Raw genomic sequence first — 55,346 nt, 5'->3', positions numbered from 1 at the left:
CCGACTCCGCCAGCTCGATGCCGAAGGGCGTGGCATGAGCCTGCCCCTCCGCGTCCCGCTCCAGCAGCACGCGATCCCCCGGCACCAGCACGCCTTGGCCGATCAGTCCGGCGGCCTGCATGGTCTGGCCGGCGCCGATCTGGCTGGTGATGCCGTCAAGGGTCTTGTTGAGCTGCTCGATGCCGCTGACGGTGTTGATCTGGGCCAGCTGGGAGGTCAGCTCGTTGTTCTCCAGCGGGTTGAGCGGGTCCTGGTTCTGCAGCTGGGTTATCAGCAGCGTCATGAAGTTGTCGCGCAGCTCGTCGGACTGACGGCTGGCCATGCCCGCTGGGGCCCCAGCATTGACGGTGTTGAGGACGTTGCTGCCGATGGGAGAGGTCATGGGATCAGCCCTCGCCCAGTGTCAGGGTCTTCATCATCATCTGCTTGGTGGTGTTCATGACCTCGACGTTGGCCTGGTAGGAGCGCGACGCGGAGATCATGTTGACCATCTCGTGCACCGGCTCGACGTTGGGCATGGTCACGTAGCCCTCGTCATTGGCCAGCGGGTGCTCGGGCCGGTACTCGAGGCGCATCGGGGTCGGGTCCTCGACCACCTCGCGCACCCCCACGCCGCCGATGCCGTGGGCGGCGGCGGCCCGGCTCTCGAACATGACCTGCTTGGCGCGGTAGGCCTCGCCGCCGGGGCCGGCCACGCTGTCGGCGTTGGCCAGGTTGCTGGCGGTGACGTTCATGCGCTGGGACTGGGCGCTCATGGCCGACCCGGCGATATCAAAGGCGGAAAACATCGACATGGAGGTAGCTCCTTACTCGGGCTGCATGGCGTTCTTGAGGCCCTGAATGCGACTGTTGAGGATGGTGAGGGCGGCCTGGTAGCGCACCGAGTTGTCGGCGAAGGCGGTGCGCTCGCGATCCATGTCCACGGTATTGCCGTCCAGGCTGGGCTGGTCGGGCACGCGGTAGAGCAGCCCGGCGTCGCCGTGAGGCAGACCCTGGCCGACGATATGCCGCTCCGAGGTGCGGGCCAGTGACAGGCCCTTACCGCTTCCATTGCCGTTCGCCACGGCCTGCTTCAGCTCGGCGGCGAAGTCCATGTCCCGCGCCTTGTAGCCTGGCGTGTCGGCATTGGCGATATTGCTGGCCAGCACCTTGTGGCGCTGCTGACGAAGCCCCAGCGCCTGCTGGTGGTAGTTGAACGCGGCCTCGAGCTGGTCGATCATCCCGGCGCTTCCTGTGCAAACGGCATTTGTTGACGATGCAGAATAGCCAGGCCGTCGTCAGCCCAAAGGGTCGAACAGCCCCGTGTTCCCCCTCCATTTCGGTTCTTTCTCGCGGGGCAGGCGTTCTAGAATGCCCTTGGCCCCTTGTCACCCGAGCCCGCCATGCCCCAAGCCTGCCGCCAGACCCGCACCCCCAACCGCCTGCCCCGCCTCCTGATGGCGGCGGCCCTGCTGCTGGCCAGCATGGCCTCGTCCGCGGACGAGGCCATGCTGGCCGAGGTACATGCCTTCCTCTATGACGAGGCGAACCGCCTGGGTGACGAAGTGGTGATCGAGGTGCGCCCCCCCTCGGCGCACCTGCCGGCCTGCAACTCCCCCCAGCCCTTCCTGCCCCATGCCGGCCAGCCGGTGATGGGGCGCGTCTCGGTGGGGGTGCGCTGCGGCGAGCAGGGCCGACAGGTGCGCTATCTGCAGGCCGAGGTGGGAGTCATCGGCGACTATCCGGTCGCCGCCCGGGACATGGCCGCGGGCACCCTCGTTACGGCTGACCTGCTGGAGACTCGTCGCGGCAACCTCAGCCGGCTGCCCCGGCATGCGATCCTCGACGCGGATGAGCTGCTGGGCCAGCAGGCCAGCCGCCCGATCCGCGCCGGCGAAACGCTGCAGGCGCATCAGTTCCAGGCCCCCACCCTGGTCGAACGCGGCCAGGCCGTGGTGGTCGAAGCTCAGGGGCCCAGCTTTCGAGTGACGCGCGAGGGAGAGGCACTGGAGCCGGGGGGCCATGGCGAGCGGGTGAGGGTTCGCTTCGGCAGCCGAGAGTTGGTGACGGCTAGGGTGGTTGGAAACGGCCGGCTGGTCGTGGACTTCTGACGGGCCCTTGGCTAGGCTGCCCCCTTCACCACATGGGCTAAAGTTCCCCGTCGACCGGCCGATATCAGAGGCAAGACCCCTGAACAGTGCACCGGTCAAGAGGCAATCATCTTGAAGATCGACAACCACAACCCGCTGATCCGCCCCGGTCAGGCCCAGCAGCGCGACGAGACCCAGAAGGTCAAGGGCGCTGATCAGCCGGGCTCCAAGGACGCCGGCCCCGCGGCCATGACCCACCTGAGTCAGCGCGCGGCCGATACCCGACAGGATATCGATACCGCCCGGGTGGAGGAGATTCGCGAGGCCATTCGCGAGGGCCGCCTGGAGATTCGAGCCGACCGCATCGCCGACGGGCTGATCGCCAGCGTGCGTGACCTGCTGGGGAACGACAAGGCATGAGTCTGGCCAGACTGCTGAGCGACCAGCAGGCACGCCTTAGCGAGCTGGTCCGGCTGCTCGAGCAGGAGCTGGAGGCGCTGACGGTCGGCCAGGTCGACGGCGAGCTGCTCAAGGGCATCGCCCGCCGGAAACGAGAGCTGCTGGCCGAACTGGAGCGGACGGAAACCCTGCGCCGCCAGGTACAGCAGCGGCTCGGCTATCCGATGGACCCGGCCGGCTCGCTGGCCGCGGCGAAGGATGCAAACTGCCTGGGCGCCTGGGAGGCCTGCTTGGCCGCCACCGAGCGGACTGCCCGCCTCAACGACCTGGCCGGCCAGCTGCTCGGCATGCGGCTGAAGCACAACCAGCAGATGCTCGACTTCATCCACGAGGTGTCGGAGAAGACCCTCTATGATCCCAGCGGGCGCTCCGGACGCCAGTCGGGCCGCCTCAGCACATCGGCCTGAGCATCGCCCTCACCGCCGCTTCGCCCCCCTCCCGCTATTTCCCACGCGCCTCCAGCCACGCCGCCAGCTCGCCCGTCGCCAGCGGGGGCGAGATGACATTCCCCTGCACCAGGGCGATGCCCAAGGCATCGACCGAGGTGCACTGGGCCTCGGTCTCCACGCCGACCGCCACCGTCTCCAGGCCCAGCGCCTTCAGCCCGGCCGTCATGGCGGCCAGCACCCTTTTCGACAGGGCCCGCCGGCCGAGCGCACTGACCAGCTCGCGGTTGAGCTTTGCCCGCGACAGGGGCAGTGATGCCAGGCGGGGCAGGGAAACGGGGGCCGTGCCGATATCGTCCACCACCAGGGAGACCCCCAGCTGGCGAAGCCGCTTGAGCAGGTGGACGTGGGCCTCGCCCATGAGCTCCAGTCCGCTCGCCTTGATCTCCAGGCTGAGCCAGTCCAGCGCCGTGGCCTGCTGGCGCAGGTAGTGGTCCAGCGGCCGTCCGTCGAAGACCGTCTGCTCGAGCATGGAGGGGTCGAGGTTGACCGACAGGCCGAGTCCGGCCAGTGGCGACCCCGCCTCATGCCACTGTCGGCGCTGTAGGATCACCCGCTCCACCACCCAGCGGTCCAGGCGAATCACCTGGTCCAGCTCCGAGGCCATGGGCAGGATATCGCGGGGGTAGAGCAGCCCCAGGCGAGGGTGCTGCCAGCGCACCAGCGCTTCCAGACCGAGGCACCGGCCACTGGCCAGATCGACCTGGGGCTGGTAGACGAGGTGGAAGTGCTGGCCCGGCGACAGCAGGGCCTCCTGAAGCTGACTCAGGAAGACCGCCCGCTCTTCCAGGCGACGCCGCAGGCGCGGTTCGAAGAACTCATGGTGGCCCGGGCCGGAGCGGACGGCGCGCCGCAGGGCCACCTCCGACTGCTCCATCAGGGCGACGTCATCCTCGGCATCATCGGGGTAGCGGGCGATACCGATCGAGGTAGTGAGCAGCTGCATCCTGCCGGCCAGGTGAAAGGGGGCATCCATGGCCTCCTGGAAACGTAGCGCCGCGGTCTGCAGGCTCTCGGGCGTCACCGGATGCTCGATCAGCCCCCCCCAGCGGGCCTTGCCGAACCAGGCCACGGTATCTTCCTGGCGGAAGGTCTGCCGGATTCGCCGGGCCACCTGACGGACCAGCTCCGCCTCCACTACCCCCTTGGCCGGCGACTGGAACGGATCGAGCTGGACAAGCAGCAGGGCGAGGCCCTGGTCGAGCCGATCCGCGCGCTCCATGGCATGGCGGAGGCGATCTTGGAAGAGCCCCTGGCTGGTCGAGCCGGTCAGCGCATCCTGCTCCGGGATCCCCGGCAGCTCGTCGCGTCGCACCAGGGTCAGCAGCCGCATCGTCGCATCATCGCTGCGGCCCACGGCCAGCAGCAGGTCGCCGGGCGGCGCATGGTCGGCGTCTGGCGATAGCTGATACCAGCTCACCGGCGCCCCCTCCTCGGCTGACGAGACAAGGGCCTCCCCCACCGGCAGCAGCTCGCTGGCCAACCGGCCACGCAGGGCGACCTCCGTCGATCCCACCAGCTCACAGAAGCGTGGATTGACCGCCTGGAGACGACCATCGCCATCCACCGTGGCCAGGCCAACCGGAGCACGCTCGAAGGCCAGCATCGCCTGGCGGGCCGGGTGGGCGGAAACGGCGCGGCGCCCCTTCCCGAAGGAGGGCGGCAAGGGCGGGCCAGAGGCATCGGAGGCCATGGCGTCTCCTGGGTAGGGGGGCTATATCCTGACTCTATCTAGTTTCGGCCCGGGGCGCTGAAACTTGATGAAGAAATCTTTCTTTTACTGAGTTGGATCATTCCCGAAAAACACGACGCCCCCGCAGGCCAGGCCTGCGGGGGCGTCGTTGCGATGGCCGGGGCCCTGGACGCTGAGCCCGGGCCCCGCCGATCAACTGCGGATCAGGTGGTCGAAGGCGCCGAGTGCCGCCTTGGATCCCTCGCCCATGGCGATGATGATCTGCTTGTAGGGCACGGTGGTCACGTCGCCGGCGGCGAAGATGCCGGGCACGCTGGTGGTGCCGTGGGCGTCGGTGATGATCTCGCCGCGCTCGGACATCTCCACCGGGGAGCCCTTGAGCCACTCGGTGTTGGGCACGAGGCCGATCTGCACGAAGATGCCTTCCAGGTCGAGCTTCCTGATCTCGCCGCTGGCACGTTCCTCATAGGTGAGGCCGTTGACGCGGGTGCCGTCGCCGTTCACCTCGGTGGTGCGGGCGCCGAGGATGATGTCGACGTTGGGCAGGCTCTTCAGCTTCTTCTGCAGCACGGCATCGGCGCGCATCTCGTCCATGAACTCGATCAGGGTCACGTGGCCGACGATGCCGGCCAGGTCGATGGCCGCCTCGACGCCGGAGTTGCCGCCGCCGATCACCGCCACGCGCTTGCCCTTGAAGAGCGGGCCGTCGCAGTGGGGGCAGTAGGCCACGCCCTTGTTGCGGTACTCGGCCTCGCCCGGCACGTTCATCTCGCGCCAGCGGGCGCCGGTGGCCAGCACCAGCGTCCTGCTCTTCAGGCTCGCCCCGGACTCGAACTGCACCTCGTGCTCGCCGCCCGGCTGGGCCGCCGGCACCAGCTTGACCGCACGCTGCAGGTTCATGATGTCGACCTCATACTCCTTGACGTGCTCCTCCAGCGCCGCGGCCAGCTTGGGGCCCTCGGTGTGGGAGACGGAGATGAAGTTCTCGATGGCCATGGTGTCGAGCACCTGGCCACCGAAGCGCTCGGCGGCAACGCCGGTGCGGATGCCCTTGCGGGCGGCGTAGACCGCCGCCGCGGCGCCGGCCGGGCCACCGCCCACCACCAGCACGTCGAAGGGGTCCTTCTCGTTGAGCTTGGAGGCCTCGCGCCTGGCGGCGCCGGTATCCACCTTGGCGAGGATCTGCTCCAGGCTCATGCGGCCCTGGTCGAAGGGCTCGCCGTTGAGGTAGATGCTGGGCACCGACATCACCTGGCGCTCCTCGACCTCGTCCTGGAACAGGGCGCCGTCGATGGCCACGTGGCGCACATTCGGGTTGAGCAGCGCCATCAGGTTCAGTGCCTGGACCACGTCGGGGCAGTTCTGGCAGGAGAGCGAGTAGTAGGTCTCGAAGCGCAGCTCGCCCTCGAGGCCCCGGATCTGCTCGATCACCTCGTCGGAGGCCTTGGGCGGGTGGCCGCCCACCTGCAGCAGCGCCAGCACCAGGGAGGTGAACTCGTGGCCCATGGGGATGCCGGCGAAGACGATGCCGGTCTCCTGGCCGGGGCGGTTCAGCGCAAACGACGGCCGGCGCGCGTCCTGGCCGTCGGTGCGCAGGGAAATCTTGTCGCACAGGGCGGCGATCTCGGTCAGCAGACCGTGCAGCTCCTGCGACTTGGCGCCGTCATCGAGGGACGCGACGATCTCGAACGGCTGGGTCACCTTCTGCAGATAGGCCTTGAGCTGGCTTTTCAGAGTGTCGTCCAACATGACAGCGGGTTCCTTCATGTGCGCGTAACGGGGTCACAAGGGGGCCGTGCGAACGCCGGAGGCGCCGCTCGAGGCGTGCTTGTGACGGTTCGAAGACACCCGGGCGGGGACGCCCGGGTGAGGCGGCGAGGCCCCGGGAGGGGCCTCGCGGCGGGAGCGAGTCGCTTAGATCTTGCCGACCAGGTCCAGGGACGGGGCGAGGGTCTCTTCGCCTTCCTTCCACTTGGCAGGGCACACTTCGTTCGGGTTGGCGCGAACGTACTGAGCGGCCTTGACCTTGCGCAGCAGCTCCTCGGCGTTACGGCCGATGTTGCCGGCGTTCAGCTCGATGATCTGGATCTTGCCATCCGGGTCGACGACGAAGGTGCCACGGTCGGCCAGCCCGGCTTCCTCGATCAGCACCTCGAAGTTGCGGGAGATCTGCAGGGTCGGGTCGGCGATCATCGGGTACTGCAGCTTGCCAATGGTCTCGGAGCTGTCGTGCCACGCCTTGTGGGTGAAGTGGGTGTCGGTGGAGACGCTGTAGATCTCGACGCCCATCTTCTTGAACTCTTCGTACTTGTCCTGCAGGTCGCCCAGCTCGGTGGGGCAGACGAAGGTGAAGTCGGCCGGGTAGAAGAAGAAGATGCTCCACTGGCCCTTGAGGCTCTCTTCAGTGACGTCAACGAACTCACCGTTGTGGTAGGCGGTGGCCTTGAACGGCTTGACTTCGGTGTTCAGCAGGGACATTCGACAATGCTCCTTTCGACTTTGGTATGAGGGGTGACCGAGATACGGAGCGCATGGTAGCCCGCATCTCCCGATAGCGTAAATTGAATGGTGCCATCGAACTGATAATTCAACCCTATGGAGATGACGAGCGGAGGTCAGCCGATGCGTACCGCCTCACCCTGGCGGTCCAGCGCCAGGAACTGATCGACGTTGCCCATCTTGAGCGACTCCACCATGCGCTCGAGCTGGGCCTCGGCCTGCTCCGCGCTCGGCGCCTCGCCGCCGCGGCCGGAGAGGGCGCCGACGAAGACGATGTCCCACTCGATGCCCGTCTCCCTCGACTCCGCCACCAGGGCGGCCATGTCGCTGAGCTCCTCCGGGGCCTTGTCGACGCAGAGTGCCGGGGTCAGCACGCCGCCGACGCCCTGCTCGAAGTGCCGGCGCTGCTCGGCGGTGGGGTTGTCCGGCAGCTCGGCGCGGGTGAAGACGAAGAGCAGGCGCTGGGCGTCGGGCTGCAGGCGAGCCTCGCTGACCAGGTCGGCAAAGTTGGTGATGGACACGAAGGCCTCCAGGGCAAGGGTGGGGAATGAGCGCCAGCCTGACCCCTTTCGCCCGAGGGCTCAAGGGGCAGGCTGGCGGATCGGCCGAGTCAAGATGGCGGGGGCAAGACTCAGCCGTGGCGGGCGCTGAGGATATGGTGCAGGCCGGAGCACTCCACCAGGGGGTCGTCGCAGTTGACGACGATGTCCGAGTGGGCCAGCACGAAGGCCTTGCCGGTGATGGTGTTCTCCACCACGGTGTGCGGCCCTTCCCGATGGGTGCCGGTAAAGGTGCCGATGAAGCCGGTCTCGCGCAGGGAGACGGTCTCCAGCCGATCCCCGGGGCGGATGCGCCCTTCGTGGTTCATCAGCGCCAGGCGCGCCGAGGTGCCGGTGCCGGTGGTGCTGCGGCAGATCACCCCCGGGTGCACGTAGGTGGTGGAGCGGGAGCGGTAGAAGTCATCGGCCACCTGCTCCACCGGCCCCATGAAGTGCAGGAAGGGCAGCGGCCCCACGTCGCCCAGGGTGTAGTGGGAGAAGCCGCGCTCCGCCTGGATCGCCTCGACGATGCGGTGGGCGCAGTCGGCCAGCGCCCGCTCCTCCTCGCGTACCAGCGAGAAGCCCAGCTCGGTGGCGTCCACCAGGGCGTAGAAGCCGCCGCTGTAGGCCACCGAGTAGGTGACCTCGCCGAGGGTGGGCACATGGATCGTCGCCCGGTAGGTGTCGATGTAGCTGGGCAGCCCCTCGCAGGTGATCGCCTCCACCACCCCGTTCTCCACCCGGGCCTCGATCTTCACCCGCCCCGCCGGGGCCTCCAGGGTGAAGTGCTGCACCCCTTCCCGCTTGGGCACGATGCCGGCCTCGAGCACCGCGGTGGCGGTGCAGATGGTGTTGGAGCCGGAGTAGATGGGGTAGCCCATCACCTCCATGATGATGTAGCCCGCGGCGGCTTCCGGGTCGGTGGCCGGCACGATCAGATCCACCGACATCTCGGGAACGCCGTGGGGCTCGAAGAGCAGCAGCTTGCGCAGGCCGTCGGCGTCGTCACGCAGGTAGTGCATCTGCTCGCGCACGGTGTCACCGGGCAGCGGGTCGATGCCGCCGAGCACGATGCGGCTGACGTCGCCGCCGGCGTGGGTGTCCATCAGGCGCAGGGTGAGGGCCCCGGGGGCCGGTGACGGGTTCATGACGGGCGCTCCGCTTGGGGAGTGGCAAGGGCGAACGGGGCACCGTGCTCGTCCCACTGGGCATCGGGGACGATGACGATCTTGCCCAGGAAATTGCTGCCGCGGCTGACGAAGTAGCGCTCGGCGGCGTGCAGCTCGGAGAGCCTGAAGGCGGCATGGAGCACCGGCTTGAGTTCGCCGGAGCGAATCCATTCGACCAGCTGCTCGGCCTCCTCGCGGGTGCCGTGGGAGACGCCGAAGATCTGCACCTGATAGAGGTAGATGCGCGTCCAGAGGATCTCCGAGATGTTGCCGCCGCTGGCGCCGGCAATGGAGAGCCGCGGATAGGTGGTCCGCGCCTTCATGTCGTGGATCATGGTGTCGATGAACAGGTCTGTCATCTCGCCGCCGACCAGGTCCATCACCGCGTCGATGGGCGCGCCGCCGGTGGCCTCCAGCACCCGCGCAACGAAGCTCCCGAGGTCACCGCGGTCGATCACCGCCTCGGCGCCCAGCGCCTTCAGCGCATCGGCCTTCTCCGGCTGGCTCACCGCATAGGGAATCGCCCCGACGATGCGACAGAGCTGGATCAGCGCGGTGCCCACCCCGCCGCTGGCCCCGCTGACGAGAATTCGTTCACCCGCGCTAACTCGGGCGGACGTCATCATATGGTAGGCGGTCTGGTAGGAGCACATGCCCAGGGCGGCCAGCTCGGCATCGGCAAGCGCCGGGTTGGGCACGTGGTGGAACTGGTCCGCGGGCACGGCGACGTACTCGGCGAAGCCACCGTCGGCGCCGTGGCCGTAGTAGTCCGGGGTCAGGTTGATGTCGCGGCGGGCATCGGCATAGAGGTTGAAGTCGAGCAGGCCGCGCTCGCCGATCCGCGCCGGATCGACGCCCTCGCCCACCGCCGCCACCCGCCCGGCGATATCGGCGCCCTGGATGCGCGGGAAGGTCAGGGTCGGCTCGCCGCCCATGGCAAAGGAGGTCACCTGGCCCTTCTTCACCGGGTAGAGCCCCTCGCGGGCCTTGCGGTCGGTGTTGTTCTTGGCGGTGGCGGTGACCCGCACCAGCACCTCGCCCGGCCCGGGGCGGGGAACGGGCACATAGTCACGGTAGACCAGCTGGTCGATGTCGCCATGGCCGGTCAGCAGCATGGCCGACATGGTGGCGGGTAGGGTCGCATCGCGGGGTTCGCTTGCCATCTGCTGCCTCCTCTGTGGGGGCCCCGGGACAGGGACACGGGGCGTGGATCCAGTGCGAGACGATAGCAGACCTTGGGGGCGCGACCCGAGAGCCCCCGGGGCCGATCGGGGCGATTTTATTTTCCGTTTTCGGGCCCTGGAGTTGGGGTTTTTGCTGCCCGGTGACGCGGCGTCATCCAGGGCCGTTGAGACGCCGGACGCATCGCGGCTTGGCATCCCTGCCGGTATCGACGAAGCTGCACCAGATCCCCACCCGACAGGAAGCGTGCTCGATGCCAGGCCGCCCCGCCCGTTCCGCCACGACAACCACCCCGGCCCCGATCGATCCCGCGGACTGCCTGGCGGCACTGAGCCGTGGCGGCAGCGCCCTGCTGGGGGCCGAGCACTGGGCCGACGGGGTCGACCGGCTGCTGGCGGAGATCGGCCACGCCACCGGGGCGAGCCGCGTCTGGATCTTCCAGCTCCTGGAGGTACAGGCCGACGCGGTGGTCCAGGACTATGTCTTCGAGTGGGCCGCGTCGGCGCGCTATCGGCAGCTGGACCAGCGCCGCTTCCGCTTCTTCTCCTCGTCCCTCGAGGATCCGCTCTATCGCCGGCTGGTCGAGGAGCGACAGGCGGGGAAACGTCACGACCTTTGCGTTCCCGCCATGCCGTCGGGGCCGCTACGCACCAACCTCGAGAGCCAGGCGATCCGGTCCATGGCCACGGTGCCCATCTTCGTCAACGGCCAGTGGTGGGGCACCCTGGGCATCGACGACTGCGAGCGCGCCGTCGGCTGGCAGGGGCCCCGGGCTCGACCTGCTCGAGGCCGCCGGCCAGCTGATCGCGGCCGCCCTCTACCGCTACCAGCTGAACCACCGTTCCCGCCAGATCGAGCTGTTCCACAAGGTGGCCGACTGCGGGGTCTGGGAGGTCAGCCTGCGCAATGGCCGGGTATGGTGCTCCCAGGCGCTCAAGGCGACGCTGGGCTACCCGGAGACCTACCCGCGCGTTCCCCTGCGTCGCCTGCTCGCCCGGCTCCATCCGGTGGATCGCGCCGGGCTTTGGACGGCGCTGAGGCGCGTGCGGGGCGGCGACGGAAGCGCCCAGTTCCGCCTGGATGCCCGGCTGCGGCTCGCCGGCCACGCCTGGGTCTGGCACGAGATCATCGCCGAGTTCCAGCATGACGAGCAGGGACGGCCGGTCGCCATCGCCGGCCTGCTGCTCGATATCAGCCGGCGCAAGCAGCACGAGGAGCAGGCGCTGGCCGCCTCCCAGCTCGACGCCCTGACCGGCGCCCTCAACCGCCGCGGCCTGGCGCGACACCTCGAGGGGGCGGAGCAGGACGCGATGGACCGCCACCTCATCCTGCTGGATATCGACCACTTCAAGCAGATCAACGATACCCACGGCCACCCGGTCGGCGACGCCCTGCTGCGCCTGATGGTGAAGCGGCTTCGCCACGAGCTTCGCCCGGATGACTGCCTGGTGCGCCTGGGCGGCGAGGAGTTCGCGGTGCTGATCAGCGGCATGCAGGACGACCAGGCCCTGGCGCTGGCCGAACGGCTGCGGCGGCGCGTCGCCGAGGCGCCCTTCCACGTGGACGTGCCAGGGGGCGGCCAGGCTCGCGTCGCGATGTCGATCAGCCTGGGGATCGCCCGCCAGTCCGGCGATGCCCCCGACCCGCTGGGGCAGATGATGGCGCAAGCCGACCGGGCGCTGTACGCCGCCAAGCATGCCGGTCGCAACCGGGTCCTCACGCATGCCGCCGAGCCATTCCCTCAGGAGCAGCAGCGGGCGTGCTGACGCATCGGGGCAGATGCCAACTCATGGGCCCTTCAAGGGGAGCGACAACGGTTTATTCACGCGTTACTGATGAACCTGGCAGTTGTAAACACTGGACTGATTTTCCCGATCACGAACATGCGGTGGGCTGTCAGTCGACGTAGGTCAGGTTGGTCTCCCAGCTCTCGCTGCTGATCTCGATGGCCGCCTTTACCGCCGCCTCGTCGCCCGCCTGGAAGGCGGCATAGATCGCCCGGTGGTCCTTCAGGGCGACCTCCGGAAGCGTCTGCATGGAGGTTTCCAGGGCCGCCTCGATCAGCTGGATCAGGGTCTCGCCCACCCGGATGGTCATCGGGTTGTGGGTCGCCTGAAGGATCGCCCGGTGGAAGGCGACATCGTGACGCGCCGTCTGCTCCCCGTTGGCGATCGCCGTGGCCATGGCCTCGATGCTCCGCCCGATGCGCACGTGGTCCTCCGGCCGGGCATTGTGCATGGCCTGCAGGGTATAGGCCGGCTCGAACATCCTGCGGAACTCGAGCACGTCTCGCGTCATGCCCCGGGCCAGGATCATGCCGAAGGCCATCGGGTCCACCAGGGGGGCGCCCGGTTCGCGGCAGATCATGGTGCCCTGCCCCCGCTTGACCTCCACGATGCCGATCGCCTGGAGCATCTTGATGGCCTCGCGAACGCTCGACTTGCCGATCCCCAGGCTCTGGGTCAGTTCGGTCTCCGACGGCAGGTAATCGCCCGGCTGGAGTTCACCGCGAATCAGCGCCGCCTTGATGCGTTCCAGCAGCTGCAGGGCGACGGAGCTGCGGTCGATGGAGCTGCCGAAACTCTCCATGGAAGTGAGCGGCAGGGTGGGCTGGCGTTTCAGGCTCATGCTGGCGTCTCGTGTTGGCGTGGCGTGCCGCATCGAAGCGAATTTTGATTTGTCGATGCCGAAATGGTTGGACGTTCTGTCATTTCCCGCTTGCAGACGACTCGAGATCGAGTCTAGCATGGGTTCAGACAACAGACATCTGATGTCTGAACACTGAAGCGGCATCGCGGGCCCAGTCCCCCATGCCCGATACGGTGACAACAATGACAAGAGCCAGGACAAGCGCCCGAGTGGTGGTCCTCACCACCGGCGGCACCATCGCCAGTAGCCCGGATGATTCCGGCCGCAATCGGTCAGGGGCGCTGCAGGGTGACGTGCTGATGAGCCGGGTTTCGCTGCCGGAAGGTGCGGCCATCGACGTCGAGGTCCGCTCCCTGCTGCAGAAGCCCAGCAATGCCATCACCCGCGATGACCTGATGCGCCTGCGCCAGGAGTGCCAGGCCCTGGCCGAGTCCTCCGAGGTGGCGGGCATCGTCATCACCCATGGCACCGACACCCTCGAGGAGACCGCCTACTTCCTCGATATCACCCTGCCGGCCTCCCCCACCATCGTGCTGACCGGCTCGCAGCGTGCCCCCCACGAGCCCGGCACGGATGCCTTTCGCAACATCGCCGACGCCGTGATGGTCGCCGCCAGTGAAGAGGCCCGTGGCCTCGGCACCCTGGTGGTGTTCAACCAGTCGATCTTCTCTGCCCGGCAGGTGCGCAAGGTCAGCAGCTTTCAGGTGAACGGCTTCGCCGCGCCGGAGGCCGGCCCGCTCGGCTATGTCGACGGGGCAAGAGTGAGCGTCGCGATGCGTCCCGCTCGCGTCGAGAGGCTGGGGCTCCCCGCCGACGCCGCGCTGCCGAGGGTCGACATCCTGCCCGCCTATCTGGACGCCTCGCCCGCCCTGCTGGAGGCCGCCGTGGCGGGGGGGGCCGCCGGGCTGGTGATCGACGGCCTGGGGCGCGGCCATGTCCCCCCGGACTGGCTGGATGTCATCCCGCGCATTACCGCGCAAGGCATCCCGGTGGCGATCGTCAGCAGCTGCCCCAGCGGGCCGGTCCACGCCAGTTACGAATTCATGGGCAGCCTCGCGAGCCTGGAGGCGGCCGGCGTCATCGCCGTCCCCGACCTGAGCGCCCGCAAGGCCCGCCTTGCCCTGTCGGCCCTCCTCGCCTCCACGAAGGGCGAGGTCGCCGCACCACTGCGAACCCTGACGGCCTGAGCATGGCCGGCAACATGCTCCGCCTGGCCGCGTCAGGCTGAAAGGGCCCGTACCGAGTGCGGGTGACGCCGGGTGACGCCGGTGTCGAACGTCACGCGAAGATGCACACCAACAACCCAACAAGGTGCTGACAATGAAGAGCAAACTGACCAAGGTGTCACTGGTGGCGGCGATTGCCGCCGCGTCCTTCGGCATGAGCCAGGCACAGGCCGCCGAGTACACCTTCAGCTTCGCCCACGTCCTGATCGAGGATACGCCCAACGGGCAGGCAGCACTTCGCTTCAAGGAGGAAGTCGAGGAGAAATCCGAGGGACGCATCGAGATCAACGTGCTGCCCGCGGCCCAGGTCGGCGGCGACGTGGAGATCATCGAGCAGATCCAGATGGGCCTGGTCGATATCGGCATCCCGCCCACCGCCACGCTCGGCAACTTCGAGCCGCGCATGCAGATCCTCGACCTGCCGTTCCTGATCGCCGACTACGACACCATGGTGTCGACCCTGGATGGCGACGTGGGACGCGAGATCCTGGACACCCTGAGCGGCCACAACATGTATGGCGTGAACTTCTGGGGCGCCGGCTTCCGCCACATGACCAACAACGTGCGGCCCATCCATGGGCCCGAGGACCTCGGCGCCATCCGCATGCGCACCATGCAGGCGCCGATCATCATCTCCACCTACGAGAACTACGGCGCCAACGCCACCGCCATGGCCTTCACCGAGGTCTACAACGGCCTGCAGCAGGGGGTCGTCGCCGGCCAGGAGAACCCGCTGGCCAACATCTACACCATGCGCTTCCACGAGGTACAGGACTACCTGTCGCTGACCAACCACGCCTATCACGCCTACGCGGCGGTGATCAACCAGGACTCCTGGGACTCGCTGCCCGAGGATCTGCAGGCCGTGATGCTCGAGGCCTTCGACAACGGACGTACCGCCTCACGCGAGCTGACCCTGCAGGACGAGCAGACCATCCTCGAGGCCATCCGGGACGAGATCGCGATCAACGAGATCACCCCCGAGGCGCGCGAGGCTTTCATCGAGGCCAGCATGCCGGTGCACCAGGAGTACGAGAGCGTGGTCACCACCGAACTCCTGCACAAGGTCTATGACGCGGTGGGTATCGAGTACTGATCCCGCCTTCCCCTTCGATGTCACTCTAATCCGGTGCACTCACCATGTTTGAAGCACTCAACAAGGTGATTGATTTCCTGGAGAGTGTGGCGATGGTCGCGTTCATGTCGATCGCGACCATCATTACCACCATTCAGGTCGTCTATCGCTACGGCTTCAATGGCTCGCTGTTCTGGGCCGAGGAAGTCGTCATCTACTCCATCATCTGCATGAGCTTCGTGGGGGCCAGCATGGGGGTCAGGCACGGCGTGCATATCTCCGTCGACGTGCTCAACGCCTTCGTGTCGCCGGCCATCAACCGCTGGTTGCATATCATCGCCGCCGTGCTGGGCATCGCCTTCGCCGGCTTCCTGGTCTATTACGGCTTCCACCTCTACTTCAACACGCTGGGACGCGGACAGCTGACGGCCGCCCTGCGCCTGCCCATGGCCTGGTTCTACCTGCCCATCGGCATCTCCGGCATCCTGCTGATCCTGCGCTACCTGTGGGTCATCCATGAGGCCTGGACCAAGCCGCCGGTCACTCTTGCCGAAGAGCTTGCCGCCGAGAAAGACAAGCTCGTCTAACGACTGGAGACCCACATGATCACGGCACTTCTTCCCCTGTTCTTCGCGGTGCTGCTGCTGGGGCTGCCGATCTTCGCGGCGCTGGCGTTCTCCGTCTTCCTGGCCATCGAGTTCTTCGGCAACACCAACCCGGTCATCGTGCCGATGCGCATGTTCACCGGGATGAACAACTTCTCGCTGATGGCCATCCCGTTCTTCATCCTGGCCGCCGAACTGATGCGCATCGGCGGCCTCTCGGACCGGCTCATCAACCTGGCCAAGGCGCTGGTCGGCTGGGTACCGGGGGGCCTGGCGGCGGCCACCGTGCTCTCCTGCCTGTTCTTCGGGGCGATCTCGGGCTCCAGCCCCGCCACGGTGGTGGCCATCGGCTCGATCATGTTCCCGGCCCTGGTGGCCGCGGGCTACGACAAGCGCTTCGCCATCGGCCTGATCGCCACCGCGGGCACCCTGGGGCCCATCGTGCCGCCGAGCATCGCGCTGATCATCTATGGCTCGGTGACCGGCACATCGGTCGGCCGGCTGTTCGCGGCGGGCCTGCTACCGGCCATCCTGATCGGCTCGCTGCTGATCGCCTACTGCATCGTCTACTCGTCGTTCAAGGGCTACGAGCGCTCGCCGTTTCCGACCCTGCGCCAGGTCGGGTCCGCGTTCAAGTCGGCCGCCTGGGGCCTGGGCCTGCCGTTCATCCTGCTCGGCGGCATCTACAGCGGCGTCTTCACCCCCACCGAGTCCGCCGCGGTGGCCTGCATGTACGGGCTGTTCGTGGGCATGGTGGTCTACCGCACCATCGATTTCCGGGACCTGATCGGCACCCTGCGCAGCTCCGGCCTGATCTCGGCCACCCTGCTGCTGATCACCGCCGGCGCCTCGGCCTTCTCGTGGCTGCTGGCGATCACCGGCACCCCGACCCAGCTGGCGAGCCAGGTGCTTTCCCTCACCGATGATCCCTTCCAGGTGATGGCGCTGTTCAACGTGGTGATGATCATTGCCGGCTTCTTCCTCGACAGTGCCTCGGCGATCATCGTGCTCTCGCCGCTGCTGCAGCCGATCGCCGCCCAGGTCGGCGTGGATCCGGTCCACTTCGGTGTCATCACCCTGGTCAACTTCTCCGTCGGCATGATCACCCCGCCGGTCGGGCTGAACCTGTTCGTGGCCATGGCGATCTCGAAGATGTCGCTGCAGGAGGTCTTCAAGGCCTGCCTGCCGCTGATCCTGATCATGCTGATCGCCCTGATGGTCATCACCTACGTGCCCTGGATCAGCACCTGGCTGCCATCGCTGCTCTACTGAGGAGGCCGACCATGCACACGACGAGTTCATCCCTGGCCGGCGCGGTCGACGGCGCGCGCTTCTGGGCCGATCTCGAGGCCCAGGCCCGGATCGGCGCCCTCTCCCCTCGCGGCATCCGCCGCCTGGCCCTGGACGACCAGGACAATCGCGCCCGGCTGTGGCTGATGGCGCAGGGCGAGGCGCTCGGCTGCAGCGCCCACTACGATGCCCTGGGCAACGTCTTCCTGCGCCGGGAGGGGCAGGAGCCGACGCTGGCCCCGCTGCTGATCGGCAGCCACCTCGACAGCCAGCCCAGCGCCGGCGCCTACGACGGCACCCTGGGCGTGGTGGCCGGCCTGGCGGTCCTGCGCACCCTGTCGGAGCAGGGCATTGCCCACCGGCAGCCGGTGGAGGTGGTCTCCTGGACCAACGAGGAGGGGGCGCGCTTCGCCCCCGGGGCCTCCGGCTCCTCCTGGTTTGCCGGCGGACGCGACGCCAAGACGATCCTCGCCGCGCGGGACGACGCGGGGATCACCTTCCAGGCGGCGCTGGCCGACTGCCTGGCGCTGCTGGAGGCCCACGGCGCCCGCTTCCGCTCCGCGCCGGTGGTGCCCCACGCCTTCCTGGAGCTGCATATCGAGCAGGGCCCGGTGCTGGAGGAAAAGGGCGCGCCGGTGTGTGTCGTCACCGGCATCCAGGGCGTCCACTGGTACGAGGTCGAGGTCGACGGCCAGGCCAACCATGCGGGCACCACGCCGGAGGCGTCGCGTCGCGATGCCTTCATGGGCGCCCACGCCCTGGTCGGCGCCCTGAAGGCGGCCGTGGCGGCCCACGACGACCAGGTGCGCTTCACCATCGGCAAGTTCGCGCTGTCGCCCAACTCGGTGAACACCATCCCCCAGCAGACCCGTTTTACCATCGACCTTCGCCACCCCGACCCGACGGTGCTGGAGGCGCTGGATGCGGCCTTCCGGCAGCTGGCACAGCGGGAGTGGTCCGGCTGCACGGCCCGCCTGGAAGCAACCTCACGGGTGGCCCCGGTGGCCTTCGATGACGCCCTGGTCGCCGTGCTCGACGAGGCCGTCAAGGCGCACTGGCCGCAGGCTCCGCGGCTGGTGTCCGGGGCCTTTCACGACGCCATCCACCTCGCCCACCTCTGCCCCACGGCGATGCTCTTCACCCCCTGCCGCGCGGGCATCAGCCACCACCCCGATGAACACATCGAGCGCGCCGACGCCGAGGTTGCCGTCCGCACCCTGATGCACGCCGTCGAGACGCTGCTCATGACAAGGAATGACTGAAATGACCCAGACCATTGACGCGGCCGTGGCCGCCCAGGGCCTCACCCTGCCCGCGATCCCGCGCCCCCGCGGCGCCTTCCTGCCCTGGTCGCGGCTGGGCAACCAGCTGTTCCTGGCCGGCCAGATCTGCGAGCGGGGCGGCGAGGTCCTCTACCCCGGCAAGGTGGGTGCCGAGTTCGACCTCGAGACCGGCAAGCTGGCCGCCCAGGCCTGTGCCCTCAACCTGCTGGCCTCGCTCAGCGATGCGGTGGGCGGCGACATGAGCCGGGTCGTGCGCTGCGTGCGCATGAACGGATTCGTCAACGTGGCGCCCGGGTTCCACGACGTGCCGCTGGTGATCAACGGCGCCTCGGAGCTGTTCATCGCGCTGTTCGGCGAGCATGGACGCCATGCCCGCACCGCCATCGGAGTCGCCACCCTGCCCGGCAACGCCGCCGTCGAAGTCGAATCGATCTTCGAGATTCGCGACTGATCCCAAGGAAGCCCGCCATGACCGATTCTCCCCTGAAGCGCCCGCTCCGCGAGCAGTACGCCGGGCTGCGCAGCGGCACGCTCACCGCCACCCATCTGGCCGAGGCCTCCCTGGCGGCCCATCAGGCCCGAGGCGAACATGACCATGCCTACCTGACCTGGAACGGCGAGGCCGCGCTGGCCTTCGCCCAGGCCACCGATGCGGTGATCCGCCAGGGCGGGGATGCCGGGGCCCTGATGGGCATCCCCGTCTCCATCAAGGACATCTATGCGGTACCGGGCCTGCCGACCTACGCCGGCTCCTCGCAGCGGCTGCCCCAGACGTGGGAACAGCCCGGCCCCATGGTCTCCGCCCTGCTCGCCCAGCTACCCAGCGTCATGGGCAAGACCCACACGGTGGAGTTTGCCTTCGGCGGCCTCGGGACCAACGCCCACTGGGGCGCGCCACGCAATCCCTGGGATCTCAAGGATCACCGCACGCCCGGCGGTTCCAGCGCCGGTGCCGGCGTATCACTGGTGGGCGGGACCGCGAGCCTGGCCCTGGGCACCGATACCGCCGGCTCGGTGCGCATCCCCGCCGCCATGACCGGGGTGGCAGGGCTCAAGACCACCGCCGGCCGCTGGCCGACGAACCAGATCGTGCCGCTCTCCAGCACCCTGGATACCCCGGGCCTGCTGGCCCACCGCGTGGACGATCTGGCCTTTGCCTTCGATGCCCTCGATGGCGCGCTGACCCGTCGCGCCGCCCGCGTCCCAGCGCCGCCGGTGCTGGCCGATCTCACCTTCGGCGTGCCCAGCGCCTTCTTCTGGGACGACTGCAGCCCCGGGGTTGCCGAGGCCGTCGAGGCGGCCATCCGTCGGCTCGAGGCCGCCGGGGCCCGCGTGGTCACCCTGGACCTGCCCCATACCGATGAGGCCTACACGCTGTTCCAGCAGGGGGGGCTCGCCGCAGCCGAACTGGCGGCCCTCCTCAAGACCGAGCTGCCCGAGATGATCGAGGCCCTGGACCCCAATGTCGCCGCCCGGGTCAAGGCCGCGGACGACATGCCGGCCTGGGAGTACGTCCGCCGCCGCGCCGTCATCGACAAGCTGACTGCCGCGGCCGCGACGCGCCTGGCCGACGTGGACGCCATGCTCACCCCCACCGTGGCGATCACGCCCCCCACCCTGGAGAGCCTGCTCCCCGAAGGCGCCTACGCCCGGGCCAACATGCAGGCGCTGCGCAACACGGTGATCGCCAACTTCATGGGGCTCTGCGGATTGACCCTGCCGGCCGGCAAGGACGGTGCCGGCATGCCGGTCGGGCTGCAGGTGCTGGCAGGCCCCTGGCAGGACGCCCGGCTGCTGGCCATCGGCCAGGCCATCGAGGAGCAGTTGGGCACCGGCCCCGACCTGCTCGGGGAGCCGCCGGCCCCCTGATCCTCCGTTTTGCCGGAGCGCTCACGCCACCCTTCACGCAGCAGGTCAGTCAGGAGTGGAAGACAGATGACCGATTGGACCCGGATGACCCTGGCAGGCTTTCAGCGCGGACTCGCCCGCGGCGAGTTCTCGCCTCTCGACTGGTGGCGGGCTTGCCGGGAGCGCATCGATGCCCGGGACCCCACCGTCCAGGCCTGGGAGTGCCTGGCCCCCGAGCCCGCCATCGCCGCGCAGGATGGCGGGCCCCCTCACGCGCCCCTTGGCGGCGTCCCGGTGGGCATCAAGGACATCATCGACACGACCCGACTGCCTACCACCTGGGGTACCCGGGGCTATCACCGGGTCGACCGCGCCGACATGGACGCGGCCATCGTCACCCAGCTGACGCGCCTCGGCGCCCTGCCCATGGGCAAGACGGTGTCGACCGAGTATGCCTACTTCCAGCCCAGCAAGACCCGCAACCCCCACGACCCGACACGCACCCCGGGCGGCTCCTCGAGCGGCTCGGCGGCCGCCGTCGCCGCCGGCATGGTGCCCGTGGCGCTGGGCACCCAGACCGTGGGCAGCATCATCCGCCCCGCCAGCTACTGTGGCGTCGTGGGGTTCAAGCCCACCCACGGCACGCTGAGCGTCGCCGGCCTGAAGGCACTCGCCCCGTCACTGGACACCCTGGGCTGGTTCACTCGGCACCTGGAGGACACCCGCACGCTGTTCACCGCCCTCACCGGCAGTCCCCCGATCCGCGCCCTGACGCGGCTCGACGGCCTGCGCGTCGGCCTCTGCCGGGTGCCCGGCACGCATTCGCCGTCGCCGGAGACCGCCGCCGCCCTGGAAGGCGCCCGCGAGAAGATGGCCACCCTTGGCGCCGAGATCGGCACCGCCGGGCTGGGCGCGTCATTCGATGAGCTCGTGACGCATCAGCAGGTCATCCTGGCCTACGAGGCCACCCGTGCCCTGGCCAGCGAGCGTGAGCGCTTCGAGGCATCGATGAGCCCGGCCTTGGTCGCGCTGCTGGACGAGGGACAGCGCCTCTCCCTGGCGGATTACTGGGCGTCTCGGCAGGCCGCCGACCGGGCCAGGTTCACGCTCTCGCAACAGCTTGCCGCGCGCTTCGACGTGCTGCTTGCCCCCAGCGCCCCGGGCGTGGCCCCGGAAGGCCTCGCCAGCACCGGCGACCCGATCTACTCGCGAGTCTGGACCCTGCTGGGGGTGCCCTGCGTGAACCTGCCACTGCACTGGACGCCCCAGGGGCTGCCCGTCGGCGTGCAGCTGATCGCCGACCGCTACCAGGATCAGCGGCTGCTGAGTATCGCCAGCGCCCTGATGCCCTGAGTCGTTCCCACAGCAAGGAGATGCCGCCATGGCCCATCCGACGCCCATCAAGACGATCCACGGCCAGCACTGCCATCACGGCTGGAACCGCACCAACGCCCCCGTCGCGACGGTGGCCCCCGGGACCACGCTCTCCTTCGAGTGCCAGGACGCCGCCGGCGGCTACTTCACCCGCGACTCGATGGCCGCCGATGTCACGAGCATGCCCTTCGAGCGGCTCAATCCCGTCACCTGGACGGCGCCGGCTATGGGGTGTTCACGGGCATCGGGCCCGACCTGATGACCGGGGCTCGCCAGGCGGTGGCAGGCGCCATCGACTGGCTGGGCAAGACGCGCAACCTGCCGGCCGAGCAGGCCTACATGCTCTGCTCGGTGTGCGGCGACCTGCGCATCAGCGAGATCGTCGATGCACCCAACTGGGTGGTGGCCTTCTACCTGCCGAGGATCGTCTTCGAGTAGAAAAGGAAGTCTCGTGACTCCCGCTGGCTCCAACCGATCAAGGGCTGGAGGTTGGGGGAAATCTCGGGGGGGTCCTGGGAACGATATGCAAGAAAAAAGAAAAAAAGGCCCACGATATCGTCGTAGGCCCTTGAATTCGTGGCGCGCCCGGCAGGACTTGAACCTGCGACCCTCGGCTTCGGAGGCCGATACTCTATCCAGCTGAGCTACGGGCGCACATGGCCCGGCGCAGGCGCCAGGCGGACGACATCCTAACCGCCAGGCGGGCGCCTGTCCAGCGCCCGTCTGCCTGCCCGGGGGGGTCCTCTCATGCCAATGGCGGGGGGCACGGCATTTTCCAGCCGTACGGGATGCCGGTATACTGTCCGGCACTGTGCGCGTCATGGCGTCTCGGCCGTGGTGATGGCCCGCTCGCGACGTCGCCACACGCCGTTTTCATTACAGGACCGTCAAGAGGTGGTGAGAGTGAAATCCAGCAAGCTGATCATGGGGTGCCTGGCCACCCTGGGCATGACCGCCGGCATGGCCTCCGCCCAGGCCGAGGTCGACCGTGACGCCATCGCCGAGCGTCTCAAGCCGGTGGGCCAGGTATGCCTGCAGGGCGAGGACTGCGGCACCGCTTCCGCGGCAGCGGCGGCTCCCGCCGACGCCAGCACCGGCGGCATCGACGGTGGCGATATCTACAACCGCGTCTGCATGGCCTGCCACGAGACCGGTGCCGCCGGTGCTCCGGTGCGCAGCGATGCCGACGCCTGGGCGGCCCGCGTCGATCAGGGCTGGGATACGCTGCTCGACCACTCCATCAACGGCTTCAACGCCATGCCCGCCCGTGGCGGCAACCCCAATCTCTCGGATGACGAAGTCGCCGCGGCTACCGCCTACCTGGTGGAGCCGGTGATGGACGTGCCGGAACTCGGTGGCGGTGCCGATGAGGCCCCGGCCGAGGAAGCTGCTGCCGATGAGGCCGCTTCCGACGAGGAGCAGGTCGCCGAGGCAGCAGATGATGCCGCGGCCGCCGACGAGCCTGCCCATGCCGGCATCGATGGCGAGGCGATCTACAACCAGGCCTGCATGGCCTGCCACATGACCGGTGCCGCCGGCGCCCCGATCAAGGGCGACGCCGATGCCTGGGGCCCGCGCCTGGAGCAGGGCATGGAGACCCTGTACGATCACTCCATCAACGGCTTCAATGCCATGCCGGCCAAGGGCGGCAACATGAGCCTCTCCGATGACGAGGTGAAGGCCGCGGTGGACTTCATGGTCGAGGCGGTGCAGTAGGCAAGGCTGTTACCGGCCAGCGGAACCGTCAGCGGGGCGCCTCAGGGCGCCCCGCTTGCGTAGGCGTGCAGGGCGACTGATATCAGGCAGGGGCTCCCCCCTCGCGCAGCAGGCAGTGCTCCCGCGGAATCCAATCCTCAGCCCAAGAGAGAGCGCAGCCCGGCGATGGCGTCCTGCCCCCTCGCCTGCTTCTTCTCCGGGTCCTCCTTGTCCGCGCGCCCCTCCCACTCCAGGCTCTCCGCCGGCAGCTCGTCCAGGAAGCGGCTCGGCGCGCAGTCCATCAGTTCGCCATAGGCCTTGCGCTGGCGGGCCAGGGTCAGGGTCAGGGTGCGCCGGGCCCGGGTGATGCCCACGTAGGCCAGGCGGCGCTCCTCCTCCACGGTGCCGGCCTCGATGGCGTTGCGGTGGGGCAGCAGCTCCTCCTCCAGCCCCAGCAGGTAGACATGGGGAAACTCCAGCCCCTTGGAGGCGTGCATGGTGAGCAGCTGGACCCGGTCGGAGTCGTCCTCCTCGGCCTGCTGCTCGAGGATGTCGCGCAGCACCAGCCGGGAGATGGCGGCCTCCACGTCGTCGGTCTCGGTCTCCTCGGAGGCCGCGCTCTCCTCGGGGCTCCTGTCTTCCGGGGCAACCTGCATCGACTTCTCGAGCTGGTCGATCAGGATCCAGACGTTGGCCATGCGCCGCTCGGCGATGGTCGGGGCACTGGCGTTCTGGTAGAGCCACGCCTCGTAGTCCATCTCCCGCAGCATGTCGCGGATCGCCGCGACGGCATCGCCGTGGTCCATGCGCCGGCGCACCCCGTCGATGAAGTGGGTGAAGCGACCCAGGCGCTCCACCGCCCGCTCGGGCAGCTGCTCGGCCAGGCCCAGCTCGTGGCAGGCGGCGAACAGCGAGACCCCGCGGTCGGTGGCGTAGTTGGCCAGCTTCTCCAGGGTGCTGGGGCCGATCTCGCGACGCGGCACGTTGACGATGCGCAGGAAGGCGTTGTCGTCGGCCGGGTTGATCAGCAGCCGCAGGTAGGCCATGGCATCCTTGATCTCGTTGCGCGAGAAGAAGGAGGTGCCGCCGGAAAGCTTGTAGGGGATCTGGTAGTGCTGCAGCTTGAGCTCGAGCAGCCGGGCCTGGAAGTTGCCCCGGTAGAGCACCGCGAAGTCGCGCCACTCGGCGCGCTCCTTGATACGCCGCGTCAGGATCTCGCCGGCCACCCGCTCCGCCTCGGCCTCCTCGTGGCGGCTGACCACCACGCGGATCGGCGCCCCCTCGCCCATCTCCGACCAGAGGGTCTTCTCGTAGACGTGGGGGTTGTTACTGATCAGGGTGTTGGCGGCGCGCAGGATGGTGCCGGTGGAGCGGTAGTTCTGCTCCAGCTTGACCACCTGCAGGCGCGGGAAGTCCTCGCCCAGGGTCACCAGGTTCTCGGGCCGCGCGCCGCGCCAGGCGTAGATCGACTGGTCGTCGTCGCCGACCACGGTGAAGGTCTGGCGCTCGCCCATCAGCAGCTTCACCAGCTGGTACTGGCTGACGTTGGTGTCCTGGTACTCGTCCACCAGCATGTAGTGGATGCGCTTGCGCCAGCGGGCGAGGGCCTCCGGGTCGTCGCGCAGCAGCACCACCGGCAGCAGGATCAGGTCGTCGAAGTCCACCGCGTTGTAGGCCTTGAGGTGGCGGCCGTAGGCTTCAAAGACCCGGGCGGCGAACAGCTCGTCCTCGTCGGCGGCGTGGGAGAGCGCCTGCCCGGGCAGCACCAGGTCGTTCTTCCAGGCCGAGATCCGCTGCTGCACCGCGTTGATCTGGTCGGCGTCGACCTGGGCATCCTTGTGCATCAGGTCGCGCAGCAGCGCCTTGGCGTCCTCCGGGTCGAACAGCGAGAAGCCGGGCTTGTAGCCCAGCGCCTTGAGTTCGCGGCGGATGATGTTGAGCCCCAGGGTATGGAAGGTGGAGACGGTCAGCCCGTGCCCCTCCTTGCCCTTGAGCATGCTGCCCACCCGCTCCTTCATCTCCCGGGCGGCCTTGTTGGTGAAGGTCACCGCGGCGATGCGACGGGCGCTCATGCCGCAGGCCTGCACCAGGTAGGCGATCTTGGTGGTGATCACGCTGGTCTTGCCGGAGCCGGCCCCGGCCAGCACCAGGCAGGGACCGTCGATGTAGCGCACCGCCTCCTGCTGGCGGGGGTTGAGGCCGGCGAGGCGCTGCTGGATGGTGACGGGGAGGTTCATGGGGCGGGCCTCGCGACATCCACCCCGGCGGCGCCGACGAAGCCCAGCTGGCGCCAGGCTTCATAGACCAGCACCGCACAGGCGTTGGAGAGATTCAGGCTGCGGCTGTCCTCGCGCATGGGAATGCGCAGGCGCTGTGCCTCGGGCAGGGCATCGAGCAGCGCCTGGGGCAGGCCGCGGGTCTCGGGGCCGAACACCAGGGCATCGCCCTCGCGGTAGGCGGGCTCATGGTAGCCGGTCCGCCCCCGGGTCGAGACCGCGAACACCCGGGCCGGCGCCACCTCGGCCAGGAAGCACGCCCAGTCGCGGTGCACCCGCACCGCCGCCCACTCGTGGTAGTCGAGCCCGGCCCGGCGCAGGCGCCTGTCGTCCAGGGCAAAGCCCAGCGGCTCGATCAGGTGGAGCCGGAAGCCGGTATTGGCGCACAGCCGGATCAGGTTGCCGGTATTGGGCGGGATCTCGGGCTGGTAGAGAACGACATCGAGCATGGCAGCTCCGCTGAAGGGCCCGGTGGAACGCAGGCGGGCCCCGTCCGGGGCCCGCCTCAGGGTGCGATGGCGAGGGGCGTCAGAAGCGCAGGCGCACGCCGACCTGGGCGCCGCGGTCCAGGGTACGGGTGCCGCTGCCGTCGCTGTCGAAGTCGGCGCCCAGCTGGCGCAGGCCGACGTAGCCGTCCACGTTGGGGGCGAAGGCGTAGCGGGCGCGCACGCCGATCTCATAGCCGTCATCCAGGTCGCGGCTGGTCACCGCGCCGGGGGTGTAGTAGCCGTAGCCGCCCAGGGAGACCTCGGGCAGGTTGGGCAGGTAGACATAGCCGTAGCCGCCCAGCCCCAGGCCGCCGCCCTTGCCGACATCGGTATCGTACTGGGTCCAGCGGGCCCCCACGCCGACCTCGCGCTCGCGGGTGTGCTGGGTGCCCATCAGCTGGGCGTGGAAGACGGTGGCATCCTCGCGATACTCGCTGTCGACCACGCCGCCGCCCAGGCGGATGCCGTCGGTCACTTCACCGGCCGCCTCGAACTGTACGGCGTCCGGGCCCAGGTTCAGGTCCAGGCTGCCGGCCTGGGCCAGGCCCGCCAGGGTCAGCAGGGCAGTACCGGCAAGGGCGGTGAGGATCGATTTCATCAAGGCTCTCCATGTCATGATCGTCTCCGGGGCGATACTCCTGCGGAGGCGTGAAACGTCGGCCGGGCTCAGTGCCCCCGGACGCCGTAGCGGTCGCGGTAGTCGCGGATCGCCGCGGCATGGTGACGCAGTTCCTCGCCGGCCTGCCCTTCAAGATAGGCCAGGACCATGTCCAGCGTCACGATGCTGAGCACCGGCATGCCGTAACGGGCCTCGACCTCCTGGATGGCGCTCAGGCCCTTGCCTTCAACTTCAGCGCTGCCGAGCTCCTGGCGATCCAGGGCGATCACCACCCCGGCGGCGCGGGCGCCGGCCTCATCGATCAGCCCCATCACCTCGCGAATGGCGGTGCCGGCGGTGATCACGTCGTCGATGATCAGGACACTACCTTCAAGCGCGGCACCGACGATGTTGCCGCCCTCGCCGTGGGCCTTGGCCTCCTTGCGGTTGAACGCATAGGGCAGGTCGCGGTCATGGTGGTCAGCCAGCGCCACGGCGGTGGTGGCGGCCAGGGGGATGCCCTTGTAGGCGGGGCCGAACAGCACGTCGAAGGCGGGGGCGCGATCGACGATGGCCCGGGCATAGAAGCGCCCCAGGCGGGCCAGGGCGGCACCGGTGCGGAACAGCCCGGCATTGAAGAAGTAGGGGCTGACGCGACCCGATTTCAGGGTGAACTCGCCGAAGCGCAGCACCCCCTGTTGAATGGCGAACTCGATGAACTCACGCTGGTAGGCCTCGAGCTGGCCGTCGGGACTCTCGCGCGTGCCGGAATTCTCCACCTCGGGGCTCCTATCATCTTTATTGGCCGTGGCCATTTACCCAAACGTCGAAACGTCGGGTATCATACACGCGCGACGCAAAAGGGACCATGTATGAAAATCGCCACCATCAATGTCAACGGCATCCGGGAGGCGGTCGGGCGAGGCTTTCTCGACTGGCTGGCCAACCAGGATGCCGATGTCGTCTGCGTGCAGAACCTCAAGGCCAAGAGCTTCGAGCTGGACGACAGCATCCTCTATCCGGAGGGCTACGAGGGCTACTTCCTCGACGCCGAGCAGGACGGCTTCTCCGGAGTGGGCCTCTACTGCCGGAAGATCCCCAAGGCGATCATGTATGGCCTGGGCTTCCCCGAGTGCGACCACGAGGCACGCTTCCTGCAGGCCGACTACGACCGTTTCAGCATCGCCAGCTTCCTGATGCCCGACGGCAGCGACCCGGCCGCCAAGCAGGCCTTCATGGCCCAGTACCAGGAGTACCTCAGCAAGATGGCCCGCAAGCGCCGCGAGTACATCATCTGCGGCACCTGGCACATCGCCCACAAGACCATCGACCTGGAGAACTGGGCCGACAACCAGACCACCCCGGGCTTCAAGCCCGAGGAGCGCGCCTGGATGGACCAAGTGTTCGGCCCCACCGGCTTCATCGACTGCTTCCGCGAGATCAACCGCGACGCCGGCGAGTACACCTGGTGGCCGAAGCTCGACCAGGAGGTGCCGCGGGCGCGCCAGGAAGGCTGGCGCATCGACTACCAGATCGTGGGTCCCAACTTCCGCCGGCACATCGTCGACGCCTGGATCGACTACGACGCGACCTTCTCCGAGTTCGCCCCGCTGATCGTGGAGTATGACCTGACGCTCTGAGTCAGTGCCCTTCGTCGCCGTTCCGGCCCGCCGGAACGCATCACGCCGGCCATCATGGCCGGCGTGATGCGTTGGGGCCCTTGCCCGGCGCCCTTCGTTTCCTGCCTAGCGCGGAATGCCCAGCGATTCCCGCTGGTGGTCGAAGAGCTGTGCACCGGCGTTCTCGGCCAGTTCCAGCATGGCGTTCAGCTCGGCGCGGCTGAAGCTGCCCTTCTCGGCGGTGCCCTGCACCTCGATCAGGCTGCCGTCCTCGGCCATCACCACGTTCATGTCGGTGTCGGCGCCGCTGTCCTCCGGGTAGTCCAGATCCACCACCGGCACGCCCCGGAACAAGCCCACCGATACCGAGCTCACCAGCTGCTTGAAGGGGTCGCCCTTGATCAGCTTGTTGCGCTGCAGGTAGCGGATGGCATCCACCAGCGCCACGCAGCCGCCGGTGATCGAGGCGGTGCGGGTGCCGCCGTCGGCCTGGATGACGTCGCAGTCCACGGTGATGGTGAACTCGCCGAGCTTCTTGAGGTTTACCGACGCCCGCAGCGAGCGGCCGATCAGGCGCTGGATCTCCAGGGTCCGTCCGCCCTGCTTGCCGCGGGCCGCCTCGCGGCCGCCGCGGGTGTGGGTGGCACGGGGCAGCATGCCGTACTCGGCGGTCACCCAGCCCTGGCCCTTGCCGCGCAGCCAACGCGGCACGCCCGGCTCGACGCTGGCGTTGCACAGCACCTTGGTGTCGCCGAACTCCACCAGCACCGACCCCTCGGCGTGGCGGGTGTAGTCGCGGGTGAGCCGGATCTCGCGGGGCTGGTCGGGGGCGCGTCCACTGGGACGCCGGAACTCCGAAGTCATGACACCTCTCTTGAACATCGATTGACGGTGGCGGGAACGCCTGGCCGCCCATTCTACACCCCTGGCCGTCCGCGCGAGGGGGGGGAATCGGTTACACTGCCCCCACGCGCTTCCCCATGACCCTCGACCACGCCAGGAGTCCTTCATGGTCCACAGCATGACCGCCTTCGCACGCCAGGCCCATGACGACGACTGGGGCAGCCTGCAGATCGAGCTGCGCTCGGTGAACCAGCGCTACCTGGAGCCCCACTTCCGCCTGCCCGAGAGCCTGCGCGACCTGGAGCCGCTGTTCCGCGAGGCGCTGCGCACCCGCCTGGCCCGGGGCAAGGTGGAGTGCAGCCTGCGCTTCGACCCCGCCCGGGACGACGGCGGCCTGGCGGTCAGCCGCGAGCGGCTGGCCGAGCTGGCCCGCGCCCTCGCCGAGGTGCGCGACGCGGTGCCCGACGCCCCCATGCCCGACGCCCTGGCCCTGCTCGACCATCCCGGCGTGCTCGAGAGCCAGGGGCCCGACCTCGACACCATCAAGGCCGCCGCCGTGGCCCTCTTCCAGGCCACCCTGGACGACCTGATCGCCGGCCGCGCCCGGGAGGGCGACAAGCTCGCCGGCCTGATCCGCGAGCGGCTGGCCGCCGTGAACGGCCAGGTGGCCGAGGTGCGCCGGCTGATGCCGCAGATCCTCGCGCGCCAGCGCGCCCTGCTGCTGGAACGCCTCGAATCGGTGAAGGCCGAGCTCGACCCCCAGCGGCTCGAGGCCGAGCTGACGCTGATCGCCCAGAAGGCGGACGTGGACGAGGAGCTCGACCGGCTCGCCACCCATGTCGCCGAGGTGGAGCGCCAGCTGACCCAGAAGGGCCCGGTGGGCCGGCGCCTGGACTTCCTGATGCAGGAGCTCAACCGCGAGGCCAACACCCTCTCCTCCAAGTCGGTGGTCGCCAGCACCACCCGCTGCGCGGTGGAGCTCAAGGTACTGATCGAGCAGATGCGCGAGCAAATTCAGAACATCGAATAAACCAGGGAAAGGAACATCTTCGTACCATGAATCACGCCGCTCACAACAAGCTGGTTGCCTTCATCTGGTCGATCGCCGACGACTGCCTGCGCGACGTCTACGTGCGAGGCAAGTACCGCGACGTGATCCTGCCGATGGTGGTACTACGCCGGCTCGACGCCCTGCTGGAGGCAAGCAAGGCCGACGTGCTGAAGGAAGTGGCCTTTCAGCGTAAGGAACTGGAGCTGGCAGAGCCGGACGAGGCGGGACTTCGTGAAGCCGCCGGCTATGTGTTCTACAACACCAGCAAGTGGACCCTGAGCCAGCTCTACAGGACGGCCACCAACAACCAGCAGATCCTGCTGGCCAACGTCGAGGAGTACCTCGAGGGGTACAGCCCCAACGTCAAGGAAATCATCGACAAGTTCGACCTGCGCCGCCAGGTCCGGCACATGGCCAGCAAGGACGTGCTGCTGGATGTGCTGGAAAAGTTCACCTCGCCCTATATCAACCTGACCCACGAAGACGCCGAGGACCCGGACGGCAACCGTCTGCCGGCGCTCTCCAACCTCGGCATGGGCTACGTCTTCGAGGAGCTGATCCGCAAGTTCAACGAGGAGAACAACGAGGAAGCCGGGGAACACTTCACACCCCGTGAAGTGATCGAGCTGATGACCCACCTGGTCTTCGACCCCGTCAAGGACCGCCTGCCCCCGGTGATGACCATCTATGACCCGGCTTGCGGCAGCGGCGGGATGCTCACCGAGTCCCAGAACTTCATCAAGGACGAGGAAGGCGCCATCCGTGCCAGTGGCGACGTCTATCTCTACGGCAAGGAGATCAACGACGAGACCTACGCCATCTGCAAGTCCGACATGATGATCAAGGGCAACGACCCGGCCAACATCCGCTCCGGCTCTACCCTCTCCACCGACGAGTTCGCCGGCGATCGCTCCAACCCACCCTACGGCAAGAGCTGGGCCAGCGAGCAGAAGTTCATCAAGGATGGCAAGGAGGTCATCGACCCCCGCTTCAAGGTGACGCTGGCCGATTACTGGGGCGATCGCGAAACCCTCGATGCTACGCCCCGCTCCAGCGACGGCCAGCTGCTGTTCCTGATGGAGATGATCAGCAAGATGAAGGCCGGCGAGACCGGCCCGGGCTCTCGCATCGCCTCGGTGCACAACGGCTCCAGCCTGTTCACCGGCGACGCCGGCAGCGGCGAGAGCAACATTCGCCGCTACATCATCGAGAACGACCTGCTGGAGGCCATCATCCAGCTGCCCAACAACCTGTTCTACAACACCGGCATCACCACCTACATCTGGCTGCTCAGCAACCGCAAGGCCGAAGCGCGCCGCGGCAAGGTCCAGCTGATCGACGCCAGCCTGCTCTACCGCAAGCTGCGCCGAAACCTCGGCAACAAGAACTGCGAGTTCTCACCCGAGCATATCGGCGAGATCACCCGCTGCTATCAGGCGCTGGAAAGCATCGACCGCCCGGCGGGAGGCGACGGCATCGCCGCCCAGGTCTTCGACAACCGTGACTTCGGCTACCACAAGGTCACCATCGAACGCCCCGACCGACGCAAGGCGCAGTTCAGCGCCGAGCGCATCGAGACCCTGCGCTTCGACAAGGCCCTGCGCGAGCCCATGGCATGGGCCTATGCGCAGTGGGGCGACACGCTCTACGAGCCCGGCACCCTCAAGGAGCACGAGAAGGCGACCCTCGCCTGGTGCGAGGAGCAGGAGCTCGGCCTCAATGCCAAACAGCGCAGGAAGCTGCTGGATGAGGCCACCTGGCAGAAACACCTCGCCCTGGTCAGCGCCGCCCGTGAGCTGATGGCGGTCATCGGTACCGAGGAGTTCAACGACTACAACCGTTTCAAGTCGCTGGCGGAGCAGGAGTTCAAGGCGCTAGCCAAGCGGAAAGACATCAAGCTCTCCGCCGGCGACAAGGGCGCCATCCTCAATGCCATGAGCTGGTACAGCGAGGACGCCGAGAAGGTCATCAAGCAGACCGTGAAGCTGACCGGCGAGGCACTCGCCCAGCGCCTCGCGTTCCTGGGCTGCCGGGAGGAGGATCTGCCCGACTTCGGCTACACCCCGACCGGCAAGCCTGGCGAATATGTCATCTTTGAAGCGAGCGCGGAGCTACGCGACAGCGAGAGCATTCCTCTCGACCAGAGCATCCACGGCTTCTTCCTGGACGAGGTCAAGCCCCACGTACCGGAAGCCTGGATCAACATGGCATCGGTGAGGATTGGCTACGAGATCAGCTTCAACAAGTATTTCTACAAGCACCAGCCGCTGCGCAGCATGGAGGAAGTCGCCCGCGATATCGTGGCGCTGGAGCAGCAGGCGGAAGGGCTGATTGCCGATATTCTGGGTATTGAGGTTGAAGATTTTTCGGGGGTGAAAAGTGAATAAATCGCTCTCTCAAATAAAAGATTATACATACCACAAGGATTCTCAAGTTTCGTGGATTGGAGGCTATCCGAACCACTGGAAATTATTGCGTCTTAAGTTTCTTTGCTCCATAAAGACAGGGGATCGGAACACGGAAGACCGGAGGGATGGTGGATCATACCCTTTCTTTGTCAGATCTCAAATTCCTGAAAAAATTGACACCTACTCTTATGATGGCGAAGCCATATTAACTGCAGGCGACGGTGCTGGAGTAGGAAAGGTTTACCATTACATAAATGGCAAATTTGACTACCACCAAAGGGTCTATAAATTCAGTGACTTTAAGATAGCTTCAGGAAAGTATCTTTTTCACTATATCTCCTCAAAGTTTTACAACGTAGCATTGCTGGGCTCAGCAAAATCAACTGTTGACAGCCTGAGACTTCCGCTAATCAAAGACTTCTCTGTTTGCTTCCCTATCAACCCAAGTGAACAAGAAAAAATTGTCGGCTTCATCGATAAGCAAACCAATAAAATATCTAAAACAATAAGAACCAAGGAAATGCAGATCTCCCTGCTAAAGGAGCGCAAGCAATCCCTGATTCAGAATGCCGTTACCCGTGGGCTCGATCCGGATGCGCCCATGCGGGATTCCGGTATTGAGTGGATTGGAGAGATACCGCAGCACTGGGGAATCAGCCATAATCGCACCCTCTTTACCGAGCGTGTCGAGCCTGGCAAGGAAAGCTTGCCGCTTCTCACCGTATCCATTCGTTCCGGCGTATCTGCCGGCGAGCTAAGCGAAGGCGAGAACCTGAGAGGTCGCGTCAAGATCGAGGATCAAACCAAGTACAGCCTCGTCCAGCCCGGTGATATCGTCTACAACATGATGCGCGCCTGGCAAGGTGCCATCGGTGCCGTGACGACGACAGGTATGGTAAGCCCGGCCTACACAGTGGCAATTCCGGATTCCAGGATTCGGCCAAAATTCTTCGAGTACCTTTACCGGACGCCGCTCTTCATCCACCAGATGGACCGCCACTCCAAGGGCATCACCGATTTTCGCAAGCGACTCTACTGGCAAGAGTTCAAGCAAATGCTCACCCTCCTTCCTCCGCTCGATGAACAGGATCGTATCGTTCAACATATCGACCAGGAATCGACCCGGATCGACAGGGCTATTTCCCTCTTCCAACGCCAGATCGAACGCCTCAAGGAGTACCGAGCCACCCTGATCGATAGCGCCGTCACCGGCAAGATCCGGGTGCCCGGCGTGGAGGATCCCGCCCGGCAGGAGGCGTTGGCCTGATGCAACCCGAACACCGGCTTCAGCAGCTCCTCGACGGCACGGGCGAAAGCGAGATCGTCGAGTTCAAGGAGGCGAAGAACGCCTACAGCTTCGACAAGCTCGGCCGGTATGTCTCGGCGCTGAGCAACGAGGCCAATCTCAAGGGCCTGCCCAGCGCCTGGCTCGTGTTCGGGGTGAAGGACAACCATCGGGTGGTCGGCACCCACTTCCGCGAGAGCCACCGGGAGCTCCAGTCGCTGAAGAAGGAGGTCGCCGACAAGACCACCCACCGCCTGACCTTCATCGAGATCCATACCGTTCAGCATGCCGACGGACGGGTGCTGCTGTTCGAGATTCCGGCCGCGCCCCAGGGCATGCCGGTGGCGTGGAACGGCCACTACTACGGGCGCGACGGCGAGTCACTCGGCCCGCTCTCCATCGACGAGATCGAGCGGATTCGCTACCAGAGCCGGCAGCACGACTGGAGCGCGGCGGTCTGCCACGACGCCACCCTCGACGACCTCAGCCAGGACGCCATCGCCCTGGCCCGCGAGGAGTTCGCCACCAAGCACCCCCGGCTCGCCGATGACCTGACGGACTGGGACGACACCACCTTCCTCAACAAGGCCAGGCTCACCATCCGGGGGCAGATCACGCGCACCGCCATCCTGCTGCTGGGCAAGCCGGAAGCCGCCCACTGGCTCAACCCTGCTACCCCCACCATCTCCTGGATCCTCAAGGACCGTGACGGGCTGGAGCGGGACTACGAACATTTCGGCTGCCCGCTGCTCATCGGCGCCGAGCGGGTCTACCGCAAGATCCGCAACCTGAAGTATCGCTACATGGCGGATGACAGCCTCTTCCCCGAAGAGGTCGACCAGTACGACCCCTTCATCATTCGTGAGGCGCTCAACAATGCCATCGCGCACCAGAACTACGAGCTGGGCGGCAAGGTGACGGTGGTGGAGTTCGAGGATGGGCGGCTGTGCTTCAGCAACCCGGGCCGCTTCATACCCGGCTCGGTGGAGCAGGTCATCCACGCGGATGCGCCGGAGTCACGCTACCGCAACCGATTCCTCACCGATGCCATGGTCAACCTCAACATGATCGACACCATCGGCAGCGGCATCCGCAAGATGTTCATCATCCAGAAGCAGCGCTTCTTCCCCCTGCCGGAGTATGAACTGGACCGCGACCGTGTCCAGGTGACCATCACCGGCCGCGTGGTCGACCTCAACTACGCCAGGAAGCTGGCGGAGCTTCCCAACCTGACGCTGGACGACATCATCCTGCTCGACCGCGTGCAGAAGCGAAAGCCACTGACGGACGAGCAGGCCAGGCACCTCCGGCGCCAGGGGCTGATCGAGGGCCGCAAGCCCAACCTGCATATCTCGGCGCAGGTGGCCAGGCAAAGCGACGAGAAGGCCCAGTACATCCGCAACCGTGGCCTCAGCGACCAGCAGTACAAGCAGATGATATGCAACCTCATCGAGCAGTTCGGCGAAGCCAGGCGAAAGGATATCGACGGCTTGCTCCTAGACATCCTGCCAGACATCCTGAGTGACAAGCAGAAGAGCAACAAGGTGAAGAACCTGCTTCAATCCCTAAAGAATCAAGGTGTTATCGAACCAGTTGGCAAGCGGTGGCGAATGTCTAGGCGCTGACGGCTAGACATTTCTAGACATTCTCCGGCCAGACCGATACGCCAGGCGTTACCCTCGAAGCGCCAGGGGAAGCGGAACCATCTCATTTGATGGTCATTTGACAGTGTCCCCTTCACAGGGACGGAGACAGGCGATAAAAAAATAAAAACAATAACTTATTAAATAATCGTCATTTGACAGGGCACAGGGACGCCAGGTCATACGCAGGAGAGGTCATGGTCAGCCAGACGAACGAGCAAGCACTGGAAGCGAGCATCGAACGCGCCCTGACGGGCAGCTGCCGCGAGGACGGCATCGCACTGGGCGAGAACCAGGCCGAACGCCCCTTCAGCCCGGCGCATGGCTACCACCCGGGCCGCCCCGATCACTTCAACTCGCACTACGCCGTCGATACCCACCAGCTGTGGCGCTTCCTCGAGGCCACCCAGGCCAGGGAGCTGGACAAGCTCAGGCAGCGCCATCCAGACTGGGAACGCAAGCTGCTGGAGCGCTACGACCGCCTGGTCGGCAAGCATGGCCTGCTGCACCTGCTCAAGAAGGGGCTGAGCCTCGATGACACCCACTTCACCCTGATGTATCCCGCGCCGCTGGCCAGCAGCTCGGCCAGCGTCAAGGAGCACTTCGCGGCCAATCGGTTCAGCTGCACCCGCCAGGTGCGCTATTCGCTGGCCAACAGCCTCGAAGAGATCGACATGGTGCTGTTCATCAACGGCCTGCCCTTCGCCACCCTGGAGCTGAAGAACCCCTGGACCGGGCAGACCGCGCGCTATCACGGCCAGAAGCAGTATCGGCAGGACCGCGACCCCAGCCAGCCGCTGCTGCAGTTCGGGCGCTGCCTGGTGCACATGACCGTGGATACCGACGAGGTCTACATGACCACGCGGCTGGCGGGCCCGAGGACCGACTTCCTCCCTTTCAACCAGGGCAGCGAGAGCCACGGGGCGGGCAATCCGCGCAACCCGCAGGGCCATCGCAGCGCCTACCTGTGGCAGGAGGTCTTCACCCGCGAGAGCGTGGCCAACATCATCCAGCACTTCATGCGCCTGGACGGCAGCAGCCGCATGCCGCTGACCAGACGGACACTGTTCTTCCCCCGCTATCACCAGCTGGATGTCGTGCGCCGTCTCGTGGCCCATGTCAGCGATCATGGCGTCGGCCAGACCTATCTGGTGCAGCACTCAGCCGGCTCCGGCAAGTCAAACTCCATCACCTGGGCGGCCTACCAGCTGATCGAGACCTACCCAAACGCCGAGGACGTGCGCGGTGCCCGCGGGCTGGAAACGCCACTGTTCGACTCGGTCATCGTGGTCACCGACCGGCGGCTGCTCGACAGGCAGCTGCGCGATCACATCCGGGAGTTCTCGGAGGTCAAGAACATCGTTGCGCCGGCACAGCGCTCGGCCGATCTGAAGCAGGCCCTTGAGCAGGGCAAGAAGATCATCATCACCACCATCCAGAAGTTTCCCTACATCATCGACGGCATCAACGACCTGAGCGAGAAGCGCTTCGCCGTGATCATCGATGAGGCGCACGGCTCTCAGGATGGCGATGCCCACGGCAAGATGAACCGGGCCATGGGTGGCGACGCCGAGTCCGAGGAGGACGTGCAGGACAAGGTGCTCCAGGCCATGCGCGCCCGCCGGATGCGCGGCAACGCCTCCTACTTTGCCTTCACCGCCACCCCCAAGCGCAGCACGCTGGAGAAGTTCGGCCAGGCCACCCCAGAGGGCGAGTTCAAGCCCTTCCACCTCTACTCGATGAAGCAGGCCATCGAGGAGGGCTTCATCCTCGACGTGCTGGCCAACTACACCACCTACCGCAGCTACTACGAGATCCAGAAGTCCATCGAGGAGAACCCGCTGTTCGATACGGCCAGGGCCCAGAAGAAGCTGCGCGCCTACGTTGAACGGCATCCCCAGACCATCCGCGCCAAGGCGGAGATCATGCTCGACTACTTCATCCAGCAGGTGGTCAATCACAAGAAGCTGAAGGGCAAGGCCAAGGGCATGGTGGTCACCCAGAACATCGAGGCCGCCATCCGCTACCACCAGGCCATCTCGCGCCTGCTGGAAGAGCGTGGCAGCCCGTTCAAGGCGCTGGTGGCCTTCTCGGGAACCAAGACGGTGGATGGTATCGACTACACCGAGGCCGACATCAACGGCTTCCCCGAGGCCGAGACGAGGGAGGCGTTCGACGGCGACGAGTACCGGCTGCTGGTGGTGGCCAACAAGTACCTGACCGGCTTCGATCAGCCGAAACTGACCGCCATGTACGTGGACAAGAAGCTCCAGGGCGTCCTCGCGGTCCAGGCCCTTTCCCGCCTCAACCGCGCGGCAACGAAGCTGGGCAAGAAGACCGAGGATCTCTTCGTCCTGGACTTCTTCAACACCACCGACGACATCAAGGCGGCCTTCGATGATTTCTACACGGCGACCAGCCTGTCGGAGCCGACCGACGTCAACGTGCTGCATGAGCTCAAGGAGGCCCTGGACGAGGTAGGCGTCTATGAGTGGCACGAGGTGGAAAGCTTCATCGGGCACTACTTCGGCAATGCCGATGCCCAGGCACTGAGCCCGCTGATCGATACGGCGGCGGATCGCTTCAATGACGAACTGGCGCTCGACGACCCGCACAAGGCGGATTTCAAGATCAAGGCCAAGCAGTTCGTAAAGATCTACAGCCAGATGGCCTCGATCATGCCGTATGAGGTGATCGCTTGGGAAAAGCTGTTCTGGTTTCTCAAGTTCCTGATTCCCAAGCTTGTCGTCCGTGACAGGGAGGCCGACGAGATCGATGCGCTGCTGGAGTCGGTCGACCTGTCATCCTACGGCCTGGAATGGGTCAAGCTCGGCCAGCGCATCGGCCTGGACGAGACACCGACGGAACTCGACCCCACCAACCCGAACCCACGCGGTGCCCATGACGGCGGGGCCGACCCCGACCCGCTGGACGAGATCATCCGCACCTTCAACGAGCGCTGGTTCCAGGGCTGGGAAGCCACGCCGGAGGAGCAGCGCGTCAAGTTCCTCAGCATCGCCAGGAGCATCGAGGCTCACCCGGACTTCGAGGAGAAGTACAAGAACAACCAGGACACCCATAACCGCGTGCTGGCCTTTGAGAAGATCTTCGAGGAGGTGATGCTGAAGCGTCGTCGCGCCGACCTGGAGCTCTACAAGCTGTTGGCCAACGATGAAGCCTTCAAGTCGTCCATGCAGGAAAACCTGAGAAAAGTGTTGGGATAGCCCGCGGCAGGGAATGAACAGCCCCTGCAGCACGCCGACGATTCATGCGATACTTCGCGCTTTCCTCACGGCACACGCCGCTTCACCCAGTTGCCAATCAGGGATGCCGACCATGCCCCAGGGTACCCTCTTCATCGTTTCCGCCCCCTCCGGTGCCGGCAAGACCAGCCTGGTCCGCGAACTGATCGACAGCCTCGACGGCCTCCAGGTCTCGGTCTCCCACACCACCCGCGAGCGCCGCAACGGCGAGGTGGATGGCGTCAACTACCACTTCATCGACGTCCCGGCCTTCGAGGCGATGATCGAACGCGGGGAGTTCTTCGAGCATGCCCGCGTGTTCGACAACTACTACGGCACCTCGCGCCCCGCCGTCCAGGCGGCGCTGGCCGCCGGCCAGGACGTGATCCTGGAGATCGACTGGCAGGGGGCCCGCCAGGTGCGCCAGCAGATGCCCGATGCAGTGTCGATCTTCATCCTGCCCCCCTCCCGGGAGGAGCTCGAGCGTCGCCTGGCGAGCCGCGGCACCGACGAGCACGCGGTGATTGCCCGACGCATGCGCGATGCCGTCAGCGAGATGTCCCACCACGACGAGTACGACTACCTGGTGATCAACGACGACTTCACCACCGCCCTGCGCGAGCTGCAGTCGCTGGTCATCGCCCGCCGCCTGACCCTCGCGCGGGCCGGCGAGCACCACGCCCCGCTGCTGAAGGCGTTGCTCGGCTGAGCCGCACAGGCGCTGCACTGCAGCGCTTGTCACGGCAACCGGGCGTCGAGTAACCTATCGGGTCTATCCATTGGTGGAATCTCCGCCCCGCGTGCCTCGCAGGGGCTTAGGCGGTTCCCCGTCAGCTGCAGGAAGACATCCATGGCGCGAGTCACAGTCGAAGATTGTCTGGAAAACGTCGAGAACCGCTTCAAGCTGGTGATGATCTCCACCCAGCGCGCGCGCCAGCTGGCCCGCGGCTCCCGTGACGCCCAGCTACCCTGGGAGAACGACAAGGCCACCGTGGTGGCGCTGCGCGAGATCGCCGCCGGCCTGGTCGACGAGAGCGTGCTCGACGAGCCGGTCGAGGCGCCGGTGCGCGTCATCCGCGAGCCGCACTACGGGGCCGGCGCCGAGGAGTGATCCCGCACGACGGCTTCCCGCCGCCTTCCCTTCCAGGGCACTCACGCAGGAGTCAGGGCGCGCTGCATGTTCACGATCGATGACCTGGCCGACCGTCTCGGCGGCTACCTCCCCCAGAACGAGATCCAGCAGGTCAAGCGCGCCTTCTACTACGCCGAGCAGGCCCACGACGGCCAGCGCCGGCGCTCCGGCGAACCCTATGTGACCCACCCCCTCGCCGTGGCCAATATCCTGGCCAACATGCACATGGACCATCAGAGCCTGATGGCAGCCATGCTGCATGACGTGATCGAGGACACCGGCGTCGGCAAGGAGGCCCTGGCCGAACAGTTCGGCAAGCCCGTGGCGGAGCTGGTCGACGGTGTCTCCAAGCTGACCCAGATCACCTTCGAGGACAAGGCGGTCGCCCAGGCCGAGAACTTCCAGAAGATGGTGCTGGCGATGTCCCGGGACATCCGGGTGATCATCGTCAAGCTGGCCGATCGGCTGCATAACATGCGCACCCTGGGCGCCCTGCGCCCCGAGAAGAAGCGCCGCATCGCCCGCGAGACCCTCGAGATCTATGCCCGCATCGCCAGCCGGCTGGGCATCAACACCATCCGCGTCGAGCTCGAGGACCTCTCCTTCCAGGCGCTGCACCCGATGCGCGCCGAGCGCATCAAGCGCGCCGTCTCCAGCGCCCGCGGCCACCGCCGTTCGGCGATCCGGCAGGTCCAGAACGCCCTGCAGCAGAGCCTCGACGACGAGGGACTGCCGGGCACGGTGATCGGCCGCCAGAAGCACCTGCTGTCGATCTACAAGAAGATGCGCGACCAGCGCAAGTCGTTTGCCGAGATCATGGATGTCTTCGGCTTCCGCATCATCTGCGACGACGTCGACAGCTGCTACCGCATCCTCGGCGTGGTGCACAACCTCTACAAGCCGGTGCCCGGGCGCTTCAAGGACTACATCGCCATCCCCAAGGCCAACGGCTACCAGAGCCTGCACACCACCCTGTTCGGCAGCGGCGGCATGCCCATCGAGGTGCAGATCCGCACCCGCGAGATGGAGGCCATGGCCAACAACGGCATCGCCGCCCACTGGCTCTACAAGGCCGGCCAGACCCAGCACCCCATCGCCGAGGGCAGCCACGCCCGGGCCCGCTCGTGGATCAAGGGGCTGCTGGAGATGCAGCGCCACGCCGGCGACTCCCTGGAGTTCATCGAGCACGTCAAGAACGACCTCTTCCCCGACGACATCTACGTGTTCACCCCCAAGGGCGACATCATGGAGCTGCCCCAGGGGGCCACGGTGATCGACTTCGCCTATTCGGTGCATACCGACATCGGCAACGGCACCATCGCCTGCCGCATCGATCGCCACCTGGCCCCGCTCTCCACCCGCCTGGAGAGCGGCCAGACCCTGGAAATCATCACCGCCCCGGGGGGGCGCCCCAACCTGGCCTGGCTCAACTTCGTGGTGACCGCCAAGGCCCGCTCGGCGATCCGCCATGCGCTCAAGCACCAGCAGCACACCGAGGCGGTGCAGCTGGGCCGGCGGCTGCTCAACAAGTCCCTGGCCGACTTCGAGACCAGCCTGGAGGAGCTGCCCGAGGCGCCGCTGGCCAGCCTGCTGGCCGAGCTCGGCCTGAAGAACGAGGACGCCCTGCTGGAGTCCATCGGCCTCGGCACTCGGGTCGCCCATGTGGTGGCACGCCGCCTGATCGACCTGCAGCAGGGCGAGTCGCGTAGCGAGGGCGAGCCCGAGCGACGCGCCCACGGGCCCATTGTCATCAGCGGCGCCGAGGGCATGGTCATCAAGTTCGCCCGCTGCTGTCACCCGCTGCCCGGCGACCCGGTGATCGGCCACCTCTCGGTGGGCAAGGGGATCGTGGTGCACCGTGCCGAGTGCCGCAACCTGGGCGAACTCAGGAACGACCCGGACAAGCTGTTCGCCCTGGAGTGGTCCGACGACATCGCCGAGGACTTCCCGGTGGCCCTGCGCCTCGAGGTCGAGAGCCGCCGCGGCCTGGTGGCCGAGCTGGCCGGCCTGGTCACCGATGCCGACGCCAACATCGAGCGCATCGGCATCGAGGAGCGCGACGCCCGCCTGGCCACCGTCAACCTGATCCTGTCCGTGCGCGATCGCGTCCACCTGGCCCGCATCATCAAGCGGCTGAGAAACCTCTCCCACGTGGGCAGGATCTCGCGCGTCGGCAACTGAATCCGTCCCTGGCCCGCCCGTCGCGGCTGCGACGGGCGGGCCAGCGCTTTCATGCATCACCACCCTTCAACACCACCACGGAGAACGTCCATGAGCAACAAGGCCGTGATCAACACCGACCAGGCACCCGCCGCCATCGGCCCCTACTCCCAGGCCATCAAGGCCGGCAACACCGTCTACCTCTCCGGCCAGATCCCCCTGGACCCGGCCACCATGGAGCTGGTCTCCGACGACTTCGAGGCCCAGGCCCGCCAGGTCTTCAAGAACCTCAAGGCCGTCTGCGAGGAGGCCGCGGGCTCGCTGGGCGAGATCGTCAAGCTCAACCTCTACCTGGTCGACCTAGGCCAGTTCGCGGTGGTCAACCAGGTGATGGAGGAGTTCTTCGACAAGCCCTACCCGGCCCGCGCCGCGGTGGGCGTGAAGGCGCTGCCCAAGGGCGCGCAGTTCGAGGCGGAAGCCGTGATGGTCATCGGCGACTGACCGGGGAATGCGGCTCTTCCTGGCGCTGGTGCCGCCACCCGGGCTGCGCGAACGGCTCGGCGCCCTGGCGGACGCCGCCCACGCCCGCTGCGGCGGGCGCCGCATGCCCGACGAGAGCCTGCACCTCACCCTGGCCTTCCTCGGCGAGGTCGGCGACGACCTGGCCGGTGAGCTGGCGGAGGAGATCCGCTCGCTGGCCATCCCCGCCGGGTGCTGGACACTGGATGCCTGGGGCCACTTCCGGTGCCCGGGCATCGTCTGGGTGGGGGGCCACCGTCCGGATGCCGCCCTGCAGCGACTGCACGAGCGGCTGTGGGACCGCCTGGAGGCCCACCAGCTCCCCGGTCGCCCCTCCCGCTTCATCCCGCATGTCACCCTGCTGCGCCGGGCCGAACGCCTCGAGGCAGACGACCTGCCGCACGTTGACCTCGAGTGGTCCTATAATCAGGTGACGCTGATCCATTCGATCAACGACGGACAGGCCGCACGCTACGTGCCCCTGGCGCGCTCTCGGGCGACCTGAGCCATCACGGGACTGAGGGGAGAAGGGAATGTCTCTCGAATCGCACCGGGCGGCCTGCGCCGCCCTGACGCTGCTGGTGGCTTGCGGCCCGGCCATGGCCGACCTGCAGGTCGCGGTCGGTGCCACCAGCGAATCCACGGTCGCCCTCAAGGTGGAGGTCGACCGGATCGTTCCGCTGGCAAGCCTGCACCCCCGGCTGGAGCTGCGGCTGGCCACCGGCCTGCTGCTGCTCTCCAGCGAGGAGGAGGACGGCAACGCCGCCTGGCTACTGTCGCCGGCGCTGCGCTGGACCTTCTCCGGCGAGCGGGGCGCCTTCCTGGAGGCCGGCATCGGCGGCGCGCTGTTCCTGGAGACCCGCGTGGACTCCCGGGAGCTCTCCACCGCCTTCCAGTTCGAGGATCGCCTGGCGCTGGGCCTGCCCTGGGCCAGCGGCGAGCTCTCCCTGGCGCTGACCCACTACTCCAATGCCGGCATCAAACGACCGAATGACGGTTTGGAGACGCTGACGCTGGGCTACCGCTACCCGCTGTGACCCACCTAGGCTTTCTCGGGCAGGAAGCCGCCCTCCCTGAGCACCTGGGCATAGCCCTCGCGATAGCTGGGATAGCGGAACACGTAGCCGCTCTCCAGCAGGCGACGGTTGTCGCAGCGCTTGCTGGCCCGGCGGCGCAGGGGCGACTGGATGGTCTCGGTGGCCTCGACCTTGAGCTGCTTGGCCAGCCAGCTCATCACCTCGTGCAGCGGCGCCGGCTCGCAGTCGCTGGCCAGGTAGAGGTCGTGGAGCGGCCGGTCGGCCAGGGCCAGCTCGATCAGGTGGGCCAGCACGCCGGCACAGTCGTCGCGATGGATGCGGTTGGTGTACATGGCGGGACTGGAGGGGGCGATGCGCCCCTCGCTGACCTGGCGGATCAGCCGATCGCGGCCGGGGCCATAGATCCCCGAGAAGCGCACCACGGTACCCGGCAGGTCGTGGTCGATCAGCGCCTGTTCGGCCTCGCGCATCAGCACCCCGGAGAAGCCGCTGGGATCAGTGGGGCTCGCCTCGTCGACCGGCTCACCGGCCTGCTGCGGGTAGACGCTGGTGGAGGAGACGAAGAAGACCCGGCGCGGCGGCCGCTGGCGGCCGGCAAACTCGGTGAGCACCGCCTTGAGCCCCTCGGGATAGGCGGTGCGGTAGGCCTCCTCGTCGAAGTGGTCGGCGCTGACCACATAGACCAGCACCTCGGCATCCGGCAGGCCGGCCAGGGAGGCGGGATCGGCGAGGTCCGCGGCGATGGCCTCGAGGCCGCTGCCCTCCAGGGCGCCGGGGTTGCGGCGCACCCCGACCACCCGCTGGCCGGCCTCCTGCAGCCGCTGCCCCAGTGACCGTCCGATGTCCCCGCAGCCCAGAATAAGCGTTGTTGTCTTCACCTTTCCCTCGCCCCCTGATAAAAAGTCCCTATTGGATTTTCAAGAGGATGCCGTTCAGGCAACCATCATGACTCTAACAGAACTCCGCTACATCGTGACACTGGCTCAGGAGCGCCATTTCGGGCGCGCCGCCGAACGCTGCTTCGTCTCCCAGCCGACCCTGTCGGTGGCGGTGAAGAAGCTCGAGGAGGAGCTGGGCGTGGCGCTGTTCGAACGCTCGAAGTCCACCGTCCAGGTCACCCCGCTGGGCGAGAAGATCGTCGAGCAGGCCCAGCGCGTGCTGGAGCAGACCGGCGTGATCAAGGAGCTGGCCAACGCCGGCAAGGACCAGCTGGCCAGCCCCCTGCGCATCGGCGCCATCTACACCATCGGGCCCTACCTCTTCCCGCACCTGGTGCCGGAGCTGCGCCGACGGGCGCCGCAGATGTCGCTCTACATCGAGGAGGGCTTCACCGGCAACCTGCGTCGCAAGCTGAGAAGCGGCGAGCTCGATGCCATCATCGTGGCGCTGCCCTTCACCGAGACCGACGTGCTCACCAAGCCCCTCTACGAGGAGGCCTTCGAGGTGCTGATGCCCGCCGACCACCCCTGGGCCGAGCGCGAGACGATCCACAAGGAGGACCTGCTGGGTGAGCGCCTGCTGCTGCTGGGCGAGGGACACTGCTTTCGCGACCAGATCCTCGAGGCCTGCCCGGCGATCAGCCACAAGCTCGCCAGCCCCACCAACACCCTGACCGCCGAGGGCGGGTCGCTGGAGACCATCCGCCACATGGTCGCCTCCAAGCTCGGCATCACCGTGCTGCCCCGCTCGGCCATCGGCACCGGCCACTACGAGAGCGGACTGCTGATCAGCCGTCCCTTCAGCGAGCCGGCCCCCTCGCGCACCGTCGCCATCGCCTGGCGCGCCAGCTTCCCGCGCCCCAAGGCGATCGATGCCGTGACCGACGCCATCGCCCGCTGCCGCGAGGCCGAACTCGAGCCGGCATGAGCGCTGCCCCCCACGCGCTCGACGCGCCGGTCACGTCGCTCAAGGGGGTCGGTGAGGCCCTGGCCCTGAAACTGGCCCGGCTGCGCATCGCCAGCGTCGCCGACCTGCTCTTCCACCTGCCGCTGCGCTACCAGGACCGCACCCGCATCACGCCCATCGGCACCCTGCGCGCCGGTCACGAGGCAGTGGTGGAGGGCGAGGTGGTGGCCGCCGAGGTGGTGCGCGGCCGACGCCGCAGCCTGCTGGTAAGGCTGCGCGACGGCAGCGGCATCCTCAGCCTGCGCTTCTTCCACTTCTCCCCGGCCCAGCAGCAGCAGTTCCAGCCCGGCAGCTGGGTGCGCGGCTTCGGCGAGGCCCGCGCCGGCGCCACGGGGCTCGAGCTCTATCACCCGGAATACCGCCTGCTCAAGGCCGACGCCCCGCCCGTGGAGGACCACCTCACGCCTATCTACCCGACTACCGAGGGGCTGCACCAGACCCGCTTGCGGGCGCTGATCGAGCAGGCCCTGGCACAGCTGGAGGCCCACCCCGAGGCGTTGCCCGACTGGATCAGCGAGGACCTGCGCGCTCGCTTCCGCCTGCCTGAGCTGCACCACTGCCTGCACGTGCTGCACCAGCCGACCCCGGACATCGACCCCGAGACCCTGGCCAGCGGCCATCACCCGGCCAGTCGCCGCCTGGCCCTGGAGGAGCTGCTGGCCCACCGCCTGAGCCTCCAGGAGGTGCGCCTGCGCATCCGAGAGGATGGCGCGCCGGCGCTGCCCAGCGGGCGCAGCCTGCAGGCGCGCTTCCTCACCCAGCTGCCCTTCTCGCTGACCGGTGCCCAGCGCCGGGTGCTGGACGAGATCGCCGCCGACCTGGCCCGTGAGACGCCCATGCTGCGGCTGGTGCAGGGCGACGTGGGTTCCGGCAAGACGGTGGTGGCCGCCATGGCGGCCCTCTCCGCCATCGCCGGGGACTGCCAGGCGGCGATGATGGCCCCCACCGAGCTGCTGGCCGAGCAGCACTACCGCGCCTTCCGCGCCTGGTTCGAGCCGCTCGGCATCGAGGTGGCCTGGCTCTCCGGCAAGCTCAAGGGCAAGGCGCGCCTGGACACCAAGGCGGCGATCCTCGACGGCCGCGCGCGCATGGTGGTGGGCACCCACGCGCTCTTCCAGGGCGACGTGCACTTCCAGCGCCTGGGCCTGGCGATCATCGACGAGCAGCACCGCTTCGGCGTCCACCAGCGCCTGGCGCTGCGCGAGAAGGGCGAGGCCGGCGGCCTGACGCCCCACCAGCTGGTGATGACCGCCACGCCCATCCCGCGCACCCTGGCGATGAGCGCCTATGCCGACCTGGACGTCTCGGTGATCGACGAACTGCCCCCCGGCCGTACGCCCGTCAAGACCGTGGTGGTGCCCGACGAGCGGCGCCCCGAGGTGGTGGCGCGCATCCGCCACGCCTGCGCCGAGGGCCGCCAGGCCTACTGGGTCTGCACCCTGATCGAGGAGTCCGAGGTGCTGGAGTGCCAGGCCGCCGAGGCGACCCGCGACGAGCTCACCGAGGCGCTGCCGGAACTGGCCATCGGCCTGGTCCACGGACGCATGAAGGCCAGCGAGAAGACCGAGGTGATGGCCGCCTTCAAGGCGGGCGAGCTGGACCTGCTGGTGGCCACCACGGTGATCGAGGTGGGGGTCGACGTGCCCAACGCCAGCCTGATGATCATCGAGAACCCCGAGCGGCTGGGGCTCTCCCAGCTGCACCAGCTGCGCGGCCGGGTGGGGCGTGGCTCCACCGAGAGCTTCTGCGTGCTGCTCTACCACGGGCCGCTGTCGGCCCACTCCAAGGAGCGCCTGGCGGTGATGCGCGAGACCAACGACGGCTTCCGCATCGCCGAGAAGGACCTGGAGCTGCGCGGCCCGGGGGAGGTGCTGGGCACCCGCCAGACCGGCCTCGCCCAGATGAAGATCGCCGACCTGGAGCGCGACGCCGACCTGCTGGAGCGCGTCGCCCCCCTGGCCGAGGCGCTGCTGGCCACCCATCCGGAGGCCAGCCGCCCGCTGATCCGCCGCTGGCTGGGCGAGGAGGCGGGCCGCTACGGGCAGGTGTGACAGCAGCCAAGCAAAGAGTCTGCGTATGAGGGACTGAGCGTAAACCGTCGGGCGGTGAAAGGTTTTGCTTGGCGCTCGGCGCTATCGGCTCGGTGCTTACAGGTGCTTGAGCAGCCGCTGCAGCTTCTGCAGATCGGCGGAGTCGCCGACCAGGCGCACGGTGCCGGCCATCATCCCGTTGAGGAAGGCCTGCTGGGTGGGTTTCCTGAGCACCTTGAGCGCGGTGGCCTGATCCTCGAAGCGCAGCTCCAGGTCGAGGTCCACCGGCAGGCCGCGGCCGGTACGGATGCCGCGCGGCGACATGCGGTAGTGGCGGGCGATGGCCAGATCCTCGGTGGCGATGCCCCAGTCGAGGCCGCGCATCTCGCCGAGCAGCTCACGGAAGCGGGGCTTGCGGCGCAGGGCACGCTTGAGCAGCAGTCCCAGCAGCCAGAGCATCAGTCGCAGCTTCATGGAGGGTTCCGAGCGGGAGGAGGGAAAACGTTCAGCGACCCGCACCGCGGCGGGTCGCATCGAGGGGCGCCTACTTGGCGACGGCGTCCTTGAGGCCCTTGCCCGGCTTGAAGGCCACGGTCTTGCTGGCCGGGATGGTCAGCGGCTGGCCGGTCTGGGGGTTCTTGCCGGTGCGAGCGGCACGCTCGCGCACGGTGAAGGTACCGAACCCGATCAGTGAGACATCCTGCCCCTGGGACACGCTGCCGGTGATCTCGTCGAGAATGACGTTGAGCACCTGGCTCGCCTTGTCCTTGGAAAGATCGGCACGCTCGGCAATCGCCGCGGCGAGTTCTGGCTTACGCATACAGCCCTCCTGGTGTTGGCTTCTGCCTCCGGACGCAGTGGATGGTCGCCGGAGGTATTGTTGTGGTGGTGAGTTCCCCGATCCGTGTCACTCGCATGCGGCCTTCCCGACTCGAGAAGACAGCATGCGAATGACACCGGCATGCCCGATATCGCCCAACAGCACGGCCGGTGGCGACACCGTGTCCTAGCCTAGCAACGGCGGTGCGACCCGCGCCAGTTCAACTTTCCGACGGACACAGGCCCCTGTCAACGCAAATCCGATCAAACGACCGTCCTCGGCCTCGGCCAGGGCCGTCATGTCTCCCGCCTCGCCCTCGAGTCGCCAGCGTGCCGGGGGCCGCGCCGGCGGCAGCGCCACCACCGGCAGCAGGGGCGTCTTGACCACCACCGGCCAGGGACCGTAGCTGACCGGGGTCGGCGTGCCGGTGAGGGTGCGCGCCAGCGCCTTGGCGCTGGCCTGCAGCGGTTGCACGTACATGGCATTGACGCCGTCCACGCAGGCCACGTCGCCCAGGGCGTGGACACCGGGCGCCGCGGTGGCCAGGTATCGGTCGGTGTGAATCCCCGCGGCGCTGACCGCCAGGCCCGCCGCCTCGGCCAGGGCGGTGCGCGGCCGGAGGCCGGTAGCCACCAGCACCAGGTCGGCCTCCAGGCGGCTGCCGTCGTCCAGGGTGACCCCCACGGCCGCCCCGGCCTCCGCCAGGGCCGTCAGGCCGGTTCCCAGCGCCAGCACCATGCCGGCCTCCTCGAAGGCCTCCCCCAGGGCCCGCCCGAGGGGCACCGGCAGCAGCCGCGGCAGGGGCGCGCCCTCGGGGGCCACCAGGCTCACCTCGTGGCCGCCGGCCAGCAGGTCGTTGGCGAACTCGCAGCCCACCAGCCCGGCACCGATGATCGCCACCCGCGCCGGCCGACCCAGCGCCTCGAGCACCCCATGGAAGGCCCGGTAGTCGTCCAGGTCGTTGACGCTGAAGACCCGCCCGGCCACGGCCTCGGGCACCGCAAAGGGCACGGCCGGCGCCGCCCCGGTAGCCAGCACCAGCTCGCCCCAGGGCAGCCGCTCCGCGCCGAGGCTCAGCGTCCTGGCCGCGAGATCGATGCCCTCGACGCGGGCATGGGTGCGCACCACGGCGCCCAGCTCATCGGCCACCTGCAGGGCGCTGCGGGCCGCCAGGCGCCCCGGCGGCAGGCGCTTGGCGAAGCCGGTGGAGAGCAGCGGCTTGGCGTAGTCGTCGCCGCTGTCGGCGGTGATCAGGGTGACGGGGCGATCGGCGTCCAGGGCCCGCAGCTGGCGGAGCAGGCCGATGCCGGCCATGCCGGAGCCGATGATGGTCAGCGGAGCGCTCATGGGACTCCTCGGTCAGGGAAGGGATGACACCGCATGTTACACTACCCGCCCCCTTGTTCGACGCGGAGCCCGACGGTGTCCGACCTGCCACCTGCCGACACCCGCGCCCCGGCGCACTGGATTCCCCTGGCCGCGGCCCGCCCCGCCATGGCGCCTGCCTGGTGGCGATGGGTCGCCTCCCGCGACTCCCTCACCGCCCGACTGACCGAGGCCGGCCATCCGCGGCCCTTCCGGGTCCGGCTGCTCGACCAGCGCATCGGCCCGCCGCGCCGCGACGAGGCGCTGGCCCTGGGGCTGCCGCTCCACCGCCAGGCCTGGCTGCGCGAGGTGGCCCTGTGCCTGGGCGAGCGCCCCTGGGTGGTGGCCCGCTCGGTGGCGCCGCTGGACGAACTGCGCGGCCAGCGCCTCGACCACCTGGGCGAGCGCTCGCTGGGCAGCTGGCTGTTCCGCCAGCCGGACCTGGAGCGCGGCGAGATCGAGGTGACCTCGTCCCCCGCCGGCTTCCATGCCGGCCGCGGGCCCTGGGGCCGGCGCTCGGTGTTCCGCCACGGCGGCTTCCGGGTGCTGGTGCAGGAGTGGTTCCTGGACGCCATGGCGGATGACCTCGCCCTCCCTTCGCGCTAGGCTCTGGGCCTGCCGCCAACATCCACGAGGTAGAGATGGACCGTTCCCTGATGCACCCCAAGGGACTCGCCCGGGTGCCCGACTTCCTGCAGCTGATGCGCCTGAACCGCCCCATCGGCACCTGGCTGCTGATGTGGCCCACCCTCTGGGCGCTGTGGGTCGCCGCCGAGGGCCTGCCCGGCCGCGACGTGCTGCTGATCTTCATCGCCGGGGTCTACCTGATGCGTGCCGCCGGCTGCGTGGTCAACGACTACGCCGACCGTCACTTCGACAGCCACGTCAAGCGCACCCGGCTGCGCCCCCTGGCCACCGGTCGCATCAGCGAGGGCGAGGCCCAGGCGCTGTTCCTGATCCTGGTGATGGCCGCCTTCGTGCTGGTCTGGTTCACCAACCTGTTCACGGTGATGCTCTCGCTGGTGGGCGTGGTGCTGGCCTTCATCTACCCCTTCATGAAGCGCTATACCCACCTGCCGCAGCTCTTCCTGGGGGCCGCCTTCTCCTGGGCGATCCCCATGGCCTTCGGCGCGGTGCTGGGCCATCTGCCCTTCGAGGCCTGGCTGCTGTTCGCCGCCAACGTGGCCTGGACGGTGGCCTACGACACCGAGTACGCCATGGTCGACCGCGACGACGACCTCAAGATCGGCATCAAGTCCACCGCGGTGCTGTTCGGCCGCGCCGACCGGCTGATGATCGGCCTGCTGCAGGGCCTGACCCTGCTGCTGCTGGCCTGGGCGGGGCTGCGCCTGGGGTTCGGCGGCTTCTTCTGGCTGGGCCTGGCGGCCATGGCCGCCACCTTCGTGCACCAGCAGGTCCTGATCCGGGAGCGAGACCGGGACCGCTGCTTCCAGGCCTTCCTCAACAACCACTGGTCGGGCCTGCTGGTGTTCGCCGGGATCGCCCTGAGCCTGTGGCCGGCCGCGGGCCCGTGACCGGGCGGGCGGGACTGTCATGCCAGTGTCATACTGGCATGGTGTGATCGTCATCGACCCGTCACAGTACACGAGGCTTCCGGATGACCGCCAAGACCGTTCTGATCGTCGATGATGAGGCGCCGATCCGCGAGATGATCGCGGTGGCGCTGGAGATGGCCGACTATCACGTCCTCGAGGCGGACAACGCCCAGACCGCCCACGCCATGGTGGTGGACCACCAGCCGGACCTGGTGCTGCTGGACTGGATGATGCCCGGCACCAGCGGCATCGAGCTGGCCCGCCGGCTCAAGCGCGAGGAGACCACCGCCGAGCTGCCGATCATCATGCTCACCGCCAAGGGCGAGGAGGACAACAAGATCCAGGGGCTGGAGGCCGGGGCCGACGACTACATCACCAAGCCCTTCTCGCCCCGCGAGCTGGTGGCCCGCCTCAAGGCGGTGCTGCGACGGACCACCCCGCGCGGGGTCGAGGACCCGGTGGAGGTCGAGGGGCTGCTGCTCGACCCGGTCAGCCACCGGGTCAGCGCCGACGGCCGCGCCGTGGAGATGGGCCCCACCGAGTATCGCCTGCTGCAGTTCTTCATGACCCACCAGGAGCGGGCCTACACCCGCAGCCAGCTGCTCGACCAGGTGTGGGGCGGCAATGTCTATGTGGAGGAGCGAACCGTGGACGTGCATATCCGCCGGCTGCGCAAGGCGCTGGGCGACCGCCACCAGCACCTGGTGCAGACCGTACGCGGCACCGGCTACCGGTTCTCCGCCAAGGGCTGACGTGAGCCTCTGGAAGCGGGAACTGTGGCGCCTCGTCCTGCTGGCCGGCCTCGGGCTCGCGACCGGCTGGCTGCTCTCGGCACCGGCCGCCGGCCTCGCCGCGGGGCTCGCCGCCTGCCTCGCCTTCCACCTCTACCAGCTGCGCGCCCTGCACCGCTGGCTGACCCTCAATCCCCAGGCGGAGCCGCCCGCCGCCAGCGGCCTGTGGGGGGACCTCCTCGACCGGCTCTACCGCTACCAGAAGGGCCAGCGCATCACCCAGGGCCGGCTGCTCGGCACCCTGCGGCGCATCCAGGAGTCCTCCGAGGCGATGCGCGACAGCGTGGTGATGCTCGACCGCCACGGCGACATGGAGTGGTGGAACAGCGCCGCCGAACGCATGCTCGGCCTCAAGGCAAGCCATGACCGGGGCCACCACATCACCAACCTGGTGCGCGACCCGCGCTTCATCGACTACTTCCACGCCCGCGACTACCGCGAGCCCCTCACCCTGCCCTCGCCCATCGACGAGCGCATGATCCTGCAGTTCCAGATCACCCTCTACGGCGACGACGAGCGGCTGCTGATGGCCCGGGACATCACCCGCCTGCACCGCCTGGAGCAGATGCGCCGCGACTTCGTGGCCAACGTCTCCCACGAGCTGCGCACGCCGCTGACCGTGCTGGCGGGCTATCTCGAGACCTACGCCGACCATGCCGACCAGCTGCCGCCGCGGTTTGCCCGCGGCCTCGGGCAGATGCAGCAGCAGGCCCATCGCATGCAGAACCTGGTCGAGGACCTGCTGCTGCTGTCGCGGCTGGAGACCGACCGGGGCGGCGAGGACCACGCCCCCCTGGCCATGGACGAGCTGCTCGACAGCGTCCGCCGCGACGCCGAGGCGCTCTCCGGCGGGCGCCAGACGGTCACCGTGGAGCGGGAGGAGGCCGCGTCCCTGGTGGGCAGCGAGCAGGAGATCCGCAGCGCGATCTCCAACCTGGCCTTCAACGCGGTGCGCTACACCCCGCCGGGCAGCCGCATCGTGCTGCGCTGGCGGCCTCATCCGGAGGGCGCCTGCCTGGAGGTGGAGGACGACGGCGAGGGCATCGACCCGGTGCATATCCCGCGCCTGACCGAGCGCTTCTACCGGGTCGACAAGGGGCGCAGCACCGCCACCGGCGGCACCGGCCTGGGGCTGGCCATCGTCAAGCACGTGCTGCTGCGCCACGACGCCCGCCTGGAGATCGAGTCCCGGCCCGGCCAGGGCGCGCTGTTCCGCTGCCTCTTCCCCGCCGAGCGGCTGTCGGCGCCGAGCGAGTCCCCGCGCAGCGTCCACGCCTGAGGCTGCCGGGTCACGTCCCGGGGCCGCCCGGCGAGGGCGACCGGGCCGGCACCAGGCCGCGATAGTGGCGCTCCCACATCAGCACCGCCCCGGCCACGGCGCCGGGCAGCAGGAAGAGGTTGGCCAGCGGCACCCAGGTGATCAGGGTCACCCAGCCGCCGTAGGTGAGGGTGGGCCACCAGCGGGACGACAGCCGCCGGCGCATGTCGGCGAAGCTCACCTTGTTGTTGTCCATGGGGTAGTCCAGGTAGGTGATCGCCATCACCCAGGCCGAGAAGGCCAGCCACAGCAGCGGGGCCAGCACGTTCAGCACGGGGATCCAGCTCACCACCAACAGCAGCGCCATGCGCGGCAGGATATAGCCCAGCTTGACCAGCTCCCGGCCCAGGGCATCCACGGCGGTCTTCAGCAGGCCACGGTCGTCCAGCGGCGGCCGGCCGGTGGCCACCACCTCCACCTTCGCCGCCAGGAAGCCGTAGAAGGGCGCGGCGATCAGGTGGGTCACCAGGGTGAAGGTGAAGAAGATGATCACCACCAGGCTGACCACGAACAGCGGCCAGATCAGCCATTCGAGCCAGGCGAGCCAGCCCGGGACCATGGCCATCCAGCCCTCGAGCCAGCCGCCGAAGTTGGCCAGCACGTAGCGCAGCATGGCGCCGTAGACCAGCAGGTTGACGGTGATGGGCAGGAAGACATAGCGGCGCAGGCCGCGGGAGTAGACCAGGCGGGTGCCGCGGGTCAGGGCCGTGAAGGCGTCGAGCATTTCGTCGTCTCTAGCAGGAGGTCGATTACATCTCCCGGGGAGGATCCTGCGACCCTCCCCGGGAAAAGCGCCTACGCCATTGACGACGATTCGCTGACCGCGATCAACCCTTGCGGGTGATCGCCTGCTCGTCCAGGTCGTCCGGGTCGGTATGGCGGATGTCCAGGCCCTTGACCAGGTAGACCACGTACTCGGCCAGGTTATTGGCGTGGTCGCCGATGCGCTCCAGGGCGCGCAGGATCCACATCAGGCTGAGGATGGGAGAGATCGAGCGGGCGTCCTCCATCATGAAGGTCATCAGCGAGCGCATGGCGCTGCGATACTCGTTGTCCACCTCCTCGTCCTCGTGGACCAGCTGCAGCGCCAGCTCGGTATCGAAGCGGGCGAAGGAGGTCAGGGCATCGCGCACCATGCGCCGCACGTGCTCGCTGATCATCCGCACCTCGACGAACCCGCGGCTGCCGTTGCCCACGTCGATCAGGTCGATAGCGTTGCGGGCGATCTTGCTCGCCTCGTCGCCGATGCGCTCCAGGTCCGAGGCGGCACGGATCACCGCCAGCACCAGGCGCAGGTCGGAGGCGGTGGGCTGGCGACGCGCCAGCACCTGGGTGCACTCCTCGTCGATCTTGATCTGCATGTCGTTGACCGCCCGGTCGTTGTCGACCACCCGCTGGCCCAGGGCGGAATCGCTCTCGAGCAGCGCGCTGACGGCATCCTGGACCTGCTTCTCGACCAGGCCTCCCATCGCCATCAGGTGGGTCTTGAGCTCCTCCAGCTCCTGGTTGAACTGCCGGGAGATATGCTGGCTGTGGATGTCGCTGGTGATGTCCATGGGACTCTCCTTGGGGGCCGGGCCGTCAGGCCATGCGCCCGGTGATGTAGTTCTCGGTGCGCCGCAGGCGCGGGTTGGTGAAGAGGGTATCGGTGGAGCCGTACTCCACCAGTTCGCCCTGCTGCAGGAAGGCGGTGTAGTCGGAGACCCTCGCGGCCTGCTGCATGTTGTGGGTGACCAGCACCAGGGTCAGCTGCGACTTCAGGTTGCGGATCAGCTCCTCGATCTTCAGCGTCGAGATGGGGTCCAGCGCCGAGGCCGGCTCGTCGAGCAGCAGCACCTCGGGGCGCACCGCCAGGGTACGGGCGATCACCAGGCGCTGCTGCTGGCCGCCGGAGAGCGCCCAGGCCGAGCTCTTCAGGCGGTCCTTCACCTCCTCCCACAGCGCCGCCGACTGCAGCGCCCACTCGACGATATCGTCCATCTGGCGCTTGCGGATCCCGCCCTGCAGCCGCAGCCCGAAGGCCACGTTGTCGTAGATCGACATGGGGAAGGGGTTGGGGGCCTGGAAGACCATGCCCACCCGCCGGCGCAGCTCGGCCACCGCCACCTCGGGGGCATGGATGTCCTCGCCCTCCAGCCGGATCCGCCCCTCGCGCCGGA

At 67.7% G+C, this 55,346-nt stretch carries 55 protein-coding genes, 1 tRNA gene and 1 pseudogene (2 of these 57 only partly in view); 34 read left to right on the top strand and 23 right to left on the bottom strand.

The window, feature by feature from the left end:
* The 3 genes in view from BDK63_RS03725 to flgB are tightly spaced (at most 12 nt apart) and all read right to left on the bottom strand, a layout consistent with a single transcriptional unit that may run on beyond the window.
* Positions 1 to 382, bottom strand: the 5' portion of a protein-coding gene (locus BDK63_RS03725; RefSeq protein ID WP_183329983.1) for a flagellar hook assembly protein FlgD. Its footprint begins 311 nt before the window's first position; only the first 382 of its 693 coding nucleotides appear in the window; the start codon lies at positions 380 to 382; its stop codon lies beyond the left edge, outside the window.
* Between the two features lie 4 nt (positions 383 to 386).
* Positions 387 to 794: a flagellar basal body rod protein FlgC gene (flgC, locus tag BDK63_RS03720; RefSeq protein WP_183329982.1), complete on the bottom strand. Its 408-nt coding sequence runs from the start codon at positions 792 to 794 to the stop codon at positions 387 to 389.
* Positions 795 to 806: 12 nt separating this feature from the next.
* Complete coding sequence (flgB, locus tag BDK63_RS03715; protein ID WP_183329981.1) at positions 807 to 1,220, bottom strand: flagellar basal body rod protein FlgB; 414 nt, start codon at positions 1,218 to 1,220, stop codon at positions 807 to 809.
* 162 nt (positions 1,221 to 1,382) lie between these two features.
* On the opposite strand from flgB, the gene flgA reads away from it, so the two are divergent.
* The 3 genes from flgA to BDK63_RS03700 all read left to right on the top strand — a co-directional run bounded on the left by flgA (position 1,383) and on the right by BDK63_RS03700 (position 2,935).
* Positions 1,383 to 2,090 carry a flagellar basal body P-ring formation chaperone FlgA gene (flgA, locus tag BDK63_RS03710; RefSeq protein ID WP_183329980.1) on the top strand — a complete coding sequence of 236 codons (708 nt, stop codon included), beginning with the start codon at positions 1,383 to 1,385 and terminating at the stop codon, positions 2,088 to 2,090.
* A 111-nt stretch (positions 2,091 to 2,201) separates the two neighbouring features.
* Positions 2,202 to 2,489: a flagellar biosynthesis anti-sigma factor FlgM gene (gene flgM / locus BDK63_RS03705; protein WP_183329979.1), complete on the top strand. Its 288-nt coding sequence runs from the start codon at positions 2,202 to 2,204 to the stop codon at positions 2,487 to 2,489.
* Positions 2,486 to 2,935: a flagella synthesis protein FlgN gene (locus BDK63_RS03700; RefSeq protein WP_183329978.1), complete on the top strand. Its 450-nt coding sequence runs from the start codon at positions 2,486 to 2,488 to the stop codon at positions 2,933 to 2,935. The genes flgM and BDK63_RS03700 overlap by 4 nt, the downstream gene beginning before the upstream one ends.
* 34 nt (positions 2,936 to 2,969) lie before the next feature.
* Here the strand turns inward: BDK63_RS03700 and BDK63_RS03695 are convergent, their stop codons facing one another.
* The 6 genes from BDK63_RS03695 to BDK63_RS03670 all read right to left on the bottom strand — a co-directional run bounded on the left by BDK63_RS03695 (position 2,970) and on the right by BDK63_RS03670 (position 10,037).
* Complete coding sequence (locus tag BDK63_RS03695; RefSeq protein ID WP_183329977.1) at positions 2,970 to 4,667, bottom strand: bifunctional diguanylate cyclase/phosphodiesterase; 1,698 nt, start codon at positions 4,665 to 4,667, stop codon at positions 2,970 to 2,972.
* A gap of 192 nt (positions 4,668 to 4,859) precedes the next feature.
* Positions 4,860 to 6,416: an alkyl hydroperoxide reductase subunit F gene (gene ahpF, locus BDK63_RS03690; RefSeq protein ID WP_183329976.1), complete on the bottom strand. Its 1,557-nt coding sequence runs from the start codon at positions 6,414 to 6,416 to the stop codon at positions 4,860 to 4,862.
* A gap of 165 nt (positions 6,417 to 6,581) precedes the next feature.
* Positions 6,582 to 7,145, bottom strand: coding sequence for an alkyl hydroperoxide reductase subunit C (gene ahpC, locus BDK63_RS03685; protein ID WP_183329975.1), 564 nt, complete (start codon positions 7,143 to 7,145; stop codon positions 6,582 to 6,584).
* A 137-nt stretch (positions 7,146 to 7,282) separates the two neighbouring features.
* Positions 7,283 to 7,687: a ribonucleotide reductase subunit alpha gene (locus BDK63_RS03680; RefSeq protein WP_183329974.1), complete on the bottom strand. Its 405-nt coding sequence runs from the start codon at positions 7,685 to 7,687 to the stop codon at positions 7,283 to 7,285.
* Positions 7,688 to 7,797: 110 nt separating this feature from the next.
* Positions 7,798 to 8,853 carry a proline racemase family protein gene (locus BDK63_RS03675; RefSeq protein ID WP_183329973.1) on the bottom strand — a complete coding sequence of 352 codons (1,056 nt, stop codon included), beginning with the start codon at positions 8,851 to 8,853 and terminating at the stop codon, positions 7,798 to 7,800.
* Positions 8,850 to 10,037, bottom strand: a complete 1,188-nt coding sequence (locus BDK63_RS03670) for an alcohol dehydrogenase catalytic domain-containing protein (RefSeq protein WP_183329972.1) — start codon at positions 10,035 to 10,037, stop codon at positions 8,850 to 8,852. The genes BDK63_RS03675 and BDK63_RS03670 overlap by 4 nt, the downstream gene beginning before the upstream one ends.
* Before the next feature lie 272 nt (positions 10,038 to 10,309).
* Here BDK63_RS03670 and BDK63_RS18775 point away from each other — a divergent pair.
* Positions 10,310 to 10,804 (top strand): annotated as a pseudogene (locus BDK63_RS18775) (GAF domain-containing protein); the annotation flags it as partial.
* 121 nt (positions 10,805 to 10,925) lie between these two features.
* Positions 10,926 to 11,822 (top strand): diguanylate cyclase, encoded by an 897-nt coding sequence (locus tag BDK63_RS03665; RefSeq protein ID WP_183329971.1) that lies wholly within the window; start codon positions 10,926 to 10,928, stop codon positions 11,820 to 11,822.
* A 130-nt stretch (positions 11,823 to 11,952) separates the two neighbouring features.
* Here BDK63_RS03665 and BDK63_RS03660 read toward each other — a convergent pair whose 3' ends face one another.
* Positions 11,953 to 12,684, bottom strand: a complete 732-nt coding sequence (locus tag BDK63_RS03660; RefSeq protein WP_183329970.1) for a FadR/GntR family transcriptional regulator — start codon at positions 12,682 to 12,684, stop codon at positions 11,953 to 11,955.
* A 230-nt stretch (positions 12,685 to 12,914) separates the two neighbouring features.
* Here BDK63_RS03660 and BDK63_RS03655 point away from each other — a divergent pair, with 230 nt between their 5' ends.
* The 10 genes from BDK63_RS03655 to BDK63_RS18500 all read left to right on the top strand — a co-directional run bounded on the left by BDK63_RS03655 (position 12,915) and on the right by BDK63_RS18500 (position 21,844).
* Entirely contained in the window at positions 12,915 to 13,892 is a 978-nt protein-coding gene (locus BDK63_RS03655) for an asparaginase (RefSeq protein WP_343065268.1), read from the top strand.
* Between the two features lie 133 nt (positions 13,893 to 14,025).
* The gene (locus BDK63_RS03650) at positions 14,026 to 15,027 is read left to right on the top strand and encodes a TRAP transporter substrate-binding protein (RefSeq protein ID WP_183329968.1); all 1,002 of its coding nucleotides are present in this window, start codon (positions 14,026 to 14,028) and stop codon (positions 15,025 to 15,027) included.
* Positions 15,028 to 15,071: 44 nt separating this feature from the next.
* Positions 15,072 to 15,593 (top strand): TRAP transporter small permease, encoded by a 522-nt coding sequence (locus BDK63_RS03645; RefSeq protein ID WP_183329967.1) that lies wholly within the window; start codon positions 15,072 to 15,074, stop codon positions 15,591 to 15,593.
* A gap of 15 nt (positions 15,594 to 15,608) precedes the next feature.
* Positions 15,609 to 16,883, top strand: coding sequence for a TRAP transporter large permease (locus BDK63_RS03640; RefSeq protein ID WP_183329966.1), 1,275 nt, complete (start codon positions 15,609 to 15,611; stop codon positions 16,881 to 16,883).
* Positions 16,884 to 16,894: 11 nt separating this feature from the next.
* A complete protein-coding gene (locus tag BDK63_RS03635) occupies positions 16,895 to 18,163 on the top strand; it encodes a M20 family metallo-hydrolase (protein ID WP_183329965.1) in 1,269 nt (422 codons plus the stop codon).
* 1 nt (position 18,164) lies between these two features.
* A complete protein-coding gene (locus BDK63_RS03630; RefSeq protein WP_183329964.1) occupies positions 18,165 to 18,635 on the top strand; it encodes a RidA family protein in 471 nt (156 codons plus the stop codon).
* Between the two features lie 17 nt (positions 18,636 to 18,652).
* Positions 18,653 to 20,053 (top strand): amidase, encoded by a 1,401-nt coding sequence (locus BDK63_RS03625; protein ID WP_183329963.1) that lies wholly within the window; start codon positions 18,653 to 18,655, stop codon positions 20,051 to 20,053.
* Positions 20,054 to 20,119: 66 nt separating this feature from the next.
* A complete protein-coding gene (locus tag BDK63_RS03620) occupies positions 20,120 to 21,385 on the top strand; it encodes an amidase (RefSeq protein WP_183329962.1) in 1,266 nt (421 codons plus the stop codon).
* Between the two features lie 28 nt (positions 21,386 to 21,413).
* A complete protein-coding gene (locus BDK63_RS18505) occupies positions 21,414 to 21,665 on the top strand; it encodes an acetamidase/formamidase family protein (RefSeq protein ID WP_183329961.1) in 252 nt (83 codons plus the stop codon).
* Positions 21,665 to 21,844, top strand: coding sequence for an acetamidase/formamidase family protein (locus tag BDK63_RS18500; RefSeq protein WP_183329960.1), 180 nt, complete (start codon positions 21,665 to 21,667; stop codon positions 21,842 to 21,844). The genes BDK63_RS18505 and BDK63_RS18500 overlap by 1 nt, the downstream gene beginning before the upstream one ends.
* Positions 21,845 to 21,983: 139 nt before the next feature.
* Here the strand turns inward: BDK63_RS18500 and BDK63_RS03605 are convergent.
* Positions 21,984 to 22,060, bottom strand: a tRNA-Arg gene (locus tag BDK63_RS03605).
* Positions 22,061 to 22,309: 249 nt separating this feature from the next.
* On the opposite strand from BDK63_RS03605, the gene BDK63_RS03600 reads away from it, so the two are divergent.
* Positions 22,310 to 23,122, top strand: a complete 813-nt coding sequence (locus BDK63_RS03600) for a c-type cytochrome (RefSeq protein WP_343065267.1) — start codon at positions 22,310 to 22,312, stop codon at positions 23,120 to 23,122.
* 137 nt (positions 23,123 to 23,259) lie between these two features.
* Here BDK63_RS03600 and rep read toward each other — a convergent pair whose 3' ends face one another.
* The 4 genes from rep to pyrE all read right to left on the bottom strand — a co-directional run bounded on the left by rep (position 23,260) and on the right by pyrE (position 27,242).
* Complete coding sequence (gene rep, locus BDK63_RS03595) at positions 23,260 to 25,338, bottom strand: DNA helicase Rep (protein ID WP_183329959.1); 2,079 nt, start codon at positions 25,336 to 25,338, stop codon at positions 23,260 to 23,262.
* Positions 25,335 to 25,826, bottom strand: coding sequence for a tRNA (uridine(34)/cytosine(34)/5-carboxymethylaminomethyluridine(34)-2'-O)-methyltransferase TrmL (trmL, locus tag BDK63_RS03590; RefSeq protein ID WP_183329958.1), 492 nt, complete (start codon positions 25,824 to 25,826; stop codon positions 25,335 to 25,337). The genes rep and trmL overlap by 4 nt, the downstream gene beginning before the upstream one ends.
* 79 nt (positions 25,827 to 25,905) lie before the next feature.
* A complete protein-coding gene (locus BDK63_RS03585; RefSeq protein ID WP_183329957.1) occupies positions 25,906 to 26,463 on the bottom strand; it encodes a YfaZ family outer membrane protein in 558 nt (185 codons plus the stop codon).
* A gap of 68 nt (positions 26,464 to 26,531) precedes the next feature.
* On the bottom strand, positions 26,532 to 27,242 hold the full coding sequence (gene pyrE / locus BDK63_RS03580) for an orotate phosphoribosyltransferase (RefSeq protein WP_343065266.1): 711 nt from the start codon (positions 27,240 to 27,242) through the stop codon (positions 26,532 to 26,534).
* Positions 27,243 to 27,335: 93 nt separating this feature from the next.
* Between pyrE and BDK63_RS03575 the strand changes: the two genes are divergently transcribed.
* Positions 27,336 to 28,103: an exodeoxyribonuclease III gene (locus BDK63_RS03575; RefSeq protein ID WP_183329955.1), complete on the top strand. Its 768-nt coding sequence runs from the start codon at positions 27,336 to 27,338 to the stop codon at positions 28,101 to 28,103.
* A gap of 105 nt (positions 28,104 to 28,208) precedes the next feature.
* On the opposite strand, the gene rph is transcribed toward BDK63_RS03575, so the two are convergent.
* Positions 28,209 to 28,946 (bottom strand): ribonuclease PH, encoded by a 738-nt coding sequence (gene rph, locus BDK63_RS03570; protein ID WP_183329954.1) that lies wholly within the window; start codon positions 28,944 to 28,946, stop codon positions 28,209 to 28,211.
* A gap of 145 nt (positions 28,947 to 29,091) precedes the next feature.
* Between rph and BDK63_RS03565 the strand changes: the two genes are divergently transcribed.
* The 11 genes from BDK63_RS03565 to BDK63_RS03515 all read left to right on the top strand — a co-directional run bounded on the left by BDK63_RS03565 (position 29,092) and on the right by BDK63_RS03515 (position 43,402).
* Positions 29,092 to 29,955, top strand: coding sequence for a YicC/YloC family endoribonuclease (locus BDK63_RS03565; RefSeq protein WP_183329953.1), 864 nt, complete (start codon positions 29,092 to 29,094; stop codon positions 29,953 to 29,955).
* Between the two features lie 26 nt (positions 29,956 to 29,981).
* On the top strand, positions 29,982 to 32,363 hold the full coding sequence (locus BDK63_RS03560; protein ID WP_183329952.1) for a type I restriction-modification system subunit M: 2,382 nt from the start codon (positions 29,982 to 29,984) through the stop codon (positions 32,361 to 32,363).
* Entirely contained in the window at positions 32,356 to 33,651 is a 1,296-nt protein-coding gene (locus BDK63_RS03555; RefSeq protein ID WP_183329951.1) for a restriction endonuclease subunit S, read from the top strand. Before BDK63_RS03560 ends, BDK63_RS03555 begins: the two co-directional genes overlap by 8 nt.
* Positions 33,651 to 35,294, top strand: coding sequence for an RNA-binding domain-containing protein (locus BDK63_RS03550; protein ID WP_183329950.1), 1,644 nt, complete (start codon positions 33,651 to 33,653; stop codon positions 35,292 to 35,294). Before BDK63_RS03555 ends, BDK63_RS03550 begins: the two co-directional genes overlap by 1 nt.
* A 215-nt stretch (positions 35,295 to 35,509) precedes the next feature.
* Entirely contained in the window at positions 35,510 to 38,536 is a 3,027-nt protein-coding gene (locus tag BDK63_RS03545; RefSeq protein ID WP_183329949.1) for a type I restriction endonuclease subunit R, read from the top strand.
* 112 nt (positions 38,537 to 38,648) lie between these two features.
* Positions 38,649 to 39,263 (top strand): guanylate kinase, encoded by a 615-nt coding sequence (gene gmk, locus BDK63_RS03540; RefSeq protein ID WP_183329948.1) that lies wholly within the window; start codon positions 38,649 to 38,651, stop codon positions 39,261 to 39,263.
* Positions 39,264 to 39,404: 141 nt separating this feature from the next.
* Positions 39,405 to 39,665 (top strand): DNA-directed RNA polymerase subunit omega, encoded by a 261-nt coding sequence (gene rpoZ / locus BDK63_RS03535; protein ID WP_183329947.1) that lies wholly within the window; start codon positions 39,405 to 39,407, stop codon positions 39,663 to 39,665.
* Between the two features lie 66 nt (positions 39,666 to 39,731).
* Positions 39,732 to 41,867: a RelA/SpoT family protein gene (locus BDK63_RS03530; RefSeq protein WP_183329946.1), complete on the top strand. Its 2,136-nt coding sequence runs from the start codon at positions 39,732 to 39,734 to the stop codon at positions 41,865 to 41,867.
* A 90-nt stretch (positions 41,868 to 41,957) separates the two neighbouring features.
* Positions 41,958 to 42,347 carry a RidA family protein gene (locus BDK63_RS03525; RefSeq protein ID WP_183329945.1) on the top strand — a complete coding sequence of 130 codons (390 nt, stop codon included), beginning with the start codon at positions 41,958 to 41,960 and terminating at the stop codon, positions 42,345 to 42,347.
* A 7-nt stretch (positions 42,348 to 42,354) separates the two neighbouring features.
* Positions 42,355 to 42,870, top strand: a complete 516-nt coding sequence (gene thpR, locus BDK63_RS03520) for an RNA 2',3'-cyclic phosphodiesterase (protein WP_183329944.1) — start codon at positions 42,355 to 42,357, stop codon at positions 42,868 to 42,870.
* Positions 42,871 to 42,898: 28 nt separating this feature from the next.
* A complete protein-coding gene (locus BDK63_RS03515) occupies positions 42,899 to 43,402 on the top strand; it encodes an acyloxyacyl hydrolase (RefSeq protein ID WP_183329943.1) in 504 nt (167 codons plus the stop codon).
* 5 nt (positions 43,403 to 43,407) lie between these two features.
* On the opposite strand, the gene BDK63_RS03510 is transcribed toward BDK63_RS03515, so the two are convergent.
* Positions 43,408 to 44,280, bottom strand: a complete 873-nt coding sequence (locus BDK63_RS03510; RefSeq protein ID WP_183329942.1) for an SDR family oxidoreductase — start codon at positions 44,278 to 44,280, stop codon at positions 43,408 to 43,410.
* Between the two features lie 67 nt (positions 44,281 to 44,347).
* On the opposite strand from BDK63_RS03510, the gene BDK63_RS03505 reads away from it, so the two are divergent.
* The gene (locus tag BDK63_RS03505) at positions 44,348 to 45,268 is read left to right on the top strand and encodes a hydrogen peroxide-inducible genes activator (protein WP_183329941.1); all 921 of its coding nucleotides are present in this window, start codon (positions 44,348 to 44,350) and stop codon (positions 45,266 to 45,268) included.
* Entirely contained in the window at positions 45,265 to 47,358 is a 2,094-nt protein-coding gene (gene recG / locus BDK63_RS03500) for an ATP-dependent DNA helicase RecG (RefSeq protein WP_183329940.1), read from the top strand. Before BDK63_RS03505 ends, recG begins: the two co-directional genes overlap by 4 nt.
* A 96-nt stretch (positions 47,359 to 47,454) precedes the next feature.
* Here the strand turns inward: recG and BDK63_RS03495 are convergent, their stop codons facing one another.
* From BDK63_RS03495 to BDK63_RS03485, 3 genes are all read right to left on the bottom strand, one after another.
* Positions 47,455 to 47,811 (bottom strand): hypothetical protein, encoded by a 357-nt coding sequence (locus BDK63_RS03495; protein ID WP_183329939.1) that lies wholly within the window; start codon positions 47,809 to 47,811, stop codon positions 47,455 to 47,457.
* Positions 47,812 to 47,881: 70 nt separating this feature from the next.
* Positions 47,882 to 48,157, bottom strand: a complete 276-nt coding sequence (locus tag BDK63_RS03490; protein ID WP_183329938.1) for an HU family DNA-binding protein — start codon at positions 48,155 to 48,157, stop codon at positions 47,882 to 47,884.
* Positions 48,158 to 48,343: 186 nt separating this feature from the next.
* Positions 48,344 to 49,504, bottom strand: a complete 1,161-nt coding sequence (locus BDK63_RS03485) for an FAD-dependent oxidoreductase (protein ID WP_183329937.1) — start codon at positions 49,502 to 49,504, stop codon at positions 48,344 to 48,346.
* Positions 49,505 to 49,651: 147 nt separating this feature from the next.
* Between BDK63_RS03485 and BDK63_RS03480 the strand changes: the two genes are divergently transcribed.
* The 4 genes from BDK63_RS03480 to phoR all read left to right on the top strand — a co-directional run bounded on the left by BDK63_RS03480 (position 49,652) and on the right by phoR (position 53,148).
* The gene (locus BDK63_RS03480) at positions 49,652 to 50,128 is read left to right on the top strand and encodes a chorismate--pyruvate lyase family protein (protein WP_183330015.1); all 477 of its coding nucleotides are present in this window, start codon (positions 49,652 to 49,654) and stop codon (positions 50,126 to 50,128) included.
* A gap of 35 nt (positions 50,129 to 50,163) precedes the next feature.
* On the top strand, positions 50,164 to 51,057 hold the full coding sequence (gene ubiA, locus BDK63_RS03475) for a 4-hydroxybenzoate octaprenyltransferase (RefSeq protein ID WP_183329936.1): 894 nt from the start codon (positions 50,164 to 50,166) through the stop codon (positions 51,055 to 51,057).
* A gap of 83 nt (positions 51,058 to 51,140) precedes the next feature.
* Positions 51,141 to 51,830 (top strand): phosphate regulon transcriptional regulator PhoB, encoded by a 690-nt coding sequence (phoB, locus tag BDK63_RS03470; RefSeq protein ID WP_183329935.1) that lies wholly within the window; start codon positions 51,141 to 51,143, stop codon positions 51,828 to 51,830.
* Between the two features lies 1 nt (position 51,831).
* A complete protein-coding gene (phoR, locus tag BDK63_RS03465; RefSeq protein ID WP_183329934.1) occupies positions 51,832 to 53,148 on the top strand; it encodes a phosphate regulon sensor histidine kinase PhoR in 1,317 nt (438 codons plus the stop codon).
* Positions 53,149 to 53,158: 10 nt separating this feature from the next.
* Here the strand turns inward: phoR and cysZ are convergent, their stop codons facing one another.
* The 3 genes from cysZ to pstB form a co-directional block, all read right to left on the bottom strand.
* A complete protein-coding gene (gene cysZ / locus BDK63_RS03460; RefSeq protein ID WP_183329933.1) occupies positions 53,159 to 53,911 on the bottom strand; it encodes a sulfate transporter CysZ in 753 nt (250 codons plus the stop codon).
* A gap of 103 nt (positions 53,912 to 54,014) precedes the next feature.
* Complete coding sequence (phoU, locus tag BDK63_RS03455; RefSeq protein WP_183329932.1) at positions 54,015 to 54,743, bottom strand: phosphate signaling complex protein PhoU; 729 nt, start codon at positions 54,741 to 54,743, stop codon at positions 54,015 to 54,017.
* 25 nt (positions 54,744 to 54,768) lie between these two features.
* On the bottom strand, positions 54,769 to 55,346 hold the 3' portion of the coding sequence (gene pstB, locus BDK63_RS03450; protein WP_183329931.1) for a phosphate ABC transporter ATP-binding protein PstB. 238 nt of this gene lie beyond the right edge of the window; only the last 578 of its 816 coding nucleotides appear in the window; its start codon lies off the right edge, out of view; its stop codon occupies positions 54,769 to 54,771.

Source organism: Halomonas campaniensis, from assembly GCF_014193375.1.
GTDB lineage: Bacteria > Pseudomonadota > Gammaproteobacteria > Pseudomonadales > Halomonadaceae > Halomonas > Halomonas campaniensis.
This window is presented reverse-complemented; position numbering and strand designations above follow the sequence as displayed.

What these genes read in the sequence shown, in the direction of transcription:
- flgC (WP_183329982.1), bottom strand. Translation starts at nt 794, where the DNA reads ATGTCGATGTTTTCCGCCTTTGATATCGCCGGGTCGGCCATGAGCGCC.
- flgB (WP_183329981.1), bottom strand. Translation starts at nt 1,220, where the DNA reads ATGATCGACCAGCTCGAGGCCGCGTTCAACTACCACCAGCAGGCGCTG.
- flgA (WP_183329980.1), top strand. Translation starts at nt 1,383, where the DNA reads ATGCCCCAAGCCTGCCGCCAGACCCGCACCCCCAACCGCCTGCCCCGC.
- BDK63_RS03700 (WP_183329978.1), top strand. Translation starts at nt 2,486, where the DNA reads ATGAGTCTGGCCAGACTGCTGAGCGACCAGCAGGCACGCCTTAGCGAG.
- BDK63_RS03695 (WP_183329977.1), bottom strand. Translation starts at nt 4,667, where the DNA reads ATGGCCTCCGATGCCTCTGGCCCGCCCTTGCCGCCCTCCTTCGGGAAG.
- ahpF (WP_183329976.1), bottom strand. Translation starts at nt 6,416, where the DNA reads ATGTTGGACGACACTCTGAAAAGCCAGCTCAAGGCCTATCTGCAGAAG.
- ahpC (WP_183329975.1), bottom strand. Translation starts at nt 7,145, where the DNA reads ATGTCCCTGCTGAACACCGAAGTCAAGCCGTTCAAGGCCACCGCCTAC.
- BDK63_RS03675 (WP_183329973.1), bottom strand. Translation starts at nt 8,853, where the DNA reads ATGAACCCGTCACCGGCCCCCGGGGCCCTCACCCTGCGCCTGATGGAC.
- BDK63_RS03670 (WP_183329972.1), bottom strand. Translation starts at nt 10,037, where the DNA reads ATGGCAAGCGAACCCCGCGATGCGACCCTACCCGCCACCATGTCGGCC.
- BDK63_RS03660 (WP_183329970.1), bottom strand. Translation starts at nt 12,684, where the DNA reads ATGAGCCTGAAACGCCAGCCCACCCTGCCGCTCACTTCCATGGAGAGT.
- BDK63_RS03650 (WP_183329968.1), top strand. Translation starts at nt 14,026, where the DNA reads ATGAAGAGCAAACTGACCAAGGTGTCACTGGTGGCGGCGATTGCCGCC.
- BDK63_RS03645 (WP_183329967.1), top strand. Translation starts at nt 15,072, where the DNA reads ATGTTTGAAGCACTCAACAAGGTGATTGATTTCCTGGAGAGTGTGGCG.
- BDK63_RS03640 (WP_183329966.1), top strand. Translation starts at nt 15,609, where the DNA reads ATGATCACGGCACTTCTTCCCCTGTTCTTCGCGGTGCTGCTGCTGGGG.
- BDK63_RS03635 (WP_183329965.1), top strand. Translation starts at nt 16,895, where the DNA reads ATGCACACGACGAGTTCATCCCTGGCCGGCGCGGTCGACGGCGCGCGC.
- BDK63_RS03630 (WP_183329964.1), top strand. Translation starts at nt 18,165, where the DNA reads ATGACCCAGACCATTGACGCGGCCGTGGCCGCCCAGGGCCTCACCCTG.
- BDK63_RS03625 (WP_183329963.1), top strand. Translation starts at nt 18,653, where the DNA reads ATGACCGATTCTCCCCTGAAGCGCCCGCTCCGCGAGCAGTACGCCGGG.
- BDK63_RS03620 (WP_183329962.1), top strand. Translation starts at nt 20,120, where the DNA reads ATGACCGATTGGACCCGGATGACCCTGGCAGGCTTTCAGCGCGGACTC.
- BDK63_RS18505 (WP_183329961.1), top strand. Translation starts at nt 21,414, where the DNA reads ATGGCCCATCCGACGCCCATCAAGACGATCCACGGCCAGCACTGCCAT.
- BDK63_RS18500 (WP_183329960.1), top strand. Translation starts at nt 21,665, where the DNA reads ATGACCGGGGCTCGCCAGGCGGTGGCAGGCGCCATCGACTGGCTGGGC.
- rep (WP_183329959.1), bottom strand. Translation starts at nt 25,338, where the DNA reads ATGAACCTCCCCGTCACCATCCAGCAGCGCCTCGCCGGCCTCAACCCC.
- trmL (WP_183329958.1), bottom strand. Translation starts at nt 25,826, where the DNA reads ATGCTCGATGTCGTTCTCTACCAGCCCGAGATCCCGCCCAATACCGGC.
- BDK63_RS03585 (WP_183329957.1), bottom strand. Translation starts at nt 26,463, where the DNA reads ATGAAATCGATCCTCACCGCCCTTGCCGGTACTGCCCTGCTGACCCTG.
- BDK63_RS03575 (WP_183329955.1), top strand. Translation starts at nt 27,336, where the DNA reads ATGAAAATCGCCACCATCAATGTCAACGGCATCCGGGAGGCGGTCGGG.
- rph (WP_183329954.1), bottom strand. Translation starts at nt 28,946, where the DNA reads ATGACTTCGGAGTTCCGGCGTCCCAGTGGACGCGCCCCCGACCAGCCC.
- BDK63_RS03565 (WP_183329953.1), top strand. Translation starts at nt 29,092, where the DNA reads ATGGTCCACAGCATGACCGCCTTCGCACGCCAGGCCCATGACGACGAC.
- BDK63_RS03560 (WP_183329952.1), top strand. Translation starts at nt 29,982, where the DNA reads ATGAATCACGCCGCTCACAACAAGCTGGTTGCCTTCATCTGGTCGATC.
- BDK63_RS03550 (WP_183329950.1), top strand. Translation starts at nt 33,651, where the DNA reads ATGCAACCCGAACACCGGCTTCAGCAGCTCCTCGACGGCACGGGCGAA.
- BDK63_RS03545 (WP_183329949.1), top strand. Translation starts at nt 35,510, where the DNA reads ATGGTCAGCCAGACGAACGAGCAAGCACTGGAAGCGAGCATCGAACGC.
- gmk (WP_183329948.1), top strand. Translation starts at nt 38,649, where the DNA reads ATGCCCCAGGGTACCCTCTTCATCGTTTCCGCCCCCTCCGGTGCCGGC.
- rpoZ (WP_183329947.1), top strand. Translation starts at nt 39,405, where the DNA reads ATGGCGCGAGTCACAGTCGAAGATTGTCTGGAAAACGTCGAGAACCGC.
- BDK63_RS03530 (WP_183329946.1), top strand. Translation starts at nt 39,732, where the DNA reads ATGTTCACGATCGATGACCTGGCCGACCGTCTCGGCGGCTACCTCCCC.
- BDK63_RS03525 (WP_183329945.1), top strand. Translation starts at nt 41,958, where the DNA reads ATGAGCAACAAGGCCGTGATCAACACCGACCAGGCACCCGCCGCCATC.
- thpR (WP_183329944.1), top strand. Translation starts at nt 42,355, where the DNA reads ATGCGGCTCTTCCTGGCGCTGGTGCCGCCACCCGGGCTGCGCGAACGG.
- BDK63_RS03515 (WP_183329943.1), top strand. Translation starts at nt 42,899, where the DNA reads ATGTCTCTCGAATCGCACCGGGCGGCCTGCGCCGCCCTGACGCTGCTG.
- BDK63_RS03505 (WP_183329941.1), top strand. Translation starts at nt 44,348, where the DNA reads ATGACTCTAACAGAACTCCGCTACATCGTGACACTGGCTCAGGAGCGC.
- recG (WP_183329940.1), top strand. Translation starts at nt 45,265, where the DNA reads ATGAGCGCTGCCCCCCACGCGCTCGACGCGCCGGTCACGTCGCTCAAG.
- BDK63_RS03495 (WP_183329939.1), bottom strand. Translation starts at nt 47,811, where the DNA reads ATGAAGCTGCGACTGATGCTCTGGCTGCTGGGACTGCTGCTCAAGCGT.
- BDK63_RS03490 (WP_183329938.1), bottom strand. Translation starts at nt 48,157, where the DNA reads ATGCGTAAGCCAGAACTCGCCGCGGCGATTGCCGAGCGTGCCGATCTT.
- BDK63_RS03485 (WP_183329937.1), bottom strand. Translation starts at nt 49,504, where the DNA reads ATGAGCGCTCCGCTGACCATCATCGGCTCCGGCATGGCCGGCATCGGC.
- BDK63_RS03480 (WP_183330015.1), top strand. Translation starts at nt 49,652, where the DNA reads ATGGCGCCTGCCTGGTGGCGATGGGTCGCCTCCCGCGACTCCCTCACC.
- ubiA (WP_183329936.1), top strand. Translation starts at nt 50,164, where the DNA reads ATGGACCGTTCCCTGATGCACCCCAAGGGACTCGCCCGGGTGCCCGAC.
- phoB (WP_183329935.1), top strand. Translation starts at nt 51,141, where the DNA reads ATGACCGCCAAGACCGTTCTGATCGTCGATGATGAGGCGCCGATCCGC.
- cysZ (WP_183329933.1), bottom strand. Translation starts at nt 53,911, where the DNA reads ATGCTCGACGCCTTCACGGCCCTGACCCGCGGCACCCGCCTGGTCTAC.
- phoU (WP_183329932.1), bottom strand. Translation starts at nt 54,743, where the DNA reads ATGGACATCACCAGCGACATCCACAGCCAGCATATCTCCCGGCAGTTC.